The following is a 53,917-nucleotide window of genomic DNA, read 5'->3' as shown; positions in this document are numbered from 1 at the left end:
GGCGACTATCTCCTATAGGAAACCCAACAGATCCCCAGTTGTCCGGATCAACTGGAAATTCTATCGGAAAGAGCTCTTACTACTAATATACGAGGGGGAAGTACTATGAAAGATCCGAAAAAGGCAAAATGGGTATTAGGGGCGTCAGGGATACTTTTATCTGCAGCGATACTAACCCAAATTAACAGTCCAACAGAAGCCGAAACTAGACGTACAAATAATGTTCAGGAAGTAGATCAGAAAAATATGACGAAGAAAGAAAAAGAACTCGTACAGCTGGATTGGACAAACTTTGAAATTACAAGTCAGCCTGCTGTCAAAAGCGAGCGCAAAACGAAAAGAACTTAATGGAGTTGGTCGTGTGGATACACTAACTTTGCAAATAATGAATACTGAATTTTATCTAGCTATGCCAAAAGGTGTTCATGTCGTATGGAAAGAAAAAGCTGAGAAATGGCTTCAATATGTAGCAAAAGAATGGTCAAGATTTCAATCGAATAATGAATTAGCACAACTAAATGATTTGGCAATTGGCGAAATGTTACGCATTAGTTCGTTACTATATGATTGTTTAATGCAAGCGGATCAATATTATCAACTTTCTAATTGTTTATTTTCACCGTATCTTAAACGCCAATTAGAACAGCATGGCTACAATCAATCTTTTCCATTTAATGCAGCAAACAGCAAGGCATTTCAAAACAAACCTCTGATTGCAGATCAACCATTTCAATTTTTAGGCGATGAGCAAGTAATGAAGGTAGCGCAGCAGGAAATTGATTTAGGTGGATTTGCTAAAGGATATGCCATTGAAAAATTGGCGAATTGGCTTGAAGAAGAGATATCTCCTGATTATGGACTAATAGACGGGGGAGGGGACATGAAAATGTGGTCTTCTGGGGACAAGACTTGGACAATCGGTGTTGCAGATGCCTGGGATATCGACAAGGAAATTAGCTCGATTAGGATGAAAACAGGTGCCATCGCTACATCTAATCGAGTTTATCGAAGCTGGACGCAAGGAACACGGAAGAAGCATCATTTATTAAACGGACAAACAGGTGAAATTGCAAATACTGAGGTATTACAAGCTTCAGTCGTAACGACCTCTTTATGTGATGCAGAGGTTGGTGCCAAACTGTGCTTTCTTATGGATGAAAGTGAATTGCAGCAATGGTTCGAAAATAATTGTCAACATAGTGCCCGTTTCATTGTTAAAGAAGGGCAAGTAGCAAACTGGAGAATGACGGGGGTGAAATAGATGATCATCAGTACGTGGGAATGGATTCGATTATTAGGGTTTTTAGCGTATTTTTACTTTACAATTTCCATTATATTTGGGTTATTGAGAAAATCATCATTTGTCAAATCCTATAAAAATTTAATATATCATATACATCAAAATGCGGGATGGCTAGGATTAATCACCGTAATAGCACATATGTTAGTGCTTTTAATCGATCAATATGAGCCGTATAGTATACTAGGAATTTTAATTCCATTCTCAGCTAACTATCAGTCTCTACCATCGGCACTTGGAACAATAGCATTTTATTTGTTTTTAATGGTCATAATGACATCGGATTTATGGATTCGTACAATGAATCGCTCCTTATGGAAAAAACTTCACTTTCTTGTGTTACCAGCATGGTTATTATCACTCGTTTATGGAGTGCTAATTGGAACGGATACAGAAAATAAGTTGGTTATTATGTTTTATGTGGTTTCGGGGGGGATGACGATGTTAGTGCTTGTAGCGAGAACAGTAAGTCAGCTCATGAAAAGAGTAAATATTTCAACGTCACAACAATAAATCCATTATGCCTCGGCATAATTGTAGCTGACGCTTCGCTTTCGCTCAGAAAACATTTGCTGCTGACGTTTTGCTTTCGCTACAGAAACAGATTGATAAAAGAAGTTAACAGGAAGCGGTGCCATTTTAAAAAGCAGCGCTTCCTTTATGTTATATAGGGAATTCAATATGAAATATAGTGCCTTTACCTACTTTACTTGTCGCGTAAATTTTCCCATCATGTTGCTCCACTATTGCTTTTGCTATGGCAAGACCTAAACCAGTGCCATTTCGTTGACGCGCAGCATCACTTCGGTAGAATCGCTCAAACACTAAAGGCAATTCCTGTTCAGTCATACCAATGCCGCTATCAGCAACAGTAATTTTTACAGAATCTCTTTTTTTAAAAAGCGTCAGTGTTATTGCTCCACTATTTGTATATCTAATCGCATTGTCTAAAAGAATATAGAGTAGTTCTTGTATTTTTGAAGCATCACCAGGTAGCTCGATGTTTTCTTGGATTTCAGTAGAAAACTGGATGTCAGGAGGCATAATCCTTTGGAATTTCGTGCCCACTTTTTTGAGTAAAGTTGATAATGGTATGATTTCTTTTCGAATGGAAATTTGTTGCTGATCATGTCTTGCTAAGAATAACATTTTATCTATGAGCTCTTTCATTATTTCAGATTCATCTTTTAAATCCGTAATTAATTCTTTTCCAAAAGGGCTTAATTGCTTTGCTTCTTCTACTTCTAAAATTTCAAGTGAACTATAAAAAATACTTAATGGTGTTCGTAATTCATGGGATGCATCGGATACGAATTTTTTTTGTTTATCGAACGACCATTGAATAGGTACCATCGCTTTCCCAGCCAAATAATAGGAAAGTAGACCGATTAAGACCGTTGAAATACAAGTTAATAGCATTAGTAAATACTTTGTCATTTGAAAAAAATGATGCTGTGACGTCATAGATTTACCAACGATTATATAACCAGCTACCATATCATCGTTAAAAATTGGCTTTTTTAGAAGTAGAAAATGCTCATCTTGCCATTCATAATGCTGTACGAGGTCCTCACCTGGATTTCTATCGCCAAACGTTTTTTCAATCTGATTTTTCAGTCCCTTGTAAGATTCATCACCATGAACAAACTTATGATCCTTTGTGTAAATATAGTAAAAAAAACTGCGATTTGGATCGTAACTTAAAGTTTTAGTATTGGCATGTACATGTTCAAAGAAATCGTGCTCTTGCTGTACATAAAAATCTTCTAATTCGTTTATTTGTTGATTTTCCATTAATTTTGCGAGGGAAAAGTATAGAACAATAACGAATAGTGAAAATAGCAAAAAATAAAGCGTTGCATACAAAAAGGATAATTTTTTTTTCGTTTTATGAAACATTAGTCTTCCCTCAGTTTATAACCAATCCCTCTAACATTTTGAATACGTGATTTGGATTGGCCATCATCAATTTTTTTTCGAACAAGCTTGACTAAAGCATCTAAGGAATTATTCGAAACATCGTAATCGTAGCCCCAAATATAAATGCAAATTTGTTCTCTCGTTAGTACACGACCTTTATTGATAAATAAATATTCTAACAGTAAAAATTCGTTTTTTGTTAGATCTATACTTTCATTATTGTACAAAAACACACGGGAATCTACATTCAGCTGTAATTGATCTATTTGGATGACCTGTTCTATTACTTTATCTTTTCTTCGTAATAATGCACGAATTCTTGCTAACAATTCCTCTATTTTAAATGGCTTTACTATGTAATCATCTGCGCCACTATCAAGTCCTTTAATGATGTCCTCTGTGTCGTCCTTCGCTGTTAGCATTAAAATACTATTATTGAATCCTGTATTTCGTAACTGCTGACACACTTGAATTCCACTAAGGTTCGGCATCATCCAATCTAAAATAACAAGATCGTATTGCTCTGTAAGCGTATGGTCTAGCGCTTCCAGACCGTTCTCCGCTTCTGTCACATTGTGAAATTCTTTCTTTAGAATATGAACGATATTTCTTCTTAATCGTGCATCATCTTCTGCTAGTAATATTTTCAAGGCAGCTTCCTCCTAGTACCTATATTCAACTAAGTATACGCATTAAAAATGAAATGAAACTGAAAAAGTTACTTCCTCCGTTATATGTATTTCATACTTCGATAAGAGTTGTAGTTTTTCCTATCTATAATGTCCTTAAATATAGAAATAGGAGGACAAATAATGAATATTTATAAATTTGCAGCATTGTTAGTTTTAACGACATTTTTAATGGGATCTTCGTTTGCTATTGTTAAATTGGGATTGCCTTATGCATCTCCACTGTTATTGGCTGCACTCCGCTTTATACTGGCAGGGATTTTGATGGCTGTCGTCGTATTAGCGATAAAAAGACCACATCCCACTTCAAAAGAAGGCTGGATGAAAATTTTAACGATAGGGGCGTTTCAAACTACGGGTGTAATGGGCTGTATTTTTTTAAGCTTGCGGACAATTACGGCAAGTGAATCTTCTATTCTAACATTTACGAATCCGTTATTTGTCGTCATATTTGCTACAATATTTACGAAAGCTCGTTACCGATTGTATCAATGGTGTGGTGTTTTCTTGGGGTTAATGGGTGTTACGATTACAATGGGTATGCAGATCGGAGGAAAAGTCGGCATTCTTTTTGGTATTCTTTCAGCTATTTTTTGGGCAATTGCAACATTACTGGCTAAAAAATGGGGTGTTTTATTGGATACATGGGTGCTATCAGCCTATCAAATGCTTTTTGGTGGTTTACTACTTTTAATGGCAAGTTTCGTATTCGAACATCCATTTTTTACTGTGAATGTTCATTCAGTATTCATTTTATTATGGCTTAGCATTTTCTCGTCAATTGTTCAATTTGCCGGCTGGTATTATCTTTTACAACATAGTGATCCTGGAAAAACGAGTGCCTTTTTGTTTTTAGCTCCTTTTTTCGGTGTGATAACAGGCTGGCTATTATTGAATGAACCATTAAAACCATCGTTAATCGTAGGAGGGCTGTTTATTATTGCTGGTATTTATTTAGTGAATCGCAACTTTACGGCTTACCCAAGAAAAATATCCGCGGAGCGTCAAGTATAGTTTGTCCGCGGAAAGAAGGCAAAGCTTTGTGCTAGTTTAAACATCTAACTGAAAAACTTCTTTAAAGCCAGCCCTTCCTTTTTCAGTCACTTTAATGGCACGAATAGACGGGACACGAGCCACCCATCCCAAATTTAATAAATGGGCAAGGATCCCCTGACCAAGAGCACCAGCTAGATGATAACGGCGTTCACTCCAATCCAAACATGCAGGGGAAAATGATCGACGCTTTCTTTTTAATTCATCTAAATTAAGACCGAAATCCGTAAAAAATTGTGCACCTTCAGATGTTATAAGAAACTGCTTTTCTTCTCGCTTTAGATAGCCTGCGTTAAGCAAAAAGTCTGTTAATTGAACGCCTAGTTTACCAGCTAAATGGTCATAGCAGGTTCTTGCATCCTGTAATAATTTCATTTGGCTAGATTGTTTTAAAGAACGAACTTCAGGGGGAGGAGAAATCGCTAAGAAAGATTCGAGAAAATGAGCAATTTCTTCGTCCGCTAACTGAAAATATCGATGACGACCTTGCTTCTCTACTTTCACAAGTTTACCATCTACTAACTTTGCAAGATGAAAGCTAGCAGTCTGGGGCTTAATAGCTGCCATATAAGCTAATTCACTGGCAGTGTGAAAACGACCATCCATCATACTAGCAAGCATCGTAGCTCTTGAAGTTTCCCCTAGAAGCGAAGCGATTTCAGCCATGTTTGGATTAATACCCATTTGTCACAGTCCTTTCTACATTCCATATTTCGATTCAGTATATATCGTTTACAATAATACATAAAAAGGTGGTAGTAAATAGCTATGAAAACATATTATGCCGTAATTTTCACATCACAAAGAACGGACGAGGATGGAGAAGGCTATGCCAAGATGGCAGAAATGATGGATAAACTAGCACAAAAACAGCCTGGTTTTCACCGTGTAGAAAGTGTCAGAAATGCAGAAGGGAAAGGCATTACTGTATCCTATTGGGAATCACTAGAGGCCATTCAGGCATGGAAAGCCAATTCAAAACATCTAGTAGCACAGCAATTCGGAAAAGAAAAATGGTATATGCAGTACAATGTGGAAATTTGTACAGTCATAAAAGATTATTCTTTCATAATGTAAATCGAACGCCATGTCCTATGGCAATTTATCCGTAGCGAAAGAAAGACGACAGCTTTATTGTTTTTTTGCGCGAAAGCGAAGCGTCAGCGCCAAAGCTTCGTACAATCAAGCGTTGGAGGACTATGAAAAATTAGATGTTGATCTGCAACAACAAGCCAATGTATCTTATCGACAAACGAAGCGAGAAAGTGTAGATAGTATCGTATTATCAAATGATATGAAAAACCATCGCATTATTTGGGAAGAAAATATAGGTGTTGTTAACGCTGAGCAAAAAAATCCGGCTGATTCGTACTTTAGAGAACTACTATGTGATTAGCAATAAGTTTTTGTTGTTCAATAAGGACACGAAAAAAGAAATGTTCAGATATCAGCTACGTTGGAATCGCCTAATTTAGTGAAAATTAAAGAGCGAAGAATTATTGATCCCCTCTAAGTATCGACTTTTGAGGGGATTTTTTATAGAGTTGCTCAATATATCATAAAGTGATATATTATTTAATGATATATCGTTTTGTGATATATTGGAGGTGTAGACAATGAAATCATTAGAGCAGTTAACTGATTCTGTTTTTTATATTATGGCTGCCTTAACGGAGCCTCGACATGGCTATGCGGTCATGAGTTTAATAGAGGAGACAACAAAGGGTACTTTCGTAATTGGTCCTGCATCCCTTTATACAATTATTAAAAAACTATTAGCTGAACGACTTATTCAGCTACATGATGATTCGGATTCTCGGAGAAAGGTCTATGTCTTAACGGATAAAGGTCGAGATATATTGCTTGAAGATATTGAAAGAAGAAAGGTCATGATTCAGTTGGCAGAGCAGGGACTACAAAGGGGGCAAAAATAGTGCGAAATAAAAGATATATGGCATCATATGGTTTAGCTTTTTCTGAGGAGCGCGATATGAAAAAATTAAGTGAAAAAGCTGCAAAAGGTTGGCATTTAAAAAGATTTCGATGTGCGGGCTATGGTCTAGAGAAGGGTGAACCACAAGACGTCATTTTTAGTATTGATTATCGTAAATTATCGAAGAGTGAAGAAGAGGAGTATTTTGAGTTATTTGCTTATGGTGGCTGGACACATGTTTGTTCTAGTACTGATATGCATATTTTTAAGGCAGCACCAGAAACTACACCCATTTATAGTGACGCTGAGTCTTCTATTGATAAATTAGCACGTCTTGCAAAGCCTGTAAACCTAGCAGCATCTATTGCTCTTACTATAACGATGGTTTTGTGGGTAATTATGACATTTACTATTGGAACAATTCAACACATTGCAGACCAAGGATTTATATATTCCTTTATTTTTACTGTTCCAGCAGTAATGACTTCTGGTGGAGTTTACTATCATATGTGGAAAAACCTACGCTTAAAATCCAAGCATATATAAAGAACGAACAGCTGAAGCTTATCAGCTGTTTTTTCATGTTGTTTGAAAATTAGTATGTCAATGAAATACAAAATGGAGGGATTACCGTTACAACTAGGGTGTTCGATGGCCGCTTGGTCCAACAGGATGTTTTATGCGCGAGATCATAGTGCTACGAACACTAAACGACAGGGAAAATTTACTTAATGTCGAAGTATAATATGTAGACCATTAGAATATAGATATTTAATTACATTTAAAATTTAAGATCATTATGTTTACAATCTGGGCATGTCCAATATTTGATGACAATATAATCGTACAGTTGCCTACATTAATTGGTAGTACACTTGCAAAGTAGAAAAACCATAACGAAAGGATAGGATGATGGCATGAATATTGGGAATAGCATAGCGCTTATTGTAAGTCTGATTTTTTCAAGCATTTTGGTTCGGGCAATATATCGCGTTTTTGTGAAAAAGAAAGTACCTACTATGACGTATACACCATTTGATAATGCTATGGATGGTAGAGGTAAACATGACAATTAAGTAAGTGGTGGTTACTAACATCAAACAGTAGAGGTGCAGGCTTTAAATAACTAATAGTATAAAATATGAGAATCTACTATTATTTCAATATGAGATAATAGTAGATTTTTTTCTTTTATCGATAATAAGATTTATGAAGGAATTTTATCCTGTATTTGGTATTATTTATTCAAGGGATAGTCAATAGTTTTGACAATCTACCTTTTTTTATAGATCAAAGAATGATTTTGTTTTTTGGAAGGTTAACTCTTTTCGCTTTGCGTATATCAGAACTTTACCCTGATACTTAACTTCGCTCGTGACTAATTAAAACAGTTACTTTATGTGAACTCGCAGCAGATTCGGATTTATTTTTGGGGGGATAATATGATTCAAGGTTCTTGGAGAGCATTGGTATGGATTGGATTATCAGAATTATGTGCATTAAGCTTATGGTTTAGTGCATCAGTGATTGCACCCGAATTAATTGAAATTTGGAACCTTAGCTCCAATTCAGAAGCTTGGCTTTCGGCTGCTATTCCTATTGGCTTTGTAATAGGATCATTGTTTAGTTCCTATTTTGGGGTTGCGGACCGCTTTAATTGCCGAAAGATTTTTGCGATTTCAGTTTTTCTAGGCGCAATATTAAATGTCTTACTAATTCTAGTCCATTACGCTTTTTTAGGTATTCTACTTAGAATTTTAACGGGTATAACTCTTGCAGGTGTTTATCCAATAGCAGTAAAAATTTTATCACAATGGTTTCCACAAAAACGTGGGTTTGCAATCGGAGTCTTAATAGCTGCATTAACATTAGGATCATCATTACCACATTTTGTAGTTATGTTTTTCTCTTCGTTAAATTGGAAACTCGTGATAATTAGTACTTCAGGATTGGCTTTATTATCGGCTATAATAATAACTTATATTTTAGAAGATGCCCCAATTGTACCTAATAAATCGCCTTTCTCCTTCAAGTTAATAAAAAAAGTTATTTTGAATAAACCAGTAATGCTTGCGAACTACGGTTATTTCGGGCATATGTGGGAATTGTATGCGATGTGGACATGGCTTCCAGCTTTTTTGACAGCTAGTTTCTTAACTTATTCACCAGAAATTCCTCATTGGTTTATTGCATTATCCTCCTTTATTTCAATAGGAATTGCTGGAGGGATTGGTTGTGTGATAGGGGGACTAATCTCGGATAAAATCGGAAGAGCCAATTTAACGATTATTTCTATGTTTATTAGTGCTATCTGTTCGCTAGTAATAGGTTTTACATTTGGGCAGTATATTTGGTTAACGTTAATAATCTCCATGATTTGGGGGATGTCTATCATAGCTGATTCCGCCCAATTTTCAGCTGCAGTTTCAGAAATAGCCGAGGTTGATTATGTAGGTACAGCCCTTACTTTTCAAATGTGTATTGGTTTCTTACTTACTATATTTTCAATAAACCTAAGCCCGATTATACAGGGGATTATTGGTTGGGAGTGGGTTTTTACAATATTAGCGATTGGGCCTATTCTTGGAATTGGATTTATGGTCAAATATAGACGTTTCGAAATAACTAGTGAGAAAGTGTAATTTGTAATTTTTAAGTAATATCTTATCACAATAAAAAATCCAATTGTTTTGATTATTTCTTGCAAAACAATTGGAGTAATTTAGTGGTAAATTAATGTTTTTTAAGTATGAAGCTCAGGCTTTCTTTCCTTTCGGGTATCCGATGAGGATAGCGATGGTTCCGCAAATTCCTATAAGGACTGGATAGAAAGAGTATTGCAACATGCTCACTGGTGAAATTCCGGCTACACTTGCGGCTGCCAGGAATTGGGCTCCGTATGGTAGGAGGCCTTGAATCGTACAGGAGAAAATATCTAATATACTTGCGGACTTTCTTGGCTCAATCTCATACTGTTCCGCAATATTTTTTGCAAGCGGACCAGCAATTAAAATAGCAATCGTATTATTGGCCGTCGATAAATTAGTTAGGCCTACAAGACCGGCAATACCAAATTCAGCACCTTTTTTCGATTTAATCCTTTTTGTTGCAAGGTGAAGTAGAAAGTCAATCCCACCGTTATACTTTATAACTTCCACCATTCCAGCTATTAATATCGCAAGGAATGCCATTTCATACATGCCTGCCATTCCTTCGCCGATCTTTTGAAAAAGGCTCATTAAATGATAGCTGCCATCCGCTAAGCCAACAGCCCCGGCAAGAACAATCCCAGATGCTAGAACAAGGAAAACATTCATTCCAGCTAACGCTAAAATAATGACCAAAATATAGGGAACAATTTTTACCCAATTATAGCTTAAATGCTCCACTTGCGCAGTTTCACCCATTGTAATGAACCCTAAAATAAGACTCGTTACAATAGCTGCCGGCAAGACAATCCAAAAATTTACCTTAAATTTATCCTTCATTTGTGCACCTTGTGAACGAACGGCAGTAATGGTTGTATCTGAAATAAAAGATAAATTATCGCCAAACATCGAACCACCAACAATCGCTGCCATTACTAAAGCCATGGAAAGCTCGATATGCTCGCTTATGCCAACTCCAATGGGCGCTAGCGCAACAATCGTTCCCACTGATGTCCCCATTGATAGGGAGATAAAGCAGGCAATGATGAATAAGCCTACAACAAGCAGATTTGGCGGAACGACCGATAAAGCAAAGTTTACAGTGGAATCCACTGCCCCCATGCCTTTTGCTACCGATGAAAAGGCCCCAGCCAAAAGAAAAATAACAACCATTAGCATGACATTTAAATTTCCTGCGCCTTTGCAAAAAATATCAACCTTTTGCGCAAACGATTCTTGTCGATTCATCGCTAAAGCGACAGCGCCTGAAATGGAAATGGCTACAATGACAGGAAAGGCGTAAAAATCACCTGTAATAACCCCTGAGCCAATAAATAAAATCAAAAACACAACAAATGGGATTAGCGCCCATGGATTCTCTTTCTTCATGTCTACCTCCAAAAATAAAATTGGACACGTCTTTTGTCCATTCTTTTTACGAAAAAAAGGCCTCTTCTTGTACTAACAAGAAGAGGCCTTATATCTATAAAACACTCCTCTTATCTATCAAGCCTTTGCCTGCTGGATTTGGCACAGTAACTTAAATCATAAGTTCCGCTGCCGAGATTTCATCGGGCCAGTCCCTCCATCTCTCTTGATAAGAAGCAAAATATTATTTTTTTCACAATAATAAATATTAAAATAAAAATTCAATTTTTGCAACATATTTTTATTTGATTTTTATTTTAAAGCTATATTCTGAAAAGTTTTTGAGGAAAATATCCGTAATATGCTTAGAGCACCTCGATTTAACAGTTGTAGGGAATAAAAGAAGTGTTGCAGCAATTGCAACTTTAAAAGGAAGCGCCCCTGGGACAGCAAAGGGCGCTTAAAACATTTGTGGTAAAAATTCCGTCATAAAGCGTTGGTTTTTACGCAACCATATTTTTAAAATCATACGATGTGTTAGAAGTCGTTGTCTTTTTTGTGGTCTAGCCTTGGCCTCTATTAAACTTTGTAGTAGAGTACATGTTTCTGTTGCAAATGCTTGAGGGTCAACGAGGACGTCAAGCTTATAATCAATTAATTGTACCGCCTGTACCTTTGCAAGTAATTGTGCAAAGCGTGTATTCATTTCTAGAAAGTTTTCTTCTAGTTCTAGGTCGATTAAACTATATAGTGTTTGTTCAATGTCAGCTTCAAGCGCTTGTAATTGTTCAATGGATGGCTGTGTCAAAAAATCACCTCTAGTTTTTTAAAAATGCGGCTATACAAGGTAAAAGCCAAGTGTAGCGAAAAATAAGCCGAATATAACTGTAGTGCTTATATAAACAATCGCTTGTCTCCATTTTTGCTGCTCCAAGAGCGTCAAACATTCAAAACCGAATGTCGAAAAAGTCGTATAGGCTCCTAAAAAACCAATCCCTATTAAATGCCAAAACCAATCACTTAGATGTAGCGCAAATAAAAAGCCAAGCGCAAAAGACCCTGTTATATTAATAAAAAATGTTGCCCATGGGTATGTATGGACAATCAATTTTCCTAGATAAAATCGTGTTAGTGCACCTAAAAGTCCACCGATACCAATAATTATCATACGATGCGCCCCTTTGCTAGTTTAAATCCTAGCCATGCACAAGCTAAACCGCCAAAAACACTTACTAATATATAAAGAACGGCTTGTAGCCATTTACTATCCTGCAAAAGCAATAGTGTTTCTAAAGAAAATGTCGAAAAGGTTGTAAAGGCACCAAAAAAGCCAGTACCAATTCCTATAATAACAGGCGTTCTCTTTGTAAACATTGTAAATAGCCACGCTAAACAAAAGCAGCCAATTAAGTTCATACAAAGTGTCGCAAATGGAAAACCACCGTTATTTGAAAGTGCTTGGCCAAGGCTATATCGACAGATGGCACCCAAAAATCCGCCAATTCCAACAGCTAAAAATGATTTCACAGTAAAGACCCCTTACTAAAATGTCTATATTGAAAAGTGTATCATGTGCACACTATTTTAGATATATTTCTACCAGTTAGATTCAAAAAGATCACCGTTTTACGTTCCAAAATACTTCAGGTAAAGTCCCTATATCATAGCAAAATTATTGTTTCAAATACGATTACATCGTTCAATTGAAATCTCCGTCGACGGAAAACACAATAATACAAAAATAATTATTACAATAGAGCTGGTGCCTTCAAAAGCACACTATAAAGTTCAAAACAATAATTGATGTTTAAGTTTGACGCTCGAGTCTCTTATATTCAACTTGCACCGATGGATGTTGGCGTGAGCGAAGGGAATGGCATTTTTACACCCTTAATGGAAAGCAGGGGACAGTCTCGGTGTTTACTATTCTTTAATTTTTTTGGGGAGGATGGGCGATAAATTAAAGTTAGGTGATAAATTAAAAAGTTAGGCGAAAATCTAAAAATTATTCCGATCAATTGCTGGAAGCCCCTCTCGAACTAGATTTGTTCGTTTAGGGTCCAGAATTGAAAATTTTGTAATCGTATTTTGTGAAAAATTAAGGACACTACTTACCGTTTTTTTTGAACTGGATTCTTTTTATCACTCTGCCAGCTATTTAACACAAGTAGTGTAACAGATAACGTGTTTTTGCTGTTGCAAACAAATCATAATTTTTATTACTATAATTGACCTTTAACATTGTCAATGACAGTATCAAAGTCTTTATTGGAATCGACACTTTCCGTTATTGTAAAAACATATCCATTTGGATCTTCTAAAGTTAATTCTTTTGCATTCCATGGTTGAACTGTCGGTTTTTGAATGATATTTGTTTCATTTTCCAGTGCAGCTTGATAAATACTATGAATATCACTAGAAAATAAATTAATAATGACTGAGTCACTAGTGTTGACTTCTTCATCCTGTAATAACATCAAATCTTGGTACTTTGCGCCTCTTAAATGTGTCATTGAAGTTGTTCCGTTAGCATCTGGAAAATCAAATACTGAATTGAAATTTAGTACATTTCCATACCATTCTTTTGACTTTTCAATATCTTTTACTTTTAGCTTTACAAATAAGGGCATTTGATAAAATTCATTCATGTCTATTTCCTCCTTTAGGTTCATACAAACTAACCATAAAGGTTTACGCAGCGTTAAAGTCAAGACAAAAAGTTATAGATTTTTGTGTTACATTTTAGGATTTTAGCAATTCATCGCTTTAAAGCGTTAATTTTTTTCTAAAAAACAGAAAAAATACCAGCAAGTTAGTTGACAAATATTTCTAAAGTATGATAATCTTCAATAACACTATATCAATCTTAAGTAAAGGAGGGCATGACGATGTTAATTTTACCAGTATCATATCAAAGTACAACTGCATACATTGTCCATGTCTTCTAACATTTTTATTTTGCGTTGCAAATAAATGGCATGGTAACTCCTTGCCTTTTATGAAGAGACACATGCTCTTTTTTTGGGGTATGTGTCTTTTTTTGTGGCAAAAAAGGGTTGTAGTGATCATAAAAAAGGAGTGTATGTGTATGCGAAACAAAGGACAAAAAATGATTTTCATCAAGAAATTTATGGAGAGTGGGTAGCAAAGTTTTAACAGCACTTGAGAAAGAAGGTTATAACGTATGTTTGATGTTTTAAGTAAATTAAGCTGGTTTTTCAAGAAATACTGGAAGCAATATACAATAGCCGTTACGCTATTAATGATTGCGAGTGGCTTAGAAGTTGTTCCACCATATTTACTAGGGTCAATTATTGATATATTGACTGCTGGTGAAATGACACCAGCTCTATTAACGAAGTATATTTTGATTTTCCTGTGTATCATTGTTGGGGGTTATGCCCTAAATTTTGTGTGGCAATTCAGATTATTTGAAGGGGCTATTAACTTAGAGAAAATTTTACGCCGCAACCTTATGCAGCATTTTTTGCGTATGACACCAACTTTTTATGAAAAAAATCGTACTGGGGATTTAATGGCCCGTGCGACCAATGATTTAAACGCTGTGTCGCTAACTGCTGGATTCGGGATTATGACATTGATTGATTCCACAATTTACATGGGCTTTATTATTTTCGCCATGGGTTTTATGATTTCGTGGAAGCTTACTTTTTTTGCAATGCTGCCAGTACCAATTATGGCCATCCTTATTCAATATTTAGGGAAGATTGTGCATGAACGCTATATGAAGGCGCAGGATGTTTTTGGAGAGCTGAATGATAGTGTTCTAGAGTCGGTGGCAGGAGTGAGAGTTGTACGGGCATACGTACAAGAAAAAAAGGATGAAACAAATTTTGCAGAGATGAGCGAGATTGTGTATGAAAAAAATATGCATACTGCAAAAATTAACGCCTTGTTTGGACCGATTACAAAGGTCGGTACTGGGATTAGTTATGTTATAGCGCTTGGCTACGGTGCTCATTTAGTAGCGACTGAGGCTATGACAGTTGGGCAGCTTGTAACGTTTAATGTTTACTTGGGGCTAGCAGTTTGGCCAATATTTGCAATTGGGGAACTTATCAATGTGATGCAGCAAGGTAACGCTTCACTTGATCGTGTACAGGAAACGTTAAACTACGAGATGGATGTTCAAAATATTGCAAATCCTCAAATGATTTCAACACCAAATGCGATTGGCTTTGATGATTTAACATTCCAATATCCAATGAGCCAGGTGAAAAATCTTCAGCAAATTTCGCTGTCGTTGAAAAAGGGGCAAACACTTGGCATTGTAGGTAAAACAGGAGCGGGTAAAACGACCTTCCTACGACAATTATTACGCGAGTATCCAATCGGTGAAGGACAGCTATCGATTGATGGAGTCGATATTACTGCCCAAACGAAGGAGCAGTTACTCGACTGGATTGGTTATGTTCCACAGGATCATGTTCTATTCTCACGTACTATTCGTGAAAATATTTTATTTGGGAAAGAGGATGCTACACAGTCTGAATTGCAGCAGGCGGTTCGTGCAGCATACTTTGAAAGGGATTTAGAAAATTTACCAATGGGCTTAGAGACCCTTGTTGGTGAAAAGGGTGTATCTCTTTCAGGTGGTCAAAAGCAACGTGTTTCCATTGCGCGTGCTCTTATTAAAGACCCTGAAATTTTAATGCTTGATGACTCGCTTTCTGCTGTAGACGCCAAAACAGAGGCAAAAATTATTGAGAATATACAGCGAGAACGTCAAGACAAAACGACCATTATTACAACACATCGTTTATCAGGAATTCAGCACGCCGATTTAATCATCGTGCTAGACGAAGGTCAAATTGTAGAGCAGGGAACACATGAGCACCTTCTTTCACTACAAGGATGGTATAAAGAGCAATTTGACCGTCAGCAGCTAGAAGGAGGTGCCTCATGAGTACGAGTCAACGTTTAACACGCTATGCCATGTATTTTAAAAAACCGATACTACTTGGATTATTTTTCTTGACAATCGCCGTTTTTACGGAGCTTGTTGGGCCGTTTATTGCGAAGCATATTATTGATAATTACATGACAATTGGCCGCATTGAATTTAAACCAATTACTTGGTTATTAGTTGTCTATTTACTTTTAGCAATAGCTACAGCTGTATTACGCTATTTTATGTATATCTATTTACAAATGGGTGCTAACCGTGTTGTACAAAAATTACGTAAAGATGTATTTGGGCATATTCAAACATTGCCAATTCAGTACTTCGATAATTTACCAGCAGGGAAAATTGTTGCCCGTGTCACGAATGATACGGAGGCTGTTCGTAATTTATACGTTCAAGTACTTTCAAACTTCGTTACAAGTTTAATTTCTATTGTGGGTGTTTATATCGCACTCTTCATTTTAAATTGGAAAATGGCATTCCTAGCACTGGCTATGGTACCAGTCGTTTATTTATGGATGATTTTATACCGTAAAGTTGCTTCGAAATATAATGATGTTATTAGAACGAAAATTGCCGATATTAACGCAATGATTAATGAGTCAATTCAAGGGATGACGATTATTCAAGCATTCCGTCGTGAGCAGCAAATGACGAAGGAATTTGATGACATGAATAATGAGCATTATGCATATGAGCGCAAGTTGCTTTTCCTCGATTCTGCAACTTCCTTCAACCTTGTTAATACATTAAGACTTCTTATGTTTACAATCTTTATTTTTTACTTTGGTACACAGTCATTTACAGCAACGGAAGTTATTTCTGCGGGGACATTATATGCCTTTGTTGATTATTTAACGCGATTATTTAATCCGATAACGAATATTGTCAATCAATTTTCTCAGCTTGAACGCTCACTTGTTGCAGGAAAGCGTGTCTTTGAGGTGTTAGATATTAACGGGGAACCAGTATCTGAAAAAAGTTTACCTAGATATAAAGGGAATGTGGTGTTCGAAGATGTTTCCTTTGCTTATAAAAATGATGAATACGTATTGAAAAACCTGTCATTTGAAGCACACCAAGGTGAAACCATTGCCTTAGTAGGTCATACAGGATCTGGTAAAAGTTCTATTATGAACTTATTGTTCCGTTTCTATGACCCTTCTAAAGGGAAAATTACGATTGATGGAATTGATATCACTTCGGTTCCTCGCCAAACAATGCGTGAACATATGGGCATTGTTCTACAGGATCCATATTTATTTACAGGCACTATTGCTTCGAACGTTAGCCTGAATAATCCTAAAATTTCACGTGAAAAAATAGAAACGTCATTAAAAGCTGTTGGTGGTGAGCGTGTTTTAGCGAACTTGCCAAATGGCTATGATGAGCCTGTTATTGAGAAGGGGAGCACACTGTCATCTGGACAGCGTCAGTTAATATCCTTTGCGCGTGCGCTTGCCTTTGACCCAGCTATTTTAATTTTAGATGAGGCTACTTCTAATATAGATACGGAAACAGAGGAGATTATTCAGCATGCGATGGATGTGCTAAAAAAAGGACGTACAACATTCATTATCGCTCACCGACTTTCTACTATTAAAAATGCAGATCGTATTCTTGTCTTAGATCGAGGTAAGATTGTTGAGCGTGGTACACATGATGAATTATTAGCGCAGGGCGGCATTTACGAAAAAATGTATCAAATGCAGGCGAATTCATTGCAATAATTTATGGAATACATGAAGCCCCACTCTATGAAAAATAAAGTGGGGCTTTCTATTTAAGATCTTACATTTTTAAAGACATTGACAACAAAGAATAGCACTGAAATTGCCACTGCGATACCGCCACCAGATACAAAGAGTTCAAATAACCAGTTTGGTACATCTATATAAACCATCATCATACCGACTAAAAGGAACGGTAATCCGATATTGTAAAACCAAAATTGTGCTTTGGCTAAACCTGTCTCAGCGGCATCTTTATATACAGAATAAATTATGCCGATTAAACCAGTTGTTAGCCAACCTACAACACCAATATGTGCATGTGTCGTCTTCCAGTCGAGTTGATTTGTATAATGCATAAACAGTCCAAAGGCCATAACAATCACTAAATATAAAACTGAAATCTTTATCCATTTAGCACCCATTTAATAAACAACTCCTTTCCCGAAATGATTTAGCAGCTATTACAGTTTATTCCTGTCGAATAAAAAAGATGACATTTTGTAAAATAAAAAAGTGTTTTATTGTATAATGCTAATTTTTTCCGTAGAATAAAAGCATGAAAAGTAGAAATTTGCCAATTGGAGGGTCTATGAAAAAGAAGATTAATTTTTTAATAATGATTTTATTGGTCTGTTACTCGACCATCATCTTTGTTGAGAAGGCAGGTGCTAGTGAGCAAATGATGACAACAAAAGTGAATAGTATTATTGCGAAGAGTTGGAAGAACAACGAGTACAGCATTACCGTACGAGATATAGAAACAGGTAATGTGCTCTACAATAATAATGGTGAAAAAATGATACGTCCTGCCTCTACGCATAAGCTTTTAGTTAGTGCCGCTGCATTGGATTTATTAGGACCAGATTATCGCTTTGCGACGAAGACGTATATCGATGGATCAATTGAAAATGGTGTACTTTACGGTAATATTTATTTACAGGGCGGGGGAGATCCAACGCTTCTACCTAGTCATTTAGAGTCATTCGCCAATGGCCTGAAAAAAATGGGTATCTCTAAAATTACGGGTTCTTTAATAGGGGATGATACTTGGTTTGATGCAGATCGCTTACCGAAGGGTATTGTACCTCAAGAAGAGAATCAACCTTATGCTTCACGTATTTCAGCATTAACGATTTCGCCAAATGATCAATATGATATAGCAAATGTGCAGGTGAAAGTGACAGGCTCAAAGGTTGGTACTGCAGCTAATGTTCAGCTCGTTCCGTTTGCAAGTAGTATCCCGGTTGTTAACAAAACGAAAATTGTTAAAAAGGGCGAGAAAAGTACTGTGAAAATTACAAGAGAATATGGTACAGATCGAATTATTGTAACGGGTAACTTACCAGCAGGTTCGCAGAAAAGTACATATGTAACTGTCTTTAATCCAACTCTATATACACTCGATGTATTTCGGGAAAAATTAGTAGCAAAAGGTATCCAAACAATGCCTCTTGAAACTGGGAAGGTACCTGAAAATGCACAGCAAGTAGGTATTTCGTATTCAAAGCCATTAACTGAGATTAACTTTAAATATTTAAAGTTAAGCATTAATGGCATGGGTGATATGTTGACAAAACAACTTGGACGAGAGTTACTCGGAGAAGGAAGCTGGTCGGCTGGCATCCAAGCAATTCGTACATATGGTAGTGATAATGGGCTTACTATGGATCAATGGTATTTTGTAGACGGTTCAGGTTTAAGTCATCAAAATCGAGTTAATAGTATGCAAGAAAGTCTATTATTATATAAAGTTCGAAGTAAATCCTGGTATAACTCATATTTAGATGCATTACCGCATGCAGGAAAAAAGGGCAGCCTTGTTGGTGCGACTTTAGAAAATCGTATGAAGGGCTATAGTGTATCTGCTAAAACAGGCTATATTTCTGGAACATATTCTTTGAGTGGTTATGTAAAAGGAAAAAGTGGTAAGTGGTATATCTTTAGTATTTTAACACAGGCGAATAAAACTTCAGCCATCCCAACTATTGATGAAATTGTTAAACAGATTGCAAATGAAATGTAAGCTTAATGGCTTAAATGAGCATGTACAAAGATGATAAAAGTAAAAATCTTGCTAATTCGCTTTTGTAATGATGAAAAAAGCTATACTAAACATAAAGCTATTTTTAAGCTGAACTAATTTTTGTATTAGTTCAGCTTTTATTTATGATTAAAGCTATAAGTTGGAATGCTTAAAATAAGTAGTTCAATATTTATGATTTGCATTGTTCTAGAAAAAGATTAACCATAAATCACACCTCACTCTTTTTTGTTATAATTAACAAAAAAAGGTGGGGTTATATGAAATTAACTATTTTAGTAGATAATAATACTTTAATTGATCGCTATTTTTTAGGGGAACCTGGGCTTTCTTTTTTTATTGAAGAAGATGATAAACGTATCCTTTTTGATACCGGATATTCTGATGTCTTTATAAAGAATGCAGAGAAAATGAGAATTGATTTAAGAAATCTAGATTATGTTGTTTTGTCGCATGGGCATGTGGATCATACATGGGGACTGACGCATTTAATTAGACTATATATGGAAGCAAAAAATGAAGAAATACTATACAATTCGCCTAAGATTATTGGCCATCCATTGGTTTTTAACACTAAACTATTTGACCCTGTAGGAGAGATAGGGAGTATCTTATCTCATGAAAAGTTAAGTAGACACTTTCCAATCCGATTAACGAAAGAACCATTATGGCTAACAGATCGACTAGTATTTCTAGGGGAAATTAAAAGAATATTTGATTTTGAAGGAAAAGATTCTATAGGGCAAGTTGTGACAGATCAAGAGCGTGTTAATGACTTCGTTTTGGATGACACAGCGATCGTTTATAAATCTTCAGAAGGGTTAGTTATTATCGTTGGATGTGCACATGCTGGAATATGTAACATTATCGAATATGCCAAAGAGGTATGTCAGGAAGAGAGAGTAGTTGATATTATTGGCGGATTTCATCTCTTACATCCGACGAAAGAGCAGTTAGATAATACAGTTCATTATATTAAAGATCTTAAACCTACTAAGCTTCATGCTTGCCATTGTACAGATTTACACGCTAAAATAGCTCTTTCGACAGTTGCTTATTTAGAAGAAGTTGGAGTAGGATTACAACTTTCATATCTATAAGTTCAATTTTGGACAATTAGCAATTTGGGCAAGAGAAATTGGTGAAATACCTATTATTTCAGATATTAGAGATTATAAACAAAACTATTCTCGACTTTTCGACAATCCATCCAATACCCCATCACACATCAATCTAAGGGCTTATGTGTAAAGACATATGAGCTCTTTATTCAGAGGAAATAAAAAAATAGAAGTGATAAGGCTGCAAAAAACGGTTTAATATTTTACAAAATTGCTCTTCTTATATAATCAAATCACTACCAAAAATACGGAAGTAATACCCCAATCAATTGGCATTCCCAAAACCACGGTGATCATCAGTTTTTCGAATATGGGAGAATAGAAAAGGTATGTGCACATTAAGAGTGACCGGATTTGAAGGTGCACATAACCCTCTATATAAGTTAATACATATGACTATTCGAAAACCTGGTGACAAAAACTGTTTCATCTTATTCTGAATTAACATATTTCAAACAAAGAATTTGAGAAGTTAACTAAATATACGTATGATTAAAGTAAATATCCTATGAGCCAGCTGGATAGTATTTATTCCTTGATAAACAATCTGCCCCGATTGTTGAACACAGGTTAAACAGCACTCTTAAACTAAGCTGTTTCATTAGTTGAATTACGGATAAAAAAATAAAACATAGTGGAATCAAATAAAGTTTTTTGTCATAAAGTTAGCTGACACTAAATAAATGAGGGGGTATTTAAAAATAAAAAGATTAGGATGTCGTACATTTAGTAAATACTAGTGTACGTCTTTTTTTCGTCCAATATGCATATAATTAGACTATATTAACTTTTTTCCAACTTAAAACGTCAAAAAGAGGGGTAAATTTTTTTTGCAAGAGAGGACTTATGTATGGAAAAAAATATGAAACGCTCTAAAGAAAAAAAGAGCAAGAAGAAAATTTGGCTATGGATAGTAGGTAGTTTATTAACAATTTTTTTAATTTTTATAGGTACTGCTTATTATACAATCCAAAAAACGATGAATAAAATAAATACACCATTACTTGAAACGACAGGTGATGAAAAAGAACAAAAAATAGTTACGAAAAAAGATCCGTTTTCTGTGTTAATGCTTGGAGTAGATGAACGTAAAAATGATAGTGGCCGTTCTGACACGATGATAGTCATTACCGTGAATCCTGAAAAACATACGATGAAGATGCTCAGTATACCTCGAGATACTCGTACAGAAATTATTGGACATAATTCCGTCGATAAAATTAACCATGCCTATGCATTTGGAGGCGTCCCAATGGCGGTGAAAACGGTGGAGCATTTTTTAGATATACCAATTGACTATTATGTGTTTATTAATATGGAAGGCTTCCTGCAAATTATCGACACGATTGGTGGGGTAACAATTGATAACGATATGGATTTAACTTATAACTCCTACCATTATCCGAAGGGGGAGATCACTTTAGATGGTGATAAGGCACTGATTTTTTCACGTATTCGTTATGAAGATCCCCGTGGTGATTTTGGTCGTCAAATTCGACAACGTCAAATTATTGAAGCGGTTCTGAAAAAAGCCTCTTCGACATCTTCTATTTTATTAAAGGCTACAGATATGCTTGATGTAGTAGGAGACAATGTCCGTATGAATTTTACGATGAAGGACTTAATCCAGTTACAAAGTATTTATAAAAAAATGGATGGTAAAATTGATCAGTTATCATTTAAAGAGGGAAATGGTAAAAGAATTGATAATATATGGTATTTCATGCCTGAAGAGACAGAGCTAGAAAAAATAAAATCGGAATTAAAAGCCAGTTTGCAATAAAAACTTAGGTGTGACAATTTGAGTATGATAGCTGTAAATCTATTGACAATGAAGGGAGGGAGATCAATGAATGGGAGGACCCAGGTGCTTAGGTATACAGCTCTAAACAATTGCATGCAAAGCTATGTGCCTAAGCGTAAGGTTCAAAAAAGTCGAGTCAGTTCAGCCATGCGACATTTACAACTATTGTGTTTAAAAATTTTTATATGAAAAATAAAAAAAATCATTCAGGTAGGGTGCATGCCTAGTTGAATGGTTTTTTTATTTTTTTCAGCAGGTATCCAACACGCTAAAAATCAGGAACTCAGTCTATGAATGCCACGTCCTGTGAATTACGGAAATGATCAACATCGGTATGCCCTCATGTAGGCTACAGCACATAGTCGATTTCGGACGTATTTTGCCTCGCTATAAGTGTTTTGAATTGATCGTTTGAAAAATCAGAAAATTGATGTATAATTTTATTAGAAATGGTTGAGGGAGTGATTGTGTTGATTATAGGCACAATTTTATTAGTAGTTGCAGTACGTGCAGGTATTGGTTTAGCAGTCGACTTCATTAATAGCAGCATCACTCTACTACACAAAGTAACCATTCTTACTCGAAAAACAAAAGAATAGGATGCACCTAGGCAAAGTTATAAAGTAACTTTGTCTATTTTTGTGGCTCATAATCCATTTGTCATAGACGAGACCATGGAGCTGAAGAGAAATAGATGATCTCTCGATGCCCCTTGAAGGCCTCTAGCTGGAACAGAAAATCAACCTCATGTTTTGCTGATGAGTCATTTTGGTGAACTTGGAACAATTTATGTGATTAATTCGTCAAAATACTGTAAAAAATGTTATACTATAAATAAAACAGTATCGGGGAATGAGCATGCAAGAAGAGAAATCAAGTTTCAAAAAAGAATTACTATCTTATCTTAAAATTATTGTGATTACAGCTATAGTTGTTTTAGGCTGTAAGCAATTCTTATTTGCACCGATTAAAGTGCAAGGGGCTTCTATGTACCCAACTTATCATGATAAAGATATTATTATGGTAAGTAAAATGAGCAAAATTGAACGCTTTGATCAAATTGTTTTTCAATCACCAACAGAAGATGAACTCTATATTAAACGAGTGATTGGCCTGCCAGGTGATACAGTTGAAATGAAAGACGATGTTTTGTATGTAAATGGCAAAGCTTATAAAGAAGATTATGTGAATCGTCAAACAGATGATCCTAATCAATTACGTATTACAGAGAATTTCACATTAGAGCAATTATTAAATGAAAAAAAGGTTCCTGAGGGTATGTATTTTGTACTAGGGGACAACCGTTTGAAAAGTTCTGATAGCCGCCACTATGGCTTAATTTCTAAAGATGCCATCTACGGTGAAGCTAAATTAACCATATATCCGTTTAGTCGTTTCCATATTGGTCCAAAATAAATAATTGGGATTTTCAGTGAAAAAAGAGGCTGCGCTTGTGTTGCCTCTTTTTCCACTTTTTTAGTTGGCTGATAACTCTTTACAAACTTTATATGTGGGGTAATAGACACAAACTGTTGAATTTTCAACTGTTTCTCTTATGGGGATTTGCTGTTTGCTGAGACTAGGAGAAATGATTGCTTGTTTATCGATTGAGAGCCCTTCTATTACTGGTTCTACACCATAAAACAACAATAAAAAATAGCATACTAAACCTACTATACGCAAACAATCACCTCGCAATGTTCTGTTATATTAGTATGTATGGTCAAACTTAAAAAAATATAAGTAAAATCTAAAACTTCTCTCTTTTGAAATGATTTTTTATTCGGTAAGCGTTTGTATGTCAATGATTGAAAGGTATAGTAAATCGATTTTATGAAATAAATGTTGCCATGGAAAATTCAATATGCTAATATAGCTAACGTAAATATTTGATCTGTATAACCTCAATGATATGGATTGAGGGTCTCTACCAGGAACCATAAAATCCTGACTACAAAAATTTTGCTTTATTTTTGTAGTCAGGATTTTTTTTTTTAACTTCTTTCAGCAAAAGTCTCCCATCTTTATAAGTGGTAAGATGAATGCGGTTTTAAGTCACTTTTCAGCGGTGTCCAAACATATGTACCTGTCGCGCTACGCTTTCGGTACAAAAAGCATCCGCTGAAAGAAGTTAATGCCTCTGGTGGATGTCACAGAATCCGCTTTGTGCATGCACAACCCGATTCCGTACGCAATTATGCTGAGGCATAAATTGATACCTCTCTACAAAAATGAAAGTGTAACAGAAGGGTGATTATTATGAATTGGAGAGTATATATTCTTGCCGTTACTACCTTTGCAGTAGGATTGGTGGAATTAATTGTAGGTGGTATATTACCAACAATTGCAGAGGATTTAAATGTGTCCTTAGCAACTGCGGGACAATTAATTACAATATTTGCTCTTGTCTATGCAATATCTGCTCCTGTCCTTTTATCATTAACCGCAAAAGTGGAAAGGAAGCGCCTTTATCTTATTTCTTTATTTATTTTTACTTTAGGTAATCTGATGACGTATTTTAGTACGACATTCTCGATCGTCATGATTGCTAGAATTTTCACGGCGATGAGTACCGCATTGGTCATCGTTTTATCCTTAACGATTACAACAAAAATTGTTGAACCAAAACATCGTGCAAAAGCTTTAGGGCTTGTTTTCGTAGGTGTCAGTTCGGCACTTGTCATCGGTGTCCCAATGGGGATATTTGTAGCTGAAGCATTTGGATGGCGAGCTGTGTTTTTAGGAATTGCGCTTCTTTCAACTGTATCTATGATTCTTATTGCGTTACTGCTTGAAAAAATGCCTGTTGTAGAAGTTGTTCCATTAAAGGCTCAAATTAAATCATTAGCGAATTTAAAAATCTTAAGTGCACAATTAACAACACTATTTATGCTGGCTGGTCATTATATGCTTTACGCATATTTAACTCCATTTTTAGTAGAAGCATTTGACATGAGTGCCTCATGGATTAGTATCTGTTATCTAATCTTCGGAATAGCGTCTGTCAGTGGGAATGCTATCGGTGGTTGGCTAGGCGACAAAATTGGTACTGGTAAAGCCATTCTATTGATTGTATCTACCTTCGCCGTTGTATTATTTAGTATTCCTTACACGATTGTTGCGTTACCACTCTTTTTAGTCGTAACAATTTTATGGGGTGCACTTAGCTGGGCTCTTACACCGCCATTACAAAATTATTTAATACAGACTGATCCAAAAACATCTGATATTCAACAAAGTTTAAATACGGCTGCATTACAAATCGGTATATCCATAGGTTCAGCTGTTGGTGGGGCTATGTTTACTGTTACAGGATCTGCTATGCATTTATCTAGCTTCGGTGTCATTTTAGTTTTATGTGCGCTAGGCTGTGCTATTTTCTCTCTAAAAAGAGCGCCAGTTTCACATGAGGCTGAGCTAGGGCTGAAATCGGCCCACAACAATTAGAGTGGCTCATCGAACGCCCCGGGAAAGCGCTCAGTCGGAACAGAAATCAAGTAATAGTAATAGCTAGAATTTTTGATGAAATTTGGCCTTTCATTAAGCATTTTGCGAAAACGTATGTCATGTGAAAAGTTGATTGAAGTGGAGGCTTAGCGATAATCTCTGGGGTCAGCAATAAAGAGGAACAAAGGCTAAAACTATCACGTCCTGTGATAACGCCTTCGTGACCAACATCATGTTGTGGCCCCCCCGGGAAAGCGCCCAGTCAAAACGGAAATCAACCACGTTATGGTAACGAACTTTTAGAGTAAATTTTTTGGTTTAAATATCCAGAAAATACTACTGTAAAAGAAGGACAATTATATAGAGAGATAGAATGTAAGTTTAGAGGAGGTTGGTAAATACATGCAGATAGATTTAACGGAATTTAAAGAATCAAATGTGAAAGTGTTCGCAACGATTGACCAGACGCTTTACCGAAATGTGGGTGCTATTATTTTATATGAAGAGGATTCACACACTTTATCTGTACGAAAATTGAAACGAAAAATCGCTGATCAATATATACCAACAGACGAACTCGAAAACTTTCTGTTCGACTCTCAAGCAGATGCTATAAAATTTACTCATAAGCTTACTAGAATGAGTGCACTCGATTATTTATTAATATCGAATAAAAAAAGCTAAATGATATAAGATTAATTGGGATTGTCCATAACTCTAATGGAGAAATAATATTACAAAATGGGACCATAGGAGATATTCCATTACTTTTGTTTAGTGCAACAAATAATGGCTATAAAAATTGGTCACAAACACAAACAGAATTATTGGGGTTATCTACAAATACGAAGCAAGTAGTTTATGAAAACACTAAGCACTACATTCATCATGAAAAAGCTGAACCTATGGCACATGAAATTCAAATATTTTTAGAACAACTCGATTAAAATGTATTCAGGTTTCTTCAATTGTTTTAATTAAACTCGTGTAATTCAAAACGCTTTCTGTACATGAAATAATTAGAGAATCAAAATGCGTCTTCTAAAAAAATTATATTAATAATATCTAGAGAAAACAGTTTGTAATCGCAAGCTGTTTTTTTATTGTACGCCTAGCATGGACGTAATCTAATTGGTACCAGTCAGCCACAAAGATAGAAGTAGTGTTAGCCATGTGCAAGGCACCTCCTACTCGATAAGGAAATTGTAGAGTTTTAAGTTGTGGATAATCAAGGGCAGAGTTTTCTCTAAGCTAAGACATTATATCCTCGAGGTCACTTCAATCGAGTGCTTTAACGCAGAGGCTTTATCAGCGATTTTAGCTCTTTTATCAGCGATGTTCGAGGCTTTATCAGCGATTCTAACTCTTTTATCAGCGATGTTCGTTTGTTATTTGCCCTTCAACTTTTGATGTAATAAAGATTCTTAATTTCTTAGTAGTACGAGTACTGCTGCTCAAAAATTGATGAAATTTGCATAAATATAATACAGAATCCATTTTATATGTTTACCTATCAAATAAATATTTAATTTCTATATCGATTATTATCATACTGGAATGGGACAAGGAATAGATTGTTGTAGTTAAAGTATTTTAGGGGCTCGAGTAGATAGAGAGTCTGATGATTCAATACTATTTTTAGGATATATAAGTTTCTCTCTGCCTAAGATAGATAATTCAAAGGGGTCTACTGTTGGGAATCTAACGTATTAACTAATAACAGTATTTTCTCCTGAATCCAGTCAGTGAGAAGGAATTCGGGATAGGATGCTGTTGTGAGTTACTTAATAATTTCAATTGGAGGGGGAATCGAATGTCAGACTATCATCAACAATCATCAGCTGAAGTTATGAAAAATTTGAACGTGACAGATCAAGGATTGAGTGATTATGACGTTCAAAAGAGGCAAGAAGTGTACGGCTATAATGTATTGAAGGAAGGAAAAAAAACAAGTGCATTCGCCGTTTTCTTTGGGCAGTTTAAAGATTTATTAGTCATTATTTTAATCATCGCTGCTTTCGTTTCATTTCTATTAGGGGAAGTAGGAAGCACGATTGTGATTATGGTTGTCGTTATATTGAACGCGATCCTAGGAACTGTACAGCATATTAAGGCAGAACAGTCTTTGGATAATTTAAAAGCCTTAACCTCTCCGATTGCCAAAGTAATGCGAAATAATCAACTCATAGAGATTTCTTCAGAAGATATAGTCGTTGGGGATCTTCTATATTTGGAGGCCGGCGATTATATAAATGCTGATGGAAGATTATTAGAAAGTCATAATTTGCATATCAATGAAAGCTCGCTGACAGGTGAATCAATCGCTGTAGCGAAAAGTATCGATCCTATTAAGGAAGGCAATGTAACAGTTGCTGATAAAAGGAATATGGTGTATTCTGGAAGTTTTGTGACAACAGGTCGAGGTATTGTCATGGTTACAGCTATTGGGATGCAAACGGAAATCGGCAAAATTGCAAATTTACTCGATACTGCAAAAGAAAAGAAAACACCTTTACAAGTAAGTTTGGATCATTTCGGAGAAAAATTAGCTTTAGGGATTACGTTAATCTGTTTAGCCATTTTCGTGATTGACCTTGTTAGAGGGCGTGCGCTAGTAGAATCGTTTATGTTTGCTGTTTCACTTGCCGTCGCAGCAATTCCAGAAGCATTAAGCTCCATTGTTACCATTGTGCTAGCTTTTGGGACACAAAAAATGGCAAAGGAAAATGCCATTATTCGAAAGCTTTATGCTGTTGAAAGTCTTGGCAGTGTATCTGTCATTTGTTCAGATAAAACAGGGACATTAACTGAAAATAAAATGGTTGTACAAGAGGTATATGTGGATGAAAAAGTTATTCCACATGATCAGCTACACACTGGAAATGCAGTTGAGAAAGATCTTATGTTAAAGGCAATATTATGTAATGATGCTGTAGGAAGGGACGATAAGGAATTCGGTGATCCTACTGAGATTGCACTCGTAAAACTAGGAAAGCAATATGGTTTTGACGAAATCCAGATAAGAGATCATTATCCAAGGGTGACCGAAATACCTTTTGATTCAGATAGAAAGCTCATGAGTACTGTAAATACTATCAATCAGCAATCTATCATGATTACAAAAGGAGCATTAGACGTCCTTCTCCCTAAAATTATAAAAATAAAAACTTCAAAAGGTATAGTTACTATTACAAATCAACAACGTCAAAAAATCGAAGCGGTAAATCGTGATTTTTCTATGAATGGGTTAAGGGTGCTAGCAGTCGCCTACAAAGAGGTAAAGGAAAATCAAGCAATTGATGCAAGAGCTGAAAAAGACTTAATATTTGTTGGTTTAGTCGCGATGATGGATCCGCCAAGACAAGAATCTAAAGGTGCAGTTGAAAAGTGTATAAAGGCTGGTATCAAACCGGTGATGATTACAGGGGATCATAAAATTACAGCAACCGCTATTGCCAATCAAATCGGGATTTTAAATGATCCTTCTGAAGCGATTGAAGGGCATGAAATAGAAGGCCTAACAGATCAGCAGCTTCAAGAAAAGGTTAATAATTTTTCTGTTTATGCCCGAGTAACACCAGCTCAAAAAATTCGTATCGTTAAAGCGTGGCAGGAAAAAGGACATGTCGTCGCCATGACAGGAGATGGTGTTAATGATGGCCCAGCTCTAAAACAGGCCGACATTGGTGTGGCAATGGGCGTTACCGGTACAGAGGTTGCTAAGGATGCCTCTTCTATGATACTAACAGATGATAATTTTTCAACGATTGTTAAGGCTATTGCAAACGGTAGGAGTATCTATACGAATATTAAAAACGCTATTTTGTTCTTATTATCTGGGAATGCAGGTGCCATTTTTGTTGTTTTATATGCAACAATATTAGGTTTACCAGTTCCTTTTGCGGCTGTGCATCTATTATTTATTAACTTACTAACAGATAGTTTACCGGCGATTGCAATCGGTCTAGAGCCGAATAATAAAAAAACAATGAAGGACAAGCCCCGAAATATTCATACACCGTTATTAAACAAAGCATTTACTACTCAAGTGGTACTCGAAGGATTGCTAATTGCCATTTCTACAACTATTGCCTTTGAGATCGGATTGTCAACGGGAGATACCCTAACGGCGAGCACTATGGCATTTACGACATTATGTTTGTCACGATTAGTGCATGGCTTCAACTCCAGAGCTAAAGAATCGATCTTCGCCATTGGACTATTTTCGAATAAATATACTTGGCTTGCATTCTTTATCGGTTTTTTAAGCTTACACGCAGTATTGTTTATTCCAATGCTTACAAGTGTGTTTGAGGTTGCCACATTAAGCACCGCACAATTAGGCTTTATTTATAGTTTGTCTGTGCTACCGTTCCTTGTGAATCAGTGGTACAAGCTGTTGTTCGTGAGAAGTCGATAACAAGGTAAAAACACAGAAGCTCTCGTTGTCAAATGAGAGCTTCTTACATTACAGTCTTAGTAGGAGCTAGAAGCCAGCCTTTGTCATTACTGAGTCGCACTAGCTTTGCACCAAGTATGGCATACCTCATATGAAGTTCTCCATATTTTCCAGTATGCTTCTTCTTAACGGATATTTCTAAAGGCTGGCTAACTGAAATAAGTGAAGAAGCTATATTCATCGATAAAATGGCGCTAATTTCTGTATCATTAATGGCTTTTTTTCCTCGGATATTGCCCATTTTCAATTGTCTGTAATCGATTGAAGTAGTAGGAGCAAGTACCCCGTTTTCCTTTAATAACACTGTTAGATGTTTATTTTCCTCTTTTAAACATTGCACAAAATCCACGATAATAGCCTTTAATTTTTTATCAATGGCATGCTTGAAAAACGCATGATTTGAAGCTATATAGCCATTATTAACGCCAATCTGTGTCCATATTTTAAAAATTTCCCTATAGCGTAGTGTTGCTAGATTTCCATTTACTAATTCCATAGTTACACTTCCTAACTCATGTTCTCGTTCATTTACTTGAGATTAGGATGTGTTAATAAATGAAATTCTAATCACTTTTTACAATAAAAGGGGTTAGTAATTATAACGTGAGGTTGATTTCCGTTCCGACCGGGCGCTTTGTTGCTGTCGCTTCGCTTTCGCACAGTCAAAACATTTGTTGCTGTCGCTTCGCTTTCGCACAGTCAAAACATTTGTAGCTGCCGCTACGTTAACACTACGCTTTCGCACAGAAAACATCCGCTACGCTGCAGGGTCTCGGGCCAACAGATGTTTTTTGCGCGAAAGCGTGAGTGTAACGTAGCGACAGCAGCACGATGTTGGTCACGAAGGCGTTATCACAGGATGTGATGCTTTTAGCCTTCGTTCCTCTATTGCTAATCCCCAAAGAGTCGCCCAGTCTCCACTCCAATCAACTTATATACACGGCATGTGTTTAAACAAATGTCATCCTAAATTAATAAGTTTATTCCTATTGATTGTAGACAAACGCTACTCTTGATTGCATAAAGCTGTATAGTAATTTGATGATAGGGGATTTTTGGTGTTTTAATCAAAATTATAATACTGTTTTGGCTCTAGCTCATAATAAAGATGAGGAGCTGTTGATTTTTCACGGAGAGTGGCGACTCCTGCGGGATGAGCTTGCGCTGAAAGCCCCGCAGGAACGCAGTGACGAGGAGAATCAATTATGCCTTGGCATAATTGCGTCCGGAATGGGCTTTGTGCTTGCATAAAGAACTCCTTTCCAATTCCGTGACATCCGCCGGAGGCTGTAACTTCTATCTGCAGGTGTCCAAACACTGCGGATAGAAGTTACAGCCAAGCCCGCGGAAAGTGCCAACTCGGAGTGAAAATCAACTTTTGTTTATTGTTACGCATTATTTGTAGATAAGCTGAAAGTGTTATTCTTTTAACTTCTTGCTTTTATAGCTATTAATGGTTGTTTTTAATGCTGCGAAATTTCCAATAGCTGCGTAACCATAAAAAAAGCCCATAAATATTCCTGCAATAAGATTATGTCTATGGCTTATGAAAATAGAAATAGTCAAGCCAATAGCAAGGGCGATCGCGGGAACATATTTAGGCTGAACATGCATAAACACCTTAATGAGCTGTGTAATAAGTAACACGGCTGGAACGGCTATTATAGCATCCCAAAAATTCGTATGGATCACTGGAAATAATTCCATTTTCTACACCTCTTTAGTAATAACGAAGCTATGACTTAAAATTAGATTTTCCTTTTTATTTATTTTTATGCCATAAAAGGTGTAGCGCTTATGAGTCATACACTGTTGCTTAATAATATGAGCCATAAGGATTCATATATGGATTCATATTTGGATAGTGATATGGGGGATATGGGTTCATAAATTGTGAAGGTCTATACTTATTTTTATGTTTATGATGAGGATCTTTTTGCTCCTTTTGATCTTTTTGCTTTTCAGAGGTTGATTTTACACGGTTACAGTCTTTAGGTGGACCGATATATGTTGATGGTACAATAGGCGCGATAGTTTTCTTCCACTGATTTTCATCTAAACAATAAGTGTGAGCCATAACATTGGAAGGTGTAAATTTCAAGATATCTGAACCTAAAATAACATCAGGGGTTGGAGCATCAAAAATAGCTAGTAAATGCGTGTCATTCTCAGTAGCTATTTCATAATGCCACCATCCTTGTGGTACATTGGCAACTTGGCCAGGCTCGATAGGATAGTTTTTAAACTCTTTTGTAAAGGGATTAAAGATAGAAACAATGGCTGCACCAGAAATACAATAAATAAGTTCTGCTGCATTTTGATGATAGTGAGGCTCTATCACCTTATTTCTACTTAGAAAAATATCAAGCAAAGATATATTTTCTAACGTATTTAATTGTTCTACACCTAGAATATTAATAAAATTTCGATCATCTTTTTTGAAAAGAGTATTGTCATTTACATCTGAAGTGAACTCGGTTGATGACGAAGTATAGTCAATATTCGAGCTAATAATTACATCCTTTCTAATTAATTTTCAAATCCATATCTTAAGCACAGAATATGTACAAAGCTATTTTAGGCTTACACGAACGCCCATTGTCTTTATTTAACAAAATGTCTTCTGTGCGAAAGCGAAGCGACAGCAACAATAACAACAACAATTACGCCAAGGCGCAATTAATTTAGTTATGCTCTAAATACTCCTTAAAAATTAGCTGAAATTCCCTCTTCTAACCGAGAACATATGTACGTATAATAAAAGTACAAACATTTGTTCTGTTTTAAAAAACAGCTCTGTTGTGCTCACTGCATATAAGGGGCTAGTGAAAAGGAGCAACGAGGATGAAAGAACAGTTAATAAAAGTAATGCAGCGTCAACAAGTAGTTAGCATGATGTATGTAGCCAAGTCGGGTGTTATTACGAAAAGGCGTGTAAAAATCTTAAAGATTGTTGGTGATTCCTTTACAGCATTTTGCTATACGAGACAGGCAAAGCGTACGTTTATTTTTAACAATGTTTTAGCAATAATGCCCGTTACACATCGAAAGCGTGAGGTGATATGAATTACGACAATCTACCTCATAAGGACATTTTTTGTATTGACATGAAATGCTTTTATATGGGGTATGCTTTATAGTAGTTATAGTATTCTATGGAAAAAGATACGATGTTTAAAATAAAGTTGTGACGAACCATCCCTTTAGATTATTGGCTAAAGGGATAGTTTTTGTTTAAAAGAGCGAGAACATCGCAAGCTAAGAAATGGATTAAAGAAGGTCGAGGCACTGGTATTGGTTCGGAGTATAAACCTGATACATGAATATTTAAAAATATATATTATAAGCCAGGTTTTTTTTTATAAAAAGTTGAAATAATAGCAGATAAACATAATATTAAGAGAAATGTATACCAATTAAAAAATAAATGATTTGAAAAAGTGTTTAGGTAATTTAATTCGTAATCATAATTATCTTTTATATTACTATGGAAGTTTAAAATTCTAACAACTGTAACAGTTAATAAAATAAAAAATAAAAATATAGATGAATATCTGAATAAATACTTATTGATACCAGACTTCATATAAATGCTATTAAAAATAATAGTCATAGATATAAAAAAGTACAAAATGAATGGAGAAAACATAAAAATAAAAATTAATGCAGCATTTCCATTTCCCCCCGGCATAAGATCTACGCTATCTTTAAAATTAAGACTATACTTATTTGTCAATATCATCGCTACAATTGTAAGAATAAAAGTAAATACGACTGTTGATGGGAAAAATTTTTTCATAATTACTCACCTCATATATTTAATTAATTTACGAAAAAGAATGAAATAACGGAATAAAATAGAATATATTCACTATTATAGTGTATAAATTTATAATTGTCTTTTTTAAAAAAATATGAGTAAAGAATATTACAAATAATCAGTATTTTCAGACTATTCTCAAGAAAATACGAAAAATGTAAAATAAAAATGATAATTTACATTATCTAATCTGAAAAAAGGGGTAGAATATGGAAAAAATTGTCCTTTTAATGAGTTTCGTGATTTTCTGTAGTTTGGGAATTAGTGAAGCGTCAGCAAGTGAGAATGTTATAGTTAATCCACAATTGGAAAGACAAGCCAAAAACGAATTGGTAACTATTTATGAAGAATCGCCTGAAATTGAATTATCAATTATCCGAGAATTGTATCACTCAGATGATAGTATTATTGCCTATTATTATCAAATTATCAATAAAGGAGAGTTAACAGGCTTCGTAATTGTTTCAGCTAAAGAAGAATTAGGGACATTGCTAGAATCAGGGGATTTTGAAAATGAAATCGATAGTCGTTATGGCGAGAGCATCAAAGAAAATTTAGATATGAAAGCATATTATGAACCACTAGGTGATTTAATCTTTGCCTCTAATTCATCTCAATTAATCCAGAAATTTGAAAAAATGAAAGGCTAAGCTATCGATACTTTGAACAAACAAGGGGAAGTTGATGAGGAGTATATACAACATATAGAGAGTCTAACATTTGGAGTGGACATTAATTCAGCTTCAATTCAACAAGAAAAATTTAGGAATACGGATAATGGCAGTGATGTAAAAAAAGTAGAATTGGTCGACTTAGGGGAAAACGTATTTTCTACATTATCTACATTATCTACAGCAGATGCATCTTTACCAGTAGTTAGACTTTATCAAAGAATGTCCGGCGTAGTGAATCCGAATAGTTCGTGTGGACCAACTGCTGGCGCAATGATTACTAATTATTATAAAAGTTTAGGTTATAATGTAAGAGCTTCTTCTTATTATGGTGGCAATGCAGGTTTAATTAACCAGTTATATTATATGATGAACTCTTCCTTCATAGGAACAAACCAATACTCGCTCCATAATGGTCTTCAAACACATTTAAATTTAGATAAAAATTTATGGGTAGGAAAATCAAGAGGTCATGCTAGTGGTGTTGAACCGCCAACTTATGCAAATGTAGTCAACGCTATTGACAAAAAATATCCTTTAGCGATGTTAACATACCTAAGTTCTGAAGATCCGTATCATTGGACAGTGATTAATGGTTATTACAGTAATGGAGATATTAGTTATTTAAATCCTGATGGTAGTTCAAGTTCATCTACAAAAGTTAAAGCTTCTTTAATGTTTGAAAGCAAGGCAGGATATACTTATATGGCATTGAAATAAAATGTAGATTGAAATAAAGTCATACCATTTTACCCCTTTAGATTTTAGTTATCTAAAGGGGTGTTTTTATGTCTAACATCTATGAATCCACATGAAATTTTAAAAGTATCCATCAAAGCATTGATTTTCTACCATTTTGAAAAGTTTTTGATTAAACTTTTTTACAAAAATCAACCTAGTATGTATATAAAATCAATATGCTGAATTGGTCGAACATCAATTTTAAAATGGTTTTATGAGGGAATTGATCATATCATTGTTACTTCATAGCCATCATTCATATCGCCATCTATTAAATCTTCCATAACGGTGGGTGTAAGACCGGGGGGCACCCCGCACCCCTGAGCCTCCCAATCGTTATGCAACAATCACGCATGTTTGTTTAATTGTTAAAAACCTTCATTCATTTATAGAAGGTAAACGAACCAGATGCTTACGACAATAAACCAAATGTTGATTGACAACAGGAACACTCGCTCACATATCCCAAAGATAAATCGCAACGGCTTGAACATCGTGATAATAACAGCCCCAAGTGAGATAGAAGAAACCATGGTTATGATGTAAAAAAATAGATTTAGATTTTCAAAGTCCTCCAGTAATTTCAAATGACTTCCTCCACGATTAATGACCATATAGGAAAAAGTGAACGCAAGAATAGCAAATAAGTAATGGAGTTTTCCTCGAACCGTAAGTTTTTCTCCTTCTAGGTCAGTTGGAAAGAATAACATAAGGATACGGGAGATGACCATTAGAATGATTAAAATTGGAATGGACGAGGATATGGAGAAGCGATCTTTTACATTTAACAACACGATAGCAAGTGACAATGCCCCTAAGTTGCTGAACCAAGCGTAAATTAAAAATAAATTTTTTGTAGCACCTACACCGTAATCACTTACAGCATGTCGAAGAGGATGATAGCCTGTTTTCTTAAAGTGAAGTATGAGAAAAAAAATGAAATAACTCAAAAAGAACAATACGGCCACAATCGATAGAGTTTTCTCGATGGACAATTTCAGACCTCCCAAAGTTCATTCAGATTCAGTTCCCTAACAGTTCCTTCCTCGTTTGTTGAATAGCATCGTCGACAATTTAATTTTAAATGACTTTATTATTTTATGATTTAAACGGTTTTATTATCACGAAACTTGTTTTTTATGAGAATCCATTTTTGTAAACGGAGATATATAACATTTTCACTTTAGAAAAAAAGCAAAAAACGAGCCTGTGAATTTAATTATTCGTTAGCTCGTTTCATGAAAATTAAAGCGGAAGGTCTTTTCGTTTAAATACTTCTAGACTTGCTATATAAACAACTATACCAATACCTAAAAGAATGATTAGCTTCCACCAATAGTTTTCACCTTCCAGAATAGCAGTTGTATCAAATAATGCATTGACTGTGAAGTAATTAAGTACATTAAGGCTTTCGTCAACCGTACTTAACAACTGGAATAAGAAAAGGCAATAGGGATACCAGTCCCAAAAGCAAGGGAGTTTTTCGTTAAGTTGCAATAGCTTGAGAAAAAGAACGAAATACCGCTGATATTAATTTTATTTGTTTTATAATGTTTCACGTCTACTTGACAGTGGTAAGTCTAGTGCCATTGAGTACCTGGTATTTTATTGTTTCCAAAAATTTAATCTTGTTAAAATGCAAACGTTTGTTCTAGAATGTATACAAACAAATGTTCTTACGTATGATAGGTAAAGGGAAAATTAATGTGCCAATAAAAAATATCAATAATACACAGCTATTATTTATGAAATTTCGAGAGATAGTGGGAGGAAGCTAAGATGATAGAGCAACTGATTAAAGCTATGCAGCGCAAACAATTTGTGAACATGATGTATGTAGCAAAAGGTGGTTCCGTATCAAAAAGGCATGTAAAAGTCATTAAAATTGTTAGTAATTCATTTCAAGCATTTTGTTTTACAAGACATGCAAAACGTACTTTTTTGATCAGTAATGTTCTAGTCGTTATTCCTTTTGTTAGTAAGGGGCGTGAAGCTGTATGAATTATGAAAGTATGCCCAATAGACCTATTATGTGTATCGATATGAAATGCTTTTACGCCAGTATCGTAGCGATGTTACATGGGTTAGATGTTTTAAAAACGCCAGTTGCAGTAGTTGCAAATTTTGACCAACCAGGTAGCGTAGTGCTTGCTGCGTCCCCCTTAATGAAAGAAAAATTTAATATCAAAACTGGTAGTCGTCGTTATGAAATACCTAAACATCCTGACATTAGATTGTTTGAGCCTAAAATGAGTTTCTTTATTCAAATGTCGATGACGATTACAAAATTAATCTCTAATTACGTCCCGGTTGATGCTATACATGTGTATAGTGTAGACGAAAGCTTTGTTGATTTAACCGGCACTGAAAAGCTTTGGGGTTCACCTGAAGAAACGGCTAAGGAAATACAAAAGGCCATTCTTGACCAATTTAATATACCTAGTGCAGTAGGTATGGGACCAAATATGTTAATAGCTAAATTAGCTTTAGACCTTGAAGCAAAGAAAACAGGCTTTGCTAAATGGACGTATGAGGATATTCCAAAGAAATTATGGCCAGTACGACCCCTATCCGAAATGTGGGGCATAGGAAAACGAATGGAAGCAAATCTAAATGCTATGGGAATACAAACAGTTGGTGGTTTGGCTAATACAGATCTAAAAGAATTAGAAAAGGGCTTTGGTGTAATGGGCAATCAACTCTATTATCATGCATGGGGAATAGATCTATCCAAATTAGGGGAGCCGTTAATAACAAACGGTACTTTAAGTTTTGGGAAGGGCCAAATGCTGATGAGGGATTACCACACACGTAAAGAAATCTCTGTAGTGCTCCTAGAAATGTGCGAAGACGTAATGAAACGCACACGTGATGCAGGGTTTGTTGGCCGTACAATCAGCTTAGGTCTTTCTTATAGTCGAAACGCCATGACCAAAGGGTTCCATCGGTCTAAAACAATTGCAGTGCCGACAAGTGAAACCCTTGTAATGTATAAAACTTGCCTTGAATTACTGGATGAACACTTTGCAGGTGAACCAGCTCGACAGTTATCTGTCCGAATAGCCAACTTAGAGAGAGAGCATAGTATCCAATTAGATTTATTTGACGAGCGCAAACCACAACGTCAAGTCATAGGACCTACTATGGATGCCATACGCAATCGGTTTGGAGCAACATCAATATTAAGAGCAGTTTCTTTCACAAAAGCTGGTACAGCTATTAATCGAGATCGCCTAGTTGGTGGTCATTTGGCATAGGAGTGATTTATGAATGATACAGGACAGAGGTAATATTAAATGGGCATCGATGATGTTGCCAGAGCATTTAGAGCTTCTTAGAGAGTATAAACAGGAGCGTACAGAACAGCCAAGAGAATTGACTGAGTGGGAACTGGAAGAACTACAAAAAACAATCGATCAAGCTTTTAATCAGCAATTGGACATAAATTTAGAAGTGTGGAAGGACTACAAAATTACACAATGGACTGGAATAATTAAATCGATGAATACTAATGAGCTCATACTTGAAACACTACTTAAAACGAAAAGTATTCCAATCCAAAGTATTCAATCAGCCCAACTGGATGTTGATTACTATGATTAAAGCCGACGAAAGACAATTACTTCATAAGTATCTTTTATTAGAACTAGCAGTTAAATCATTGCAGGTGGACTATTGTAAATTAGAGCAGTTTAAAATGAAAACGGTATTTCTTCCAATGATGGATTCATTGCTAAAAGATCTAAGACAAGAATATTTTAACCTCAAACGAGAACTGGCACAAAAACGTATACGAGTCGTAGGTTGGCAACCAGTAGATGAATACTTTAGTGACGTGCAAGTTGCCACTGCAGGTAATGATGTAGTACTCCGCTATGCAAATCAAGCTCTTAAATCACAAGTGGAAAAGCTGTTGATTAATCATATTAGAAACAACAAATGACAGGTATTAGACCTGTTTTTTATAGGCTGTTTTCCCATAAATCTAAAGTTGAGTCGACTAATTGAGAAAAGATTGAAATTGATTTAATAAATTTATTTCCTTTACGTACAGCTTGACTTGCTGTGACAATGGCTCCCATAGTACCACTTTGAAGTTTTACACCACTTGCAGAAATTCGAGAGGCGTCATTTATTCCGCTCATCATCTACTTGCCTTGGTAGGTCCAGTGATTTAATTGTTACAACAAGCGTAGCATTACTAGGTCTTGATGAAAAAGTATCGATGACAAGAAGAACATGTCTTTTCAGCGGGATTTTCCTTATTATTTTTAGTATGAGATCTGGATAAAACTAAGTGCTTTCCAAAAAGGACCTTCAGCAGCCCAATAACTGTCAGGTCCTTATTTTTTATGCTGTTTCATTGGTTTTTTCAATATCTTCTACTTTGATAAACTTCAAGACAACAAACAGGAGAATGAATCCCAATACACCTGCCGTAATATAGCTGACATTGAGATAGCTTTTCATGACAAGTGACATAATAGGAGGGCCGGCTGCAACGCCTATAAATCGTGCCGAGCTGTAAAAAGAGGATACTGTTCCTCTTAACTCTTTTCCAATATTGTCAGTAATAATTGTATCAAGCGCAGGCAATAGTGCACCGATAGCAATCCCCGCTATACACGTTACGACTAATAAAAGAATTAGTTTTTTGCTTGTAAACCCAACGAAGACAATACTGACAGACATTGCAATCAAGGAGGCAATAATTATTTTTTTAATCCTTCCCAGGTTTCCTTTAATTTTTCGACCGGATATAAATGAAGCTATACAAAGTAATAAAAGCGGGATGGCCAAGACAAACCCTTTTTTAATACCTTTTATATCATGAACTTTTTCGAGGTTTTCTGACAAGAAAAATAGCATACCAAATAATATAAGCATCACAAGGACCCCATTAAGGAATACGGTATACAACCATTTTCCTTCCTCCTTGAAAACTTTTTTTGTATTACGTAAAAACTCTTTGAACTTCAATGGTTCATCATCATCTTTAGGAGCTTTAACGAAGAAAAAAATAAGTACAATCGAAATCAGACTAAGCGCTGAAATGGAAAAGAAGGGCAGAAACCATAAAAAAGCGGCAAATATTGAACCTAAAATGGGACTTAACACTTTCCCAAACGTGTTAGATGTTTCAATTATCCCTAATGTAGAACTTATTTTTTCGTCATCATCCTGATAAAGATCACCTACAAGAGGCAATACGATTGGCATGGCACCAGCCGCCCCTATTCCCTGGACAATCCTTCCAGCAATAATCATTGCGTACGGGTCATCCATTTTCCATGAAGCAAATCCGGCAATCAGACCACCGATTAATGCTAAAATTAAGCTCGGTAATATTACTATTTTTCTGCCAAAGCGGTCCGATAAATAGCCAGCTACTGGGATGAGAAAAATCGCTGCGACTGAATAGCTTGTTATGATCATGCTTGACTGAAATGATGTTATCCCGACCTTATCTTCCAGTTTCGGGAGCACGGGAATAAGCATCGAATTTCCCAGTGTCATGATGAGCGGAATAGAAGTCAAACTTACAATACACCAGACACTTACATTAACCTTCTCTTTGGGCATTACCACACCTCGACAAATATTCTTTTAAAGGTATGGTTTCCTTTCATGTTCATTTTATGCGCTGTTGCCTGAGTTTATTGGAATAACACTCGGTAAGCCTGCTTGCCAAAGTAGATCCCGAAACCAATCATTAATAAGGCTGAGATAAAAGAGACCGTTTTCAAAAGCTTTGTGGATAATAATTTTCGAGCGACACTGGATAAAAAGGCATAAATAAAATCCACTAAAATAATGCCAAACAAAACGGCGATACTTACCAAAATGATTTTATACCCTGTAGAGCCATCAACCGTTTTTGCAAGTATGGAGCCGTATATTCCTAGCCAGAAAAGGATGGTTAGCGGATTCAAAAAAGACATGAAAAAACCGGCCATCATGGATTGTCTCAGTCGTGTTCTTTTACCGGTTTTCGAATCCATCTCAATTTTATGTAGCGACAGTAAATTTTCGATACCGGTGTACAAAAGAACAAAACAGCCGAAAGACCAAAGTATTGTTTTCAACCAGATGGAATTGATAAATTGTCCAATTCCAAAATATACGATAAACATATATATAATGTCGGTCAATATGGCACCCAGACTAAAAAACCATGCATGAAAAAAGCCATTTTTTAAACCTGTATTTAATAGGACAGTCTTAACAGGTCCAATTGTTGCAGCCATTGATAGTCCTAAAAAGATATAGGTAAATATAGAATCCATAAAATAGCCTCCAATTATCAAATGTACTTGCATTTTATTCGAAGGCAATGACTTTTAGGACAATTAAAAAGGACAATTCTAATAGGATTTTAGGATTTGTTTCTCTGTATTAGAGGTAATTTTTTAACATAATTATTTCAGTGTCAGCTTTTTTTCATGTTTAATTAGGATAAATATATAGTTGGAGAATGGTAACCATAAAATAGAGAACATGCGGATATAATATATCCTTAATGCGCATGCTGAACTGATTATAAGGGGAACTTTTATTAAATACTTTACGAGGAACGAATAATTCTGTTGTACAATGAAAGTTATTTTATATAATCTCATGTTTACTATAAGTGGAAATAAAAAGGTAGCATTCTTCTTAGTAAAAATTAGTACACATAGGAACATTCTAAATTAGCCAACCTAGATTTATGTCAAAATTTTAGGAGGTTACCATGGCTAATTCAAGACACTCAAAACCGGATGATAGATCCAATAACGTTGAACGAATCCGTGATATCGTTAAAAACACTGAAGAAAAACTTCGTGAAGCGGAAATTAGTTTGGAGTTTGCAGACCCTATGCAAAGTGAAATGATTAAAGAAAAAAATAAGCGACGTCAAAAGTCAATTGAAGGATTAAAAGAAGAAATGAAAGATGAAATGGCAGCTCGTAAAAAAGGAGAAGTGTAGAATTGGAGACTTAGGGATAAATGTATCTCCATTCTTTTTAAAAAAGTGATTGCCTAAAAAGGCAGATGGTTTAGAGTTCTGTAATGGACCTCTACATAGCCATCTGCTTTTATTATGAGGTTGTAATAAAGGTATAGCTGTTGATGACGGTGGGGGCAGCATGTTCCCAAGCAGTTTATAGTGTGGAAGCAAGAGAGCTACTATGAGAACTTACAAAATAGAGGAATACTTTATTTCTAAATAAAAATATTATGTAAACTACGGGAGAGAACTTGAAAATTTGAAAGTGGAATAATTCAATTGGAACATCCAAAAGAGTATAATTTGTCGTTGGCATTTTTTCTTTAAATAGCCGATTGTCAAAACCGCAGAAAAAAATCACTCATGTCATAACGAGTGATTTTTGAGAATTCATATCTACATTTATTAAATGGCTAGGTTCATAACAATTTGCTCACCAATACGTCCCATTTTTCTTTCCCCGTTATCGACAAAGCCAGCCTTTAAATACAAATTTTGAGCTGGAATATTTTTATGATTAACGACTAAAACAACTTCATTATATTCTTTAAATTCCCTCTTCATAAATTCAGACAATGCTAACATCCCTTTTTTGGCGTACCCGTTTCCTTGTTGTTTATGGTCAATAGATAATGCAGTAAGCAGCATAGCATTTGGATTATTAGAGTATTCTTTTACTCTTTCTGTTGCATATAGGACAAAAAATCCTACAGGTACATGGTCACTCAAAATAACAATCGGATATTGACCAACCATCTCTATAGAAATCTCTTTTGGAAGGGCAGTAAATTGCCTTTGTTCTTCCGGAAGCTCAAAGGCATTCAAAATAGCCACATACTCTTCTGAGAAATGTGCTAATTCAATGGTGTTCGTTTTTTGCATAAAATTGCCTCCTTTTTTATCATTTTAATATCAGAACAAACGTTCGTCAAGAGACTTAATTTATAAATGGTATGTAATCTCTTTAGTTTGATGGTTAAATATAGTTAATCAACATTAAAAGAGAAAATAGGGGGCGTAAAATGGTTTTACTTAAATATGACGTAGAGGAAAACGAGCTAACAATGTTAAAAGAAGTTTATCAATCAGTAGGGTGGATGAAACATGATGAACGTATAATAAAAAAAGTTTTCAATGCAAGTACACATCAAGTTTTCGCAGTAAAAGATCATAAAATTATAGGTTTTGCGAGAGCTCTTTCAGATGGAATATTTAATGCTGCGATTTATGATGTTGTAGTACATAAAAATTATCAAAGAAGCGGGATAGCTAAAATTCTTTTAGAGGATATCATCGACCAATTAGAGGATGTTTCTTGTATTCAGCTAATTGCAACAACAGGAAATGAACCTTTTTACGAAAAGATCGGCTTTAAAAAATTGAAAACTGGTATGGCCATATATAAAAATCCACAACTAGCAGAGGAGTATTTGGAAAGCAATAATCCATGAGGAAGAGAATACAAAAAAAGCTGTAGCGTACGGTATCGCTACAGCTCAATTTGACTTGCTTAGGTTAGTCAGTAAAGCGATTATATCATACAATAGAGCAAACTAAAAATAACAACAGCTATATTTGATAAAGTATTTAACATAAGGAAAACTTTAAAGAAATCACTTGTTTTCAATTAAATACTTCGCTACCTTATTTGAAGTTAATCACCTAAACAAAGATACCGAACCAAACGTGAATTCTTGTGTTTAATGAAAAAAATTATCCTTTGTCCTTGAATCTCCAGTAGCGTTACCTTTTATGATGAATTTAGTTACTAACTTTAAATGGTAACAATTAAAAATATGCTATTGGAGGAAAAGCACAGTGAAAAAAGAGAGTATATTAAACAGAGGATTGGCAAGTTTAATGCACCTGTTCTCGCTATTATTAACCTTTATTTTACCTATATTGGTATACTTAGTATCAAGGAATAGGAATAAATATTTTGCTGACCATGCAAAAGAGGGAATGAACCTTCATTTTACTTTCTTCCCAGTTTTTTTGTTACTAACTTTTATGTCTAAAAAATGGAGCGCAGTTTCAATCCTGTCTTTTGCACTTATTATTCTTGAAACAATATTAATTTTAATTGCAGCAATTTATACTTTAAATGGAAAAAAGTTTTCTTATCCCGTTATACGATACTTTAAAGTCAATCATTAAGGAGAGAATAATTTGTCGGAGAAAGGTATTTTTACGATAGGTCAACTTGTGCAAACGTCTGGTGTTAGTATTAGAACCCTTCGATATTATGACAGCATCGACCTATTGAAACCAAGTGATTATACAGAGGGTGGACATAGATTATATACTACAGAGGATCTATCTACTTTACAAAACATTAAGTCATTACAGTTTCTAGGCTTGTCGCTAAAGGAAATTAAAGACATACTACAAAAAAACACTGTTAAAGGTGAAATTATCTTAAAATCTTTAAACGCAAAAAAACAGTTATTTGAAGCCAAAAAGCTTGAAATTATAAATATATTATCTGATATAAATCACCTTATTGAAACAGTGAAAGATGAGGAAATCATTAATATCGAGATATTTTGTGCTATGCTTCAAAAATTAATGTTTGCTGAAAATACTGAAACATGGTTTAAAGAACACTTTTCAGATATAACTGATGAATTATTTAGTATAAATAAATCCGAAGAAATCGATCTAGATAAAAAATGGACTAAAGTTCTATCAAAAATTAAACATTTAACATTTATAGAAGCAATACCTTCTTCAAAAGAATCTCAAGAAACTGTTAAAACACTTCTGCAACTTATGAATGAAACATTGAAAGGAAATTTAGATTTGGTTGAGAAAAAGCTACCATTCACAGAATCATTCAAATTTCCCAATCCTTTTACAGAAAAGGAGCAAATATTTTTAAAAGAAGCGATACGTATATACCAAAATAATTGTGCCAACACCAGGCAATAAAAAAGCCAGTTGAAAATTGCTAGTATGAAAATTAACCCCCAATTACGCCAGCGATTGGGGGTTAATGGAAATTTGATATAAGTCATGATTCTAGACACAAAAAAGTTAAGTTTTGATTTTGTGGCAACCACTATGGAGTGTTCCACATCCCTGTGTAGCTAGTCAAAGAGCCCTTTGACAGGGATGTAGAATGAAAAACTCAGGGGGTTACGCCAAAAATATAAAGGGGAAGACCTTGTACTCCTTAAGTTTAAGCTGTAACCGTTATATTCTTTCGCATTCATCTGGTGTTAGATAATCGATTCCTTGTGGAAGGCACGTTAGACAGTTGACTGAATCGACATACCAGAGTGATAAGCCCCTCTACAGTTTGTTTTAATTCTTTATTGTATCGTTTTTGACGCTATGCTACATTCAAATTTTTAAGCTCCTATAAAGCCTCAAACTTTACACCACACACATCGGCAATCATATTTAAAATTTCTTGTACATACCTATACTTAAATTCTTAGTAAAAATCAGTAAATCACAAGATGGCGTAAAAACATAAGTCTAAAAGTATTTTATTGATGAAAATTAAGAAAATTTTCATTTTTTTCTAAGAAAAAAGTCAACTTCTTTAGCTATACTTATAAAAAAAGGAAATTTATGAAACCGTTTGAATATTTAAAACGTATTGGTAGTGTGGAAGAATATTGAAGTGGGTGAGGACATGGCATATACCATTTACATAGTATTAACAAAGACAGGTACATTATTATCAAAAGCTATAGGCATGTATACTGGAAAAGAGATGAATCATGCGTCCATTGCTTTTGATGAGGAACTTTTTGAAATGTATAGCTTTGGACGTAGACAATTAAATAATCCTTTAAGTGGGGGCTTTTTGCAAGAGGATGCAGAAAGAGGGCTATTTGAAACAGCTGATTGTGTAATTTATCGTTGTAAAATATCTCAGTATCAATACTTAGAGATGATGAAAATCGTACGTTATATGTATTGGAATCGTGATCGCTATAAATATAATTTTATCGGGCTCTTTGGCGTTATGATGCAAAAGGAGGTACGAAGAGAGCGTGCTTATTTTTGCTCACAATTTGTAGCGACTCTTTTAAAGGTTGGTGGGCTGAAAGTTTATCAAAACCCAGCATTAATGACACCCCATTGTATTGCACAATTACCTTATTTAGAAAAAGTATATGCTGGGAAGCTTGCAGATTACTTACAAAGTGTGCGTTCACCAGCTATGTTATACGGTTAAGGCGAAATCTTGAAGCATTCAACTTATTTTATCCACGCTAAAATAACGCCTCGCCGCATGTAGATATCCGTTGAGGCTTCATATTTAGGCATGTCTCTACAGATTGCCATAGGATTTAATAACTTGCACTCAATATCCACCACCGATTAATAAAAAAGTCTAGTAATATTAGAGGTACTAAACTAGGTATTATTCTCTTTGGAGTGTGTTATATACTTTATAGTATAATTATAGGTAATATAGAAATACGTAGGGGGCGTTGATGATGAGCGAAGAAGTAAATGCATATGGTTGGGATGCGATTGATCAGGAATTATTAAAAGTTTACGGAGGACAGGAGCCGAAGCATTATGGAACTGTTATTCCATATTTATTAGGGGGAGAAGATCCACTTGAAGGAATCAGCGCCTATAAGAGTGAGACACCAGTTCCACACTGGCATTTTGTAACTTATGGATTTTCCGAGTTATATGAAAAAGAATCTGAAGATGCGAAATACAGCGGATATGGGTTTGAGTTAACATTTCGTCTTGCTCGAAATGAAGATGAGGAGGAGCCACCAGCGTGGGCGCTAAATTTGCTGCAAAACATGGGAAGATATGTTTTTGACAGTGGCAATGTTTTCAGAGCAGGCGATTATTTGGATGCTAATGGGCCAATCTGCGAAGGTGCTGATACGCTTTTAACGGCGCTTGCATATACGTTAGATCCCGAGTTACCTGCTATTGATACACCAAATGGACAAGTGGAGTTTATTCAAATGGTAGGGATTACAGGCGATGAGCTTGAGGCGATGCAAACTTGGAATACGATTGGTGTACTAAAGGCAGGTCTAGAATATATCCCGAGCTATGTTACTGACTTATCTCGTGCATCTCTTTTACAGATTTCATCCATTGCTGAAGCGGTAGAAAAAGGAATGGCGGAAGAAGGCTCAAACACTGGCTATTTATTTGTGGACCAACTAGCTTGGGAGCAGGGGAAAACAGGGTTGTTCAGCAAACCGCTTAATAAGTTGACGCTAGGGGCAAAGCAAGCAGGAATAATCGGTAAACTATTACGCGGACGGATTTTAAAAGGGAAAAGGCTAACCTTAGTTGGTCGAGAAATCCGAGTTGTTTTTGAGCCAGGAGAAAAATGTGGCTATAGAGTAGAGGAAGCGGATGTTACCATAACTTTAAATGAAAAGGCAGTTATGGAACTCCATCAAAACTTGATGCCACAAGAAAAAGAATTTGAATTATCTTCAATACCGGAACTTTCACTCTTAATTGAAAAAACATATATTAAAGATCAGCAAGGAAACATTGTGGAAACAATCGGATGATAGAATATAATCTCCCGCTAAAACGAACAAAATATCCAAATGATATGAGTTTGGGTTCGTATAAAAGTGGGAGGTTTTTTATTATTTTGGGACGAAACGTGGATGCTGGCGATATATCGGTTTACTCGAATCAAAGGATGATTACCGTAAGGGTGTGGAAAAGATACCTTTTTTTGTCAATAGAAACCTAGAGAGGCATAGATAACTATTGACAGATGAAGCTTTCAGTAAAGGGGGAGCTGTTGAAGCGAATAAACAGATGAAAAGAGCATTAAAAACAGTGATATTGCCGAAGAGCATTTAGAGAAAATATCATACCGCAAGGATTTCTTTCCCGTTTATTGGATAAATGACATGAGTATTGGATACCAGCATTTTTATGTTAAAGCTACGCATTTGCCTACAGGGAAGATTCCTACCTCCCCGTATTTCGGCGACAATAGAGGAGAATGGGTGTCACGTGGCCGTACCCGTTGTTAATATCTTGGAAAGGTTACCACCTGACTTAACCGTTAGCCTAAGAAACTGTTCTGTTATCACAAACTATATCGTAATATTCATTATTTAATTCGCCTGTTCGATAGGATAAACACTTAGCACTGTATAAAGGACGTTATCTTTTTCCAGAAAAACAATACTGCAATGTTCAACCTTATAGTTCGAGCTTTTCTGCTATAATGAATGACTGATAGGGGTGATAAAAATGCATATCGTCATAATTGAAGGCGTACCATATGATTGGTTGAAGCAATTACAGGAAATTCATGCACATGTATTTGATGGGGCAAATCTACCACTAGAAAAACTTGAAAGTAAAGAAGGACTTATTTGTTTATTAGCAGTAGAAAATAAAGATATCCTAGGCTTTAAACTAGGCTATACACATCCTGATGGCGTTTTTTACAGTTGGTTAGGCGGTGTCCATGAAAAGAAACGGAGTCAAGGTATTGCCAGTCAATTGATGGGGCGACAGCATGAACATATACAGGCACTTGGATTTAAAAAAGTTCGTACATATGGTAGAAATGAGCGAAAAGCAATGCTTATCACAAATCTTAAACATGGATTTGATATTATTTCCACTTTTGTGGATAAGAAAAATCGACATAAAATCGTGTTTGAAAAAACATTGGAATAGGAGTTTTATTATGAAGGCATACTTAGCAAATGGATTATTTTCTTTAGGAGATCGTTTAGTCAACGAGCAACTCGCTGCGGCAATTAGAGAGGCAGTACCAGGTATTGAATTATACGTACCACAGGAGAATGATGCGATAAATGATAAAGCGGCATATGCTGATAGTTTGGCGATTGCGCAAGCGGATTTAGAGATGCTGCAAAATAGCGATGTATTAGTGGCCGTTTTAGATGGGGTTGAGATTGATTCAGGTGTAGCAGCAGAGATTGGAGCATTTGCGATGTTAAATCGACCAATCGTAGGCGTCTTTACAGATGTTCGTCAACAAGGCCGGGATAATATGATGAAAATAGAAGCACTTATACACGACGGGGTTGAAAATCAGTTTGTTTATCGCAATTTATTTGTGATTGGCTTAATTAAGCGCACGGGAGTGATTACGACTTCCATTACTGAAGCTGTTAAAGCCGTTGAAAAATATAAAAAATAGGAGGGCTCTTGTATGTTACTATCAACCACAGATATTATAGCAGGAAAAGAAATTGTAGAAACTATAGGTTTAGTAAAAGGTAATTCGGTACAATCGAGAAATATTGGCCGCGATATGATGGCTGGACTTCGCAATATTGTCGGAGGAGAGATGAAGGAGTATGCAGAAATGCTCACTCGCTCTCGAGAAATTGCCACACAAGCTATGGAAGAAGAAGCAAGAAGACTAGGGGCAAATGGGATTGTTGCGGTAAGATTTTCAACATCATCGGTCATGGACGGCACATCAGAAGTATTAGCGTATGGAACTGCAGTAAGAGTAAAGGAATAATCCGCTAAAGACTCTGTCTAGGCTACAAATTTTCGCATAAATACTCATTTTGCTGAAGTTTCGTTTTATCTCAAAAAATTCTATGTGACATGGTTGATTGGCTTTCGCGCAGAGCAAAGCTTCCTGAGGTGTCCGAGGCCGCTGATGCCCGATGAGTCGCTCAGTCTCAGCGGTAGCAACAACAAAATGCTCAGTTGGAACGGAAATCAAACTTTCACTTTGCTGAAGAGCAACATGACATTGGTATTTCATTGATATAATAATGAAGGACTTCAATCACCGAGATTGAGGTCCTTTTTATCTGCTTATACGGAATTAACTGTAAAAATAAAGTGAATTATAACAAAAGTATAGAATGTCATGCCAATTATACCAATAAAATAGAAATTATGTAGTTAAAAGGACTAATAGTGTCCAACTCTTTTTGTATAATAGAAAAGTAACTTTGAAGAGAGAGTGGGATATATGGTAGATTCACAACAACACAAAGGCTATCGCGTCATTTCGATGTTTGACAGACTAATGGATGGTCAAGGAATTAACAAAAAACAAGAAGCAATTACACATAATGTTGGTGAAAAAACCATACAACGGGATTTGAATGAAATTCGAGCGTACCTAGAAAAAGCTAAATTGGATTGCCATTTAGAATATGTGCGGACTGAAAAGGTGTACAGGCTGACAAATAAAGGAGAAAGTATTTTATCAAAGGAGCAAGTTTTAGCGATTGTTAAAATTCTCATCGAATCAAGGGCACTCCTAAAATCAGAAATGAGTGATATTATAGATAAGCTTATTTCGATTGTTGCGGCTGATAAGCAGGAGTTTATTCACAATATTATTTTAAACGAAAAGCATTTGTACGTAGATTTAAATCATAAAAAGTCTTTACTGCCTTTAATCTGGGTTCTATCAGAGGCGGTTCAAAAAAAGAAGATCATTAAAATTGATTATTTACGTGAAGGTGAAACAATTCCTACAGAAAGGATTTTAAAACCACTTGCCGTCATTTTCTCGGAATACTACTTTTATTTAATTGCTTATGATAATAAGCATGAAAAGGATTTGCCCATTGTTTATAGAGTTGACCGAATTCAACATTTTTGTGAGCTTGATAAAAAATTCCAAATACCATATGCCGAACGTTTTCAAGAAGGAGAATTTCGCAAACGTATTCAGTTTATGCATGCAGGCGAGCTAATGCGTATGAAATTTATCTTTAAAGGACCGTCCCCACAAGCTGTGTTAGATCGTTTGCCAACAGCAAAAATATTATCTAAAAAAGATGGGCAATATTTATTTGAAGCAGAAGTTTTTGGACATGGTATTAAAATGTGGTTGCTGAGCCAAGGGGCAGACATTGAAGTGTTAGAGCCAATTGAGCTTAGAGAAGAGATGATTGAAACGATTCAATCGATGCAACAAAATTATCGCTATATATAAAAACAAAAAATAAGGTAAAAATCCGTGTAGATACTAATCGAAGCGGATTTTTACCTTATAAGAATGTAATTTCTTAAAAAAATACCTTGCGAATTCCGAAAATTCGCACATAAGTATTCTTTTCCACGCTATAATTGAACATATACTGAACATGGATAAAGGGTGGCAATCAAATGACATATAATCATGAAGAAAAAGATATATTGTATCCAGATGGTACATTAATGTATCGTGGCGGCGTGAAGAAAAATGACTTTGGACATGACATATATGATGGGAAAGGTACGCTATTTGACCAAGAAGGGGAGCTGTTATTCGAGGGGGAATTCACCAATCATATGAAGCAAGGTAATGGCATTATGTATTTAAAAGGTCAAATGATTTATCAAGGCGAATTTATTCAAAATAAAAAACAAGGTAATGGTATTTTATATAAGGATGGTCAAGTATATTACGAGGGACATTTTCGTAATGATTTAATGGATGGTTACGGGATTTTGTATTATGAGGAAGATGCTATTGCTCCATTTAAAGAGCTTCGTACTAAGTATCCGCATTTAAATCAGCCGCAATATGAAGGTGATTTTGTCCATGGCATGAAGAAAGGCAAGGGAAAACAATACTATCCAAGTGGTTTTTTACAATATGAAGGTGATTTTATCTGGAACCATATGCAAGGTGCCGGAAAGCTTTACTTCACACCAGAATCGCCAAGTGCTGAGGAACTTGCAAATGGTGTAACAATGCTTCAATATGAAGGTTATTTCTTTGAGGATATGAAACATGGAAAAGGTAAGAACTATTCTCGTCAAGGTGTGCTAGTATCGGAGGGGCAGTTTAAAGAGGATGCTATGACGGGACATGGTACTCTTTACTATACTAATGGACAGGCTTCCTATATCGGAGAACTTGTAAATGGAGATAAGCACGGTCGAGGAGATTATTTCAATGAAGAGGGGAAAATTATTTATAGCGGTGAATTTATTAACGGTGAACGTTTACGAATAACACCAGAAATAGAGCGAGAAATTGAAAAATTACAGAAGCAACTGGATGGACTTGTAGGACTTCCAAATGCCAAAAAGGAATTACATAATCTTATTAACTTCATTAAAATTCAAAGCTTGCGTGTCGACCATGGTTTAACAAGCTTCCCAATCACCTATCATCTAGTGTTCTCTGGAAATCCAGGTACAGGAAAAACAACAGTGGCACGTATTATAGGCCAAATATATAAACATCTTGGTGTACTCTCAAGCGGACATTTTGTGGAAACAGATCGTGCAGGTTTAGTAGCAGGATATGTTGGTCAGACGGCTTTGAAGGTCCAAGAAGTAGTAAATAAAGCAAAGGGCGGCGTGCTTTTTATAGATGAAGCCTATTCACTAGTTAATGATAAACAGGACGCTTTTGGTAAAGAAGCGATTGATAGTCTATTAAAGTCGATGGAGGATTTACGCGATGATTTAGTTGTGATCGTTGCTGGTTATACAGAGCTCATGGAGGAATTTTTACTTGCCAATCCAGGTTTTAAATCACGCTTCAATCATTTTGTGCAGTTTGATAATTTTAGCACGGATGAGCTTTATGATATTTTTGCCATGCTATGTAAAAATAATGATTACAAGTATGGTGACGTATTTGCACATCATATGAAGGAGCAATTGCATCAAATTCCAGTCGAATCTATTCCAAACTTTTCGAACGGTCGCTATATTCGAAACCTATTTGAAAAGCTCGTAACTATTCAGTCAAACCGCTTAATTCAACAGAAAACTATTTCAAGAGAAGAACTAATGGAGTTTACAGAGAAAGATATTTTACAAGGCATTGCAGAAAATCTATTTGATAATACATTTTAGCTTCTTTCAGAGAATGTCCGCTAAGACGGAGGAACTCAGTCTAAGAACGTACGCCCTGTGGCAATTTATCTGTGCGAAAGCGAAGCACGAAAGCAACAACACATGACTGAAGTGACCAACTTCGTTGCAGCCGCTACGTTGCACAACGCTTTCGCGCAAAAAACATTTGCTGCAGCCTCTTCGCTTTCGTGCAAAAAACATCTGCTGCTGTCGCTTCGCTTTCGCGCAAAAAACATATGCAGGTCAAAGCACAAAGCCGATTCTGGACGCAATTATGCCTCGGCATAATTAATAAGTGGCATTAAGGTCAAGTAATTAAAAAACTTGGCATTAGCAATAAACAAAGTGATTTGAAATAGGAATGTAACCAAAAAAAGCACAGTGGTGAAATGTCAACCGAAAAAAACATCATAATTGGAAATTTCTAAGCACACTAACACCTAAAATTAATTTTTTATGCGCACTTAAA

The 53,917-nt window shown here is 35.6% G+C and carries 58 protein-coding genes and 2 riboswitches; of the genes, 40 read left to right on the top strand and 18 right to left on the bottom strand.

All coding sequences use genetic code 11. The features are described 5' to 3' along the window. Positions 1 to 105: 105 nt before the first annotated feature. The 3 genes from ACIQ7N_RS19475 to ACIQ7N_RS19465 are packed head-to-tail and all read left to right on the top strand — an operon-like array spanning position 106 to position 1,813. Positions 106 to 348, top strand: coding sequence for a hypothetical protein (locus ACIQ7N_RS19475; protein ID WP_248716221.1), 243 nt, complete (start codon positions 106 to 108; stop codon positions 346 to 348). 13 nt (positions 349 to 361) lie between these two features. After that, a complete protein-coding gene (locus tag ACIQ7N_RS19470; protein WP_402935231.1) occupies positions 362 to 1,261 on the top strand; it encodes an FAD:protein FMN transferase in 900 nt (299 codons plus the stop codon). Further along, a complete protein-coding gene (locus ACIQ7N_RS19465) occupies positions 1,262 to 1,813 on the top strand; it encodes a ferric reductase-like transmembrane domain-containing protein (protein ID WP_402935228.1) in 552 nt (183 codons plus the stop codon). It abuts the gene before it with no gap. A 150-nt stretch (positions 1,814 to 1,963) separates the two neighbouring features. On the opposite strand, the gene ACIQ7N_RS19460 is transcribed toward ACIQ7N_RS19465, so the two are convergent. Together ACIQ7N_RS19460 and ACIQ7N_RS19455 are read right to left on the bottom strand one after the other, a co-directional pair. After that, a complete protein-coding gene (locus tag ACIQ7N_RS19460; RefSeq protein ID WP_402935225.1) occupies positions 1,964 to 3,199 on the bottom strand; it encodes a sensor histidine kinase in 1,236 nt (411 codons plus the stop codon). Continuing rightward, the gene (locus tag ACIQ7N_RS19455) at positions 3,199 to 3,870 is read right to left on the bottom strand and encodes a response regulator transcription factor (protein WP_402935222.1); all 672 of its coding nucleotides are present in this window, start codon (positions 3,868 to 3,870) and stop codon (positions 3,199 to 3,201) included. Before ACIQ7N_RS19455 ends, ACIQ7N_RS19460 begins: the two co-directional genes overlap by 1 nt. 162 nt (positions 3,871 to 4,032) lie before the next feature. On the opposite strand from ACIQ7N_RS19455, the gene ACIQ7N_RS19450 reads away from it, so the two are divergent. Then, entirely contained in the window at positions 4,033 to 4,923 is an 891-nt protein-coding gene (locus tag ACIQ7N_RS19450) for a DMT family transporter (protein WP_402935219.1), read from the top strand. Between the two features lie 36 nt (positions 4,924 to 4,959). On the opposite strand, the gene ACIQ7N_RS19445 is transcribed toward ACIQ7N_RS19450, so the two are convergent. Then, positions 4,960 to 5,646: an ArsR/SmtB family transcription factor gene (locus tag ACIQ7N_RS19445; RefSeq protein WP_402935216.1), complete on the bottom strand. Its 687-nt coding sequence runs from the start codon at positions 5,644 to 5,646 to the stop codon at positions 4,960 to 4,962. Positions 5,647 to 5,730: 84 nt separating this feature from the next. Here ACIQ7N_RS19445 and ACIQ7N_RS19440 point away from each other — a divergent pair, with 84 nt between their 5' ends. The 6 genes from ACIQ7N_RS19440 to ACIQ7N_RS19415 all read left to right on the top strand — a co-directional run bounded on the left by ACIQ7N_RS19440 (position 5,731) and on the right by ACIQ7N_RS19415 (position 9,537). Further along, entirely contained in the window at positions 5,731 to 6,039 is a 309-nt protein-coding gene (locus ACIQ7N_RS19440; protein ID WP_402935213.1) for an antibiotic biosynthesis monooxygenase family protein, read from the top strand. Positions 6,040 to 6,151: 112 nt separating this feature from the next. Continuing rightward, positions 6,152 to 6,358, top strand: a complete 207-nt coding sequence (locus tag ACIQ7N_RS19435; RefSeq protein ID WP_402935210.1) for a hypothetical protein — start codon at positions 6,152 to 6,154, stop codon at positions 6,356 to 6,358. Positions 6,359 to 6,578: 220 nt separating this feature from the next. Continuing rightward, the gene (locus ACIQ7N_RS19430; RefSeq protein ID WP_274068724.1) at positions 6,579 to 6,896 is read left to right on the top strand and encodes a PadR family transcriptional regulator; all 318 of its coding nucleotides are present in this window, start codon (positions 6,579 to 6,581) and stop codon (positions 6,894 to 6,896) included. Beyond that, positions 6,896 to 7,441, top strand: a complete 546-nt coding sequence (locus tag ACIQ7N_RS19425; RefSeq protein ID WP_402935206.1) for a DUF2812 domain-containing protein — start codon at positions 6,896 to 6,898, stop codon at positions 7,439 to 7,441. Before ACIQ7N_RS19430 ends, ACIQ7N_RS19425 begins: the two co-directional genes overlap by 1 nt. A gap of 371 nt (positions 7,442 to 7,812) precedes the next feature. Beyond that, a complete protein-coding gene (locus ACIQ7N_RS19420) occupies positions 7,813 to 7,971 on the top strand; it encodes a DUF3951 domain-containing protein (protein WP_369128053.1) in 159 nt (52 codons plus the stop codon). 366 nt (positions 7,972 to 8,337) lie between these two features. Then, positions 8,338 to 9,537, top strand: coding sequence for an MFS transporter (locus ACIQ7N_RS19415; RefSeq protein ID WP_402935203.1), 1,200 nt, complete (start codon positions 8,338 to 8,340; stop codon positions 9,535 to 9,537). 114 nt (positions 9,538 to 9,651) lie between these two features. Here ACIQ7N_RS19415 and ACIQ7N_RS19410 read toward each other — a convergent pair whose 3' ends face one another. The 5 genes from ACIQ7N_RS19410 to ACIQ7N_RS19390 form a co-directional block, all read right to left on the bottom strand. Then, a complete protein-coding gene (locus ACIQ7N_RS19410; protein WP_402935200.1) occupies positions 9,652 to 10,932 on the bottom strand; it encodes a Na+/H+ antiporter NhaC family protein in 1,281 nt (426 codons plus the stop codon). A gap of 107 nt (positions 10,933 to 11,039) precedes the next feature. Continuing rightward, a riboswitch (SAM riboswitch) is annotated at positions 11,040 to 11,147 on the bottom strand. A 224-nt stretch (positions 11,148 to 11,371) separates the two neighbouring features. Beyond that, the gene (locus ACIQ7N_RS19405; RefSeq protein ID WP_402935198.1) at positions 11,372 to 11,719 is read right to left on the bottom strand and encodes a hypothetical protein; all 348 of its coding nucleotides are present in this window, start codon (positions 11,717 to 11,719) and stop codon (positions 11,372 to 11,374) included. 30 nt (positions 11,720 to 11,749) lie between these two features. Beyond that, positions 11,750 to 12,079: a fluoride efflux transporter FluC gene (locus ACIQ7N_RS19400; protein ID WP_402935195.1), complete on the bottom strand. Its 330-nt coding sequence runs from the start codon at positions 12,077 to 12,079 to the stop codon at positions 11,750 to 11,752. After that, positions 12,076 to 12,438, bottom strand: a complete 363-nt coding sequence (gene crcB / locus ACIQ7N_RS19395; RefSeq protein ID WP_402935192.1) for a fluoride efflux transporter CrcB — start codon at positions 12,436 to 12,438, stop codon at positions 12,076 to 12,078. The genes ACIQ7N_RS19400 and crcB overlap by 4 nt, the downstream gene beginning before the upstream one ends. A 695-nt stretch (positions 12,439 to 13,133) precedes the next feature. Next, entirely contained in the window at positions 13,134 to 13,559 is a 426-nt protein-coding gene (locus ACIQ7N_RS19390; protein WP_402935189.1) for a VOC family protein, read from the bottom strand. 536 nt (positions 13,560 to 14,095) lie between these two features. Between ACIQ7N_RS19390 and ACIQ7N_RS19385 the strand changes: the two genes are divergently transcribed. Continuing rightward, entirely contained in the window at positions 14,096 to 15,838 is a 1,743-nt protein-coding gene (locus ACIQ7N_RS19385; RefSeq protein WP_402935186.1) for an ABC transporter ATP-binding protein, read from the top strand. Continuing rightward, a complete protein-coding gene (locus tag ACIQ7N_RS19380; protein ID WP_248716202.1) occupies positions 15,835 to 17,568 on the top strand; it encodes an ABC transporter ATP-binding protein in 1,734 nt (577 codons plus the stop codon). The genes ACIQ7N_RS19385 and ACIQ7N_RS19380 overlap by 4 nt, the downstream gene beginning before the upstream one ends. A gap of 53 nt (positions 17,569 to 17,621) precedes the next feature. Here the strand turns inward: ACIQ7N_RS19380 and ACIQ7N_RS19375 are convergent, their stop codons facing one another. Further along, complete coding sequence (locus ACIQ7N_RS19375) at positions 17,622 to 17,993, bottom strand: hypothetical protein (RefSeq protein ID WP_132361056.1); 372 nt, start codon at positions 17,991 to 17,993, stop codon at positions 17,622 to 17,624. Positions 17,994 to 18,160: 167 nt separating this feature from the next. Here ACIQ7N_RS19375 and dacB point away from each other — a divergent pair, with 167 nt between their 5' ends. The 9 genes from dacB (at position 18,161) to ACIQ7N_RS19330 (ending at position 30,404) form a co-directional block, all read left to right on the top strand. Further along, positions 18,161 to 19,594 carry a D-alanyl-D-alanine carboxypeptidase/D-alanyl-D-alanine endopeptidase gene (dacB, locus tag ACIQ7N_RS19370; protein ID WP_402935181.1) on the top strand — a complete coding sequence of 478 codons (1,434 nt, stop codon included), beginning with the start codon at positions 18,161 to 18,163 and terminating at the stop codon, positions 19,592 to 19,594. A 278-nt stretch (positions 19,595 to 19,872) separates the two neighbouring features. Further along, positions 19,873 to 20,712, top strand: a complete 840-nt coding sequence (locus ACIQ7N_RS19365) for an MBL fold metallo-hydrolase (RefSeq protein WP_402935178.1) — start codon at positions 19,873 to 19,875, stop codon at positions 20,710 to 20,712. An 871-nt stretch (positions 20,713 to 21,583) separates the two neighbouring features. Continuing rightward, entirely contained in the window at positions 21,584 to 22,516 is a 933-nt protein-coding gene (locus tag ACIQ7N_RS19360; protein ID WP_132361050.1) for an LCP family glycopolymer transferase, read from the top strand. Positions 22,517 to 23,007: 491 nt separating this feature from the next. Continuing rightward, the gene (locus tag ACIQ7N_RS19355) at positions 23,008 to 23,136 is read left to right on the top strand and encodes a hypothetical protein (RefSeq protein ID WP_402935174.1); all 129 of its coding nucleotides are present in this window, start codon (positions 23,008 to 23,010) and stop codon (positions 23,134 to 23,136) included. Between the two features lie 259 nt (positions 23,137 to 23,395). After that, entirely contained in the window at positions 23,396 to 23,953 is a 558-nt protein-coding gene (gene lepB / locus ACIQ7N_RS19350) for a signal peptidase I (RefSeq protein WP_132361048.1), read from the top strand. 458 nt (positions 23,954 to 24,411) lie between these two features. Further along, positions 24,412 to 24,511, top strand: a riboswitch (purine riboswitch). 285 nt (positions 24,512 to 24,796) lie between these two features. Beyond that, entirely contained in the window at positions 24,797 to 25,984 is a 1,188-nt protein-coding gene (locus ACIQ7N_RS19345) for an MFS transporter (RefSeq protein ID WP_402935171.1), read from the top strand. Positions 25,985 to 26,386: 402 nt separating this feature from the next. Further along, positions 26,387 to 26,668, top strand: a complete 282-nt coding sequence (locus ACIQ7N_RS19340; protein ID WP_402935168.1) for a hypothetical protein — start codon at positions 26,387 to 26,389, stop codon at positions 26,666 to 26,668. An 86-nt stretch (positions 26,669 to 26,754) separates the two neighbouring features. Then, positions 26,755 to 26,931: a hypothetical protein gene (locus ACIQ7N_RS19335; protein ID WP_402935166.1), complete on the top strand. Its 177-nt coding sequence runs from the start codon at positions 26,755 to 26,757 to the stop codon at positions 26,929 to 26,931. Between the two features lie 866 nt (positions 26,932 to 27,797). Next, entirely contained in the window at positions 27,798 to 30,404 is a 2,607-nt protein-coding gene (locus tag ACIQ7N_RS19330; RefSeq protein WP_402935163.1) for a cation-translocating P-type ATPase, read from the top strand. Between the two features lie 43 nt (positions 30,405 to 30,447). On the opposite strand, the gene ACIQ7N_RS19325 is transcribed toward ACIQ7N_RS19330, so the two are convergent. Further along, positions 30,448 to 30,939 (bottom strand): DUF3231 family protein, encoded by a 492-nt coding sequence (locus ACIQ7N_RS19325; RefSeq protein WP_402935160.1) that lies wholly within the window; start codon positions 30,937 to 30,939, stop codon positions 30,448 to 30,450. Between the two features lie 542 nt (positions 30,940 to 31,481). On the opposite strand from ACIQ7N_RS19325, the gene ACIQ7N_RS19320 reads away from it, so the two are divergent. Continuing rightward, on the top strand, positions 31,482 to 31,694 hold the full coding sequence (locus ACIQ7N_RS19320) for a hypothetical protein (protein ID WP_402935158.1): 213 nt from the start codon (positions 31,482 to 31,484) through the stop codon (positions 31,692 to 31,694). Between the two features lie 168 nt (positions 31,695 to 31,862). Here ACIQ7N_RS19320 and ACIQ7N_RS19315 read toward each other — a convergent pair whose 3' ends face one another. Further along, positions 31,863 to 32,150 carry a hypothetical protein gene (locus tag ACIQ7N_RS19315; protein ID WP_402935155.1) on the bottom strand — a complete coding sequence of 96 codons (288 nt, stop codon included), beginning with the start codon at positions 32,148 to 32,150 and terminating at the stop codon, positions 31,863 to 31,865. A 109-nt stretch (positions 32,151 to 32,259) separates the two neighbouring features. Continuing rightward, positions 32,260 to 32,955: a cupin domain-containing protein gene (locus ACIQ7N_RS19310; protein WP_132361036.1), complete on the bottom strand. Its 696-nt coding sequence runs from the start codon at positions 32,953 to 32,955 to the stop codon at positions 32,260 to 32,262. Between the two features lie 332 nt (positions 32,956 to 33,287). Here ACIQ7N_RS19310 and ACIQ7N_RS19305 point away from each other — a divergent pair, with 332 nt between their 5' ends. Further along, complete coding sequence (locus ACIQ7N_RS19305) at positions 33,288 to 33,509, top strand: transcriptional regulator (protein ID WP_402935152.1); 222 nt, start codon at positions 33,288 to 33,290, stop codon at positions 33,507 to 33,509. Between the two features lie 274 nt (positions 33,510 to 33,783). Here the strand turns inward: ACIQ7N_RS19305 and ACIQ7N_RS19300 are convergent, their stop codons facing one another. After that, positions 33,784 to 34,242, bottom strand: a complete 459-nt coding sequence (locus tag ACIQ7N_RS19300) for a hypothetical protein (protein ID WP_402935149.1) — start codon at positions 34,240 to 34,242, stop codon at positions 33,784 to 33,786. A 230-nt stretch (positions 34,243 to 34,472) separates the two neighbouring features. Between ACIQ7N_RS19300 and ACIQ7N_RS19295 the strand changes: the two genes are divergently transcribed. Then, positions 34,473 to 34,913: a hypothetical protein gene (locus tag ACIQ7N_RS19295; RefSeq protein ID WP_402935146.1), complete on the top strand. Its 441-nt coding sequence runs from the start codon at positions 34,473 to 34,475 to the stop codon at positions 34,911 to 34,913. Positions 34,914 to 34,925: 12 nt separating this feature from the next. Next, positions 34,926 to 35,654: a C39 family peptidase gene (locus ACIQ7N_RS19290; RefSeq protein WP_402935143.1), complete on the top strand. Its 729-nt coding sequence runs from the start codon at positions 34,926 to 34,928 to the stop codon at positions 35,652 to 35,654. Positions 35,655 to 36,061: 407 nt separating this feature from the next. On the opposite strand, the gene ACIQ7N_RS19285 is transcribed toward ACIQ7N_RS19290, so the two are convergent. Then, positions 36,062 to 36,670, bottom strand: coding sequence for a DUF998 domain-containing protein (locus tag ACIQ7N_RS19285; protein ID WP_402935140.1), 609 nt, complete (start codon positions 36,668 to 36,670; stop codon positions 36,062 to 36,064). Between the two features lie 784 nt (positions 36,671 to 37,454). Here ACIQ7N_RS19285 and ACIQ7N_RS19280 point away from each other — a divergent pair. Genes ACIQ7N_RS19280 through ACIQ7N_RS19265 form a run of 4 tightly spaced genes read left to right on the top strand, consistent with a single transcriptional unit; the run spans position 37,455 to position 39,618 of the window. Further along, positions 37,455 to 37,676, top strand: a complete 222-nt coding sequence (locus ACIQ7N_RS19280) for a transcriptional regulator (protein WP_402935137.1) — start codon at positions 37,455 to 37,457, stop codon at positions 37,674 to 37,676. After that, positions 37,673 to 38,932, top strand: coding sequence for a Y-family DNA polymerase (locus ACIQ7N_RS19275; RefSeq protein WP_402935134.1), 1,260 nt, complete (start codon positions 37,673 to 37,675; stop codon positions 38,930 to 38,932). The genes ACIQ7N_RS19280 and ACIQ7N_RS19275 overlap by 4 nt, the downstream gene beginning before the upstream one ends. 13 nt (positions 38,933 to 38,945) lie before the next feature. Continuing rightward, positions 38,946 to 39,278 (top strand): YolD-like family protein, encoded by a 333-nt coding sequence (locus ACIQ7N_RS19270; protein ID WP_402935131.1) that lies wholly within the window; start codon positions 38,946 to 38,948, stop codon positions 39,276 to 39,278. Beyond that, a complete protein-coding gene (locus ACIQ7N_RS19265; RefSeq protein ID WP_402935128.1) occupies positions 39,271 to 39,618 on the top strand; it encodes a YhjD family protein in 348 nt (115 codons plus the stop codon). The genes ACIQ7N_RS19270 and ACIQ7N_RS19265 overlap by 8 nt, the downstream gene beginning before the upstream one ends. A gap of 19 nt (positions 39,619 to 39,637) precedes the next feature. Here ACIQ7N_RS19265 and ACIQ7N_RS19260 read toward each other — a convergent pair whose 3' ends face one another. From ACIQ7N_RS19260 to ACIQ7N_RS19250, 3 genes are all read right to left on the bottom strand, one after another. Continuing rightward, positions 39,638 to 39,823 (bottom strand): hypothetical protein, encoded by a 186-nt coding sequence (locus ACIQ7N_RS19260; RefSeq protein WP_402935236.1) that lies wholly within the window; start codon positions 39,821 to 39,823, stop codon positions 39,638 to 39,640. A 202-nt stretch (positions 39,824 to 40,025) separates the two neighbouring features. Continuing rightward, positions 40,026 to 41,258, bottom strand: a complete 1,233-nt coding sequence (locus ACIQ7N_RS19255) for an MFS transporter (protein WP_402935126.1) — start codon at positions 41,256 to 41,258, stop codon at positions 40,026 to 40,028. A 74-nt stretch (positions 41,259 to 41,332) separates the two neighbouring features. Then, the gene (locus tag ACIQ7N_RS19250; RefSeq protein WP_402935123.1) at positions 41,333 to 41,962 is read right to left on the bottom strand and encodes a LysE family translocator; all 630 of its coding nucleotides are present in this window, start codon (positions 41,960 to 41,962) and stop codon (positions 41,333 to 41,335) included. Between the two features lie 446 nt (positions 41,963 to 42,408). Between ACIQ7N_RS19250 and tlp the strand changes: the two genes are divergently transcribed. Continuing rightward, positions 42,409 to 42,645: a small acid-soluble spore protein Tlp gene (gene tlp / locus ACIQ7N_RS19245; protein WP_402935120.1), complete on the top strand. Its 237-nt coding sequence runs from the start codon at positions 42,409 to 42,411 to the stop codon at positions 42,643 to 42,645. Between the two features lie 426 nt (positions 42,646 to 43,071). Here tlp and ACIQ7N_RS19240 read toward each other — a convergent pair whose 3' ends face one another. Then, the gene (locus ACIQ7N_RS19240; RefSeq protein ID WP_402935117.1) at positions 43,072 to 43,548 is read right to left on the bottom strand and encodes a GNAT family N-acetyltransferase; all 477 of its coding nucleotides are present in this window, start codon (positions 43,546 to 43,548) and stop codon (positions 43,072 to 43,074) included. Positions 43,549 to 43,688: 140 nt separating this feature from the next. Between ACIQ7N_RS19240 and ACIQ7N_RS19235 the strand changes: the two genes are divergently transcribed. The 10 genes from ACIQ7N_RS19235 (at position 43,689) to ACIQ7N_RS19190 (ending at position 53,448) form a co-directional block, all read left to right on the top strand. Continuing rightward, positions 43,689 to 44,117: a GNAT family N-acetyltransferase gene (locus ACIQ7N_RS19235; RefSeq protein WP_402935114.1), complete on the top strand. Its 429-nt coding sequence runs from the start codon at positions 43,689 to 43,691 to the stop codon at positions 44,115 to 44,117. A 367-nt stretch (positions 44,118 to 44,484) separates the two neighbouring features. After that, positions 44,485 to 44,823, top strand: a complete 339-nt coding sequence (locus ACIQ7N_RS19230) for a magnetosome magnetite crystal formation protein family (protein WP_248716172.1) — start codon at positions 44,485 to 44,487, stop codon at positions 44,821 to 44,823. Positions 44,824 to 44,835: 12 nt separating this feature from the next. Continuing rightward, on the top strand, positions 44,836 to 45,597 hold the full coding sequence (locus ACIQ7N_RS19225; RefSeq protein WP_402935112.1) for a MerR family transcriptional regulator: 762 nt from the start codon (positions 44,836 to 44,838) through the stop codon (positions 45,595 to 45,597). Between the two features lie 712 nt (positions 45,598 to 46,309). Beyond that, positions 46,310 to 46,858 (top strand): hypothetical protein, encoded by a 549-nt coding sequence (locus tag ACIQ7N_RS19220; RefSeq protein WP_402935109.1) that lies wholly within the window; start codon positions 46,310 to 46,312, stop codon positions 46,856 to 46,858. Between the two features lie 265 nt (positions 46,859 to 47,123). Then, the gene (locus ACIQ7N_RS19215; RefSeq protein ID WP_248719206.1) at positions 47,124 to 48,185 is read left to right on the top strand and encodes a suppressor of fused domain protein; all 1,062 of its coding nucleotides are present in this window, start codon (positions 47,124 to 47,126) and stop codon (positions 48,183 to 48,185) included. A gap of 703 nt (positions 48,186 to 48,888) precedes the next feature. Continuing rightward, a complete protein-coding gene (locus ACIQ7N_RS19210; protein ID WP_402935105.1) occupies positions 48,889 to 49,323 on the top strand; it encodes a GNAT family N-acetyltransferase in 435 nt (144 codons plus the stop codon). A gap of 10 nt (positions 49,324 to 49,333) precedes the next feature. After that, complete coding sequence (locus ACIQ7N_RS19205) at positions 49,334 to 49,813, top strand: nucleoside 2-deoxyribosyltransferase (protein WP_402935102.1); 480 nt, start codon at positions 49,334 to 49,336, stop codon at positions 49,811 to 49,813. A gap of 12 nt (positions 49,814 to 49,825) precedes the next feature. Then, positions 49,826 to 50,143 carry a YbjQ family protein gene (locus ACIQ7N_RS19200; protein WP_400934923.1) on the top strand — a complete coding sequence of 106 codons (318 nt, stop codon included), beginning with the start codon at positions 49,826 to 49,828 and terminating at the stop codon, positions 50,141 to 50,143. Positions 50,144 to 50,608: 465 nt separating this feature from the next. Beyond that, positions 50,609 to 51,586 (top strand): helix-turn-helix transcriptional regulator, encoded by a 978-nt coding sequence (locus tag ACIQ7N_RS19195; RefSeq protein ID WP_248716167.1) that lies wholly within the window; start codon positions 50,609 to 50,611, stop codon positions 51,584 to 51,586. 173 nt (positions 51,587 to 51,759) lie between these two features. Then, positions 51,760 to 53,448, top strand: coding sequence for an AAA family ATPase (locus ACIQ7N_RS19190; RefSeq protein ID WP_402935098.1), 1,689 nt, complete (start codon positions 51,760 to 51,762; stop codon positions 53,446 to 53,448). Positions 53,449 to 53,917: the final 469 nt, after the last annotated feature.

Source organism: Lysinibacillus sp. NPDC095746, from assembly GCF_044763535.1.
In the GTDB taxonomy this organism is placed as follows: Bacteria; Bacillota; Bacilli; order Bacillales_A; family Planococcaceae; genus Lysinibacillus.
Note: the sequence above shows the minus strand (reverse complement) of the source record. Positions and strands in the feature narration are given on the sequence as shown.

Coding starts and splice junctions, on each gene's coding strand:
- ACIQ7N_RS19475 (WP_248716221.1), top strand. CDS start 106: ATGAAAGATCCGAAAAAGGCAAAATGGGTATTAGGGGCGTCAGGGATA.
- ACIQ7N_RS19465 (WP_402935228.1), top strand. CDS start 1,262: ATGATCATCAGTACGTGGGAATGGATTCGATTATTAGGGTTTTTAGCG.
- ACIQ7N_RS19460 (WP_402935225.1), bottom strand. CDS start 3,199: ATGTTTCATAAAACGAAAAAAAAATTATCCTTTTTGTATGCAACGCTT.
- ACIQ7N_RS19450 (WP_402935219.1), top strand. CDS start 4,033: ATGAATATTTATAAATTTGCAGCATTGTTAGTTTTAACGACATTTTTA.
- ACIQ7N_RS19445 (WP_402935216.1), bottom strand. CDS start 5,646: ATGGGTATTAATCCAAACATGGCTGAAATCGCTTCGCTTCTAGGGGAA.
- ACIQ7N_RS19440 (WP_402935213.1), top strand. CDS start 5,731: ATGAAAACATATTATGCCGTAATTTTCACATCACAAAGAACGGACGAG.
- ACIQ7N_RS19430 (WP_274068724.1), top strand. CDS start 6,579: ATGAAATCATTAGAGCAGTTAACTGATTCTGTTTTTTATATTATGGCT.
- ACIQ7N_RS19420 (WP_369128053.1), top strand. CDS start 7,813: ATGAATATTGGGAATAGCATAGCGCTTATTGTAAGTCTGATTTTTTCA.
- ACIQ7N_RS19415 (WP_402935203.1), top strand. CDS start 8,338: ATGATTCAAGGTTCTTGGAGAGCATTGGTATGGATTGGATTATCAGAA.
- ACIQ7N_RS19410 (WP_402935200.1), bottom strand. CDS start 10,932: ATGAAGAAAGAGAATCCATGGGCGCTAATCCCATTTGTTGTGTTTTTG.
- ACIQ7N_RS19400 (WP_402935195.1), bottom strand. CDS start 12,079: ATGATAATTATTGGTATCGGTGGACTTTTAGGTGCACTAACACGATTT.
- ACIQ7N_RS19390 (WP_402935189.1), bottom strand. CDS start 13,559: ATGAATGAATTTTATCAAATGCCCTTATTTGTAAAGCTAAAAGTAAAA.
- ACIQ7N_RS19385 (WP_402935186.1), top strand. CDS start 14,096: ATGTTTGATGTTTTAAGTAAATTAAGCTGGTTTTTCAAGAAATACTGG.
- ACIQ7N_RS19380 (WP_248716202.1), top strand. CDS start 15,835: ATGAGTACGAGTCAACGTTTAACACGCTATGCCATGTATTTTAAAAAA.
- ACIQ7N_RS19375 (WP_132361056.1), bottom strand. CDS start 17,993: ATGGGTGCTAAATGGATAAAGATTTCAGTTTTATATTTAGTGATTGTT.
- dacB (WP_402935181.1), top strand. CDS start 18,161: ATGAAAAAGAAGATTAATTTTTTAATAATGATTTTATTGGTCTGTTAC.
- ACIQ7N_RS19365 (WP_402935178.1), top strand. CDS start 19,873: ATGAAATTAACTATTTTAGTAGATAATAATACTTTAATTGATCGCTAT.
- ACIQ7N_RS19360 (WP_132361050.1), top strand. CDS start 21,584: ATGGAAAAAAATATGAAACGCTCTAAAGAAAAAAAGAGCAAGAAGAAA.
- lepB (WP_132361048.1), top strand. CDS start 23,396: ATGCAAGAAGAGAAATCAAGTTTCAAAAAAGAATTACTATCTTATCTT.
- ACIQ7N_RS19345 (WP_402935171.1), top strand. CDS start 24,797: ATGAATTGGAGAGTATATATTCTTGCCGTTACTACCTTTGCAGTAGGA.
- ACIQ7N_RS19340 (WP_402935168.1), top strand. CDS start 26,387: ATGCAGATAGATTTAACGGAATTTAAAGAATCAAATGTGAAAGTGTTC.
- ACIQ7N_RS19330 (WP_402935163.1), top strand. CDS start 27,798: ATGTCAGACTATCATCAACAATCATCAGCTGAAGTTATGAAAAATTTG.
- ACIQ7N_RS19325 (WP_402935160.1), bottom strand. CDS start 30,939: ATGGAATTAGTAAATGGAAATCTAGCAACACTACGCTATAGGGAAATT.
- ACIQ7N_RS19315 (WP_402935155.1), bottom strand. CDS start 32,150: ATGGAATTATTTCCAGTGATCCATACGAATTTTTGGGATGCTATAATA.
- ACIQ7N_RS19305 (WP_402935152.1), top strand. CDS start 33,288: ATGAAAGAACAGTTAATAAAAGTAATGCAGCGTCAACAAGTAGTTAGC.
- ACIQ7N_RS19300 (WP_402935149.1), bottom strand. CDS start 34,242: ATGAAAAAATTTTTCCCATCAACAGTCGTATTTACTTTTATTCTTACA.
- ACIQ7N_RS19295 (WP_402935146.1), top strand. CDS start 34,473: ATGGAAAAAATTGTCCTTTTAATGAGTTTCGTGATTTTCTGTAGTTTG.
- ACIQ7N_RS19280 (WP_402935137.1), top strand. CDS start 37,455: ATGATAGAGCAACTGATTAAAGCTATGCAGCGCAAACAATTTGTGAAC.
- ACIQ7N_RS19275 (WP_402935134.1), top strand. CDS start 37,673: ATGAATTATGAAAGTATGCCCAATAGACCTATTATGTGTATCGATATG.
- ACIQ7N_RS19270 (WP_402935131.1), top strand. CDS start 38,946: ATGATACAGGACAGAGGTAATATTAAATGGGCATCGATGATGTTGCCA.
- ACIQ7N_RS19265 (WP_402935128.1), top strand. CDS start 39,271: ATGATTAAAGCCGACGAAAGACAATTACTTCATAAGTATCTTTTATTA.
- ACIQ7N_RS19260 (WP_402935236.1), bottom strand. CDS start 39,823: ATGATGAGCGGAATAAATGACGCCTCTCGAATTTCTGCAAGTGGTGTA.
- ACIQ7N_RS19255 (WP_402935126.1), bottom strand. CDS start 41,258: ATGCCCAAAGAGAAGGTTAATGTAAGTGTCTGGTGTATTGTAAGTTTG.
- ACIQ7N_RS19250 (WP_402935123.1), bottom strand. CDS start 41,962: ATGGATTCTATATTTACCTATATCTTTTTAGGACTATCAATGGCTGCA.
- tlp (WP_402935120.1), top strand. CDS start 42,409: ATGGCTAATTCAAGACACTCAAAACCGGATGATAGATCCAATAACGTT.
- ACIQ7N_RS19240 (WP_402935117.1), bottom strand. CDS start 43,548: ATGCAAAAAACGAACACCATTGAATTAGCACATTTCTCAGAAGAGTAT.
- ACIQ7N_RS19235 (WP_402935114.1), top strand. CDS start 43,689: ATGGTTTTACTTAAATATGACGTAGAGGAAAACGAGCTAACAATGTTA.
- ACIQ7N_RS19220 (WP_402935109.1), top strand. CDS start 46,310: ATGGCATATACCATTTACATAGTATTAACAAAGACAGGTACATTATTA.
- ACIQ7N_RS19215 (WP_248719206.1), top strand. CDS start 47,124: ATGAGCGAAGAAGTAAATGCATATGGTTGGGATGCGATTGATCAGGAA.
- ACIQ7N_RS19210 (WP_402935105.1), top strand. CDS start 48,889: ATGCATATCGTCATAATTGAAGGCGTACCATATGATTGGTTGAAGCAA.
- ACIQ7N_RS19205 (WP_402935102.1), top strand. CDS start 49,334: ATGAAGGCATACTTAGCAAATGGATTATTTTCTTTAGGAGATCGTTTA.
- ACIQ7N_RS19200 (WP_400934923.1), top strand. CDS start 49,826: ATGTTACTATCAACCACAGATATTATAGCAGGAAAAGAAATTGTAGAA.
- ACIQ7N_RS19195 (WP_248716167.1), top strand. CDS start 50,609: ATGGTAGATTCACAACAACACAAAGGCTATCGCGTCATTTCGATGTTT.
- ACIQ7N_RS19190 (WP_402935098.1), top strand. CDS start 51,760: ATGACATATAATCATGAAGAAAAAGATATATTGTATCCAGATGGTACA.